Here is a 57,671-nt window from a genome sequence, read left to right on the forward strand (position 1 = left end):
GCCCGGACCCAGCGTGGAGAACGGCCAGCTGCAGATCGGTACGGGTGCGTTGTACAACGTCAGCCTGGTGTTCGGCCGCGACGGTCTGCCGCTGGGCCAGCCGCAGCGCCAGCTGTTTCCAAGCTGGTACCAGCGCAGCTACATCCGCTCCGGCAAGGATGCGCCGTTGCTGGTCGTCGACACCCCGGCCGGGCGTCTGGCGACGCTGATCGGCAGCGACAGCTGGTACCCGGACAACTACCGTCGCCTCAACGAAAGCGGTGCCGAACTGATCGCCATCCCGGCTTTCGTCGCCGGCAACGGCAGTTGGGGCCAACCCTGGCGCAGCGACAAGCATCGTGAGCTGGCGGCTCATCTGGACCTCGGCAGCACGCCGCTGACCGAAGGCGAAGCCTGGCACCGACTGACGCTGACCCAGGCCAGCAATGCCAAAGCCGGTATCAGCGTGTTCATGCGCGGGCAGTTCTGGGACCAGGGCAGCGCCGGTCACAGCTTCGCCAGCCGCGACGGGCGCAGCATCGTCGAACAGGCCCTTGCACCAGCGCCCAAAGGCGTGCGCCCGGATCACGGCGCGCGACTGATCAATCTGTGGTTGTGACGCCATGACCACGCCGCGCGTACGCCTCGGTGATCTGTCGGTCGGCTTCGTCGACAACATGGCCGACGCCGTGCGCAGCCTCGGCCACGATCCGCAACCGTTGCTCGATCAATACGGCCTGGATGCCGCGCGCTTGGGCGAAGCCGGCGCACGCCTGTCGATCCCGCGCTACATGCGCCTGGGCCATGCCGCCATTCAGTTGACCGGCGAGCCGGCGCTGGGCCTGCGCATGGGCCAGGTCAGCCGCATGAGCCAGGCCGGCCTGGCCGGTGTCACCGCCGCCCAGGCGCCGACCGTGCGCGAAGCGGCGCGCACGCTGATCCGCTTCGAGGCGCTGTACGGCTCCAACTACCGCGGCCAGTCGAGTTTTCACGAAGACAGCAGCGGCGCGTGGCTGCGTTTCTACTCGATCAGCCCGTACAACGATTACAACTGCTTCGTGGTCGACTCGATTCTCAGCGGCTGGCTGCGGCAGTTCTCCGACTTGTCCGGCAGTGCCGTGCGCGCCGAGCGGGTCGAGATCGAGTTCGCGGCACCGGCCTATGCCGCCGCTTACGCAGGGTTGAGCGAGCACCCGGTGGCCTTCGCCGCCGGGGTCAATCAGTTGCGTCTGAGCCAGCACAGCCTCGGCCTGCGCAATCCCGATCACGTGCCCAGCACCTGGCGGCACCTGTTGCAGCTGTGTGAGCGGGAACTGGAGCAACGCACGCGCACCCGCAGCCTGCGTGAACGGATCACTCAGTTGCTGGGCCCGTTATTGAACGGTGGAAGGGAACCGGATCTGGAGGAAGTGGCCGCACGGCTGAAGCTGCCGACCTGGACCTTGCGCCGCAAGCTTGCGGAGGAAGGCACGCGCTTTCGCGCGATTCTCAATGACACTCGTCGGGATCTGGCGATGACCTATATCCGCGACACTGAACTGGCATTCGGCGAAATCGCCTACCTGCTGGGTTTTGCGTCGGCCGAAGCCTTTCAACGCGCCTTCAAACGCTGGAACGGTCAGACTCCCGGGGAGTTCCGCCGCAGCCAACGTCATTCGGCCTGACGCACCTTACAACTCGGTGGCGTCGTCTGCCGGCTCCGGCGTGTCGAGTTCGTACGCCTGATATTCCAGCAACTCTTCCTGATAATCGTCCATCTCTCGTGCCCTCGTGGCGGTTCTTTGCGTTTTGGTAGTCGACTGGACTGACCACGGCTTTCACCCTAAAGCGCCCTCATGACACAAACATGAAGACTTGTTGAACAGTAGACGAGGTGAATTCGGAAAATTTACCGACGCGTCCTTGTCAGGGCTCTGGGGCGAGGTCCATGGCCAGAAGACTGAATATTTAGCTCAGTGGGAAAAATCGTGCAAGTGGTCAGGAATTTCCCGACCCGATTGGCTCGCTACTCGGTCGGACACACATCCCATAGGCCCTGTTTCACCACCGATCCATTGTGGGAGCGAATTCATTCGCGAAGGGCCAGTCCAGTCGACAGAAATTTTCCGCCCTCAATACCGTATCGCGAATGAATTCGCTCCCACAGTTTTCACCACCATAAATCAGCCCTCCAGCCAGGTTCTGCACCGCGGCACCCTTGACGGCCATATCCCGTTCGAAATAGTCTTCAGGCCATGAACGTAACCAAGCATTACACCGGCCAACGAATTATTACCGCCATTCCAGTCATGGCGGGCTAGCCGACGTATGCACCTAACCCGCCCTTGGAGGCGGGTTTTTTCTCTCTGTCTCCCCGGGCGCCGATCTCAAGCAATCAGCCTCGAACCAGGAGTCAGACATGCGCATCATCCGCCCTTCCCTCGCCGCCCTGTCGCCACTGTCCATCGTCACCTGCCAGACGGGGACGACGCGATGAACCAGCTGACCGCCCTCGCCCAGCCCGACAGCCCGTTGCTGCAGTCCTACGCCAAAAAGATCCTCACTTCCCGCGTCTACGACGTCGCCGTGGAAACCCCGCTGCAAGGCGCCCGTCAGCTGTCCGAGCGCCTCGGCAACCAGGTGCTGCTCAAACGCGAAGACCTGCAGCCGGTGTTTTCCTTCAAGATCCGTGGCGCCTACAACAAGCTGGCGCAGTTGAGCGCGGAAGAACTGGCCCGTGGTGTGGTCACGGCCTCGGCCGGCAACCATGCCCAAGGCCTGGCGCTGGCGGCGAAGAAGCTGGGGATCAAGGCGACTATCGTCATGCCCAAGACCACCCCGGAGATCAAGGTCGAAGGCGTGCGTTCGCGCGGCGGCAAGGTGGTGCTGCACGGCGACTCTTTCCCCGAGGCGCTGGCGCATTCGCTGAAGCTGGTCGAGGAAAAGGGCTACGTCTACATCCATCCCTATGACGACCCGGACACCATCGCCGGTCAGGGCACGGTGGCGATGGAAATCCTCCGTCAGCACCCGGGGCGTCTGGATGCGATCTTTGTGCCGGTCGGCGGCGGCGGGTTGATTGCCGGCATCGCCGCGTACGTCAAATACCTGCGCCCGGAGATCAAGGTGATCGGCGTCGAGCCGGACGACTCCAACTGCCTGCAACAGGCCATGGCCTACGGCGAGCGCGTGGTGCTGCAACAGGTCGGGCTGTTTGCCGATGGCGTGGCGGTGGCGCAGATCGGTCAGCACACCTTCGACATCTGCAAGGACTACGTCGACGAAGTACTGACCGTCAGCACCGATGAAATCTGTGCGGCGATCAAGGACATCTACGACGACACCCGTTCGATCACCGAGCCGGCTGGCGCGCTGGGCGCGGCGGGGATCAAGAAATACGTCGAGCAGTACGGCGTCAGCGGGCAAACGCTGGTGGCCATCGAATCCGGCGCCAACGTCAACTTCGACCGCCTGCGCCACGTCGCCGAACGCGCCGAGCTGGGCGAAGGCCGCGAAGCGATCATTGCCGTGACCATCCCCGAGCAGCCAGGCAGCTTCAAGGCCTTCTGCGAAGCGGTGGGCAAGCGCCAGATCACCGAATTCAACTACCGCTACCACACCGACCGCGAGGCGCACATATTCGTCGGCGTGCAGACCCATCCGGAAAACGACCCGCGCAAGGCGCTGATCGCCAGCCTCACCGAACAGGGTTTCCCGGTGCTGGACCTGACCGACAACGAACTGGCCAAACTGCACCTGCGGCACATGGTCGGCGGACATTCCGAGCGGGTGAATGATGAAGTGGTGTTCCGCTTCGAATTCCCCGAGCGGCCGGGTGCGCTGTTCAACTTCCTCAACAAACTGGGCGGCAAGTGGAATATCTCGATGTTCCACTACCGCAACCACGGCGCCGCCGACGGCCGCGTGGTCGCCGGGCTGGTGGTGCCAGAGGAAGAACGGCATCTGGTGCCGCAGGCGCTGGCCGAGATCGGTTACCCGTATTGGGATGAAACCCACAACCCGGCGTACAAGTTGTTTCTTGGCTGATGCCGCTCTGGGGGGGTAACGCCCCCCTTGTAGGAGCGTGGCTTGTCCCGCGACCGGCGGGGAACCCGTCGTAAAACCTGAAAATGCGGTCTGCCTGTCACACCGCGTCTGGTGAATTTACGACTGCTGCGCAGCCGGTCGCAGGGCAAGCCAGCTCCTACAGGGGATCGCGGTGAGTCGTTGTGGTGAGGCTTGCCGGCGGTGACGTTCGCAAGATCGCTACCGCCGGCAAGCCGGACGGCTACGGGCCGTGTTGCAGATTACTGCGCGGGAGTCGGCTCGGTGGTGGTCACCGGGGTCGCTTCGCTGGCGGGCTCGGCGGCAGCAGGCGCCGGGGCGGCTTCAGGTGTTGCGTTTTCGACCTTCAGCGGCTCGGCTTCGGCCGGGGCTGGCATCGGTTCGCTGGTCTGGGCACTGGTCGCTGCGGCCGGCTGGGTTTCCGGAGTGGCGAGTGCCGCCGGTGCAGGCGCAGGTGCCGGTGTTTCGGCAGGTTTCTGCTCGACCGGCGCCGCCGGTTTGGCAGCTGCGGCAGCCGGCGCCGGGGTCGGCTCAGGCACGCCCAGATCGGTCTTGGGTTTTTCTTCGATGTGCGCGGCTTTCTTCACATCCGCCGGCAGGAAGTTTTCCACCAGGGCAAAGAAGCGGTCGTAGAACTTCGACGACGCCACCGTCTCGCTGGCGACCTTGACCATCGAGTCGTCGGTGGAACCGATCGGCATCGACACCGAACCCAGCACACCGACACCCAGACTGGCCGAGTTGTTGACCTTCTTCAGCGCATAGCGATCCTGCAGGGCGTTGGCGAACATGGTCGCTCCCGCCGCATTGCCATCGGCGGCGCAGACCACGTTGAAGCTGATCTCCATGTGAGTCTCACCGGTCTGCTGGAAGCTCTTGTGACCGCTGATCATTTTCGGATCGCTGCTGGTGATGATGTAGCCCTGGCTCAGCAGCGCACGCCGTCCGGCCTCGCAGGTGGCGGCGTCGGAGACGGGATAGTTGCGTGAGAACGTTCCGGCATCGTCGAAGTTTTCATGCTCATAAATCGCCTGCTTCTTTGACGAGCAGCCTGCGGCGGCCAGCAGGGCGAGCGCCCAGCATGCGGTACGAAAGCTCAGTAATCTAGACATCAAACATCCTGGGGGAAAAGGTCGACAGAACAGTGGACCGGCAAAATCGCCGACAAGTCTGCAACAAGCCTCGCGCAGGATCAACGCACAGTTTGCAATGATGTCGATACATTCCAGGTTCGTTCAGCCAGGTTCAGCCCCGGGAAGGCACTGCACAGCGGCGCCAAGGCAACCGCCGTGCAGTCCTCGCAGCGTCCATGAAAATCGCCGGACGGTGCCGCCAATCGACTGGCGGTCGGCTGTCAGGCCTCGACCAGCGGCGATTCGACGCGGTTGCTCTGCTCCTTGCGCCGCTGATGGACAAAGCACATGGCTATCGCGGCGACAGCACCAGGGAGGGCGAAAGCCATGAAATTCAGGTGCAGGGGCAATTCAATGCCCACCAGCGCGCCGCCCAGCACCGGGCCGACAATCGCGCCGCTGCGGCCTACCCCTGACGCCCAACCCAGCCCCGTGGAGCGGATCGCCATCGGGTAGAACTGCGCGACGCAGGCATAGGCCAGGATCTGCGTGCCAATGGTAGTGGCACCGGCCACGGCGATCAGCCCGTAGATCACCAGCAGCGGGCTGTTGAAGCCCAGCAGGCTGATGGACAGCGCCGCCAGCAGGAAAAAGGCCACCAGCACGTGCTGCAGCTTGAAGCGATCGCCGATCCAGCCGCCACCGATGGCGCCGAAGATCGCGCCGAAGATCGCGCCGACGTTGAGCACCAGCAAAAACATCAGGCTAGAACTCAGGCCATAACCGGCACTGTTCATCAGTTTCGGCAACCACGAGTTGAGTGCGTAAACCATCAACAGGCAGCAGAAGAACGCCAGCCACAGCATCAGCGTGCTCAGCGCCCGGCCCTCGCGGAACAGTTGCAACACCGGTGCGCCGGCCGCCTTGAGCGGGCCCATGTGCAGTTCGTCATCGCTGTGCAGTTCAAGGCCTGGCTCGATGCGTTGCAACACCTCACGCGCCTGTGCCTCACGCCCCTGACGCAGCATGAAACCCACTGATTCCGGCAGGAAACGCAGGATCAGCGGCAACAACAGCAACGGTACACAGGCCACGTAAAACACCGACTGCCAGCCGAACGCCGGCAGCAGCACGATGCCCAGCCCGGCGGAAAACATGCCGCCCACCGCATAGCCGCTGAACATGATCGCCACCAGGGTGCTGCGGATTTTCTTCGGCGCGTATTCGCTCATCAGCGCGACCACATTGGGCATCACCCCGCCGATGCCGAGCCCGGCCATGAAGCGGCACAAACCGAATTCAGTCGGGTTGCGGGCAAAACCGTTGAGCACGGTGAAGCCGCTGAACAGCACCACACACAGGGCAATCACCCATTTGCGGCCGATACGGTCGGACAGTGAACCGAACAGCAGCGCACCGAACATCATGCCGAACAGCGCGTAACTGCCCAGTGCCCCGGCCTGCAACGGGGTCAGCGCCCACTCGCGCATGAGCACCGGCAACACCACGCCGTAGATCACCAGGTCGTAGCCGTCGAAGATGATGATCAGCGCGCACCAGAACAGCACCCGCCAGTGAAAGGAGTTGAAACGCGCCTGATCTATCAGGGCGTTGATATCGATTTTGCGCATGGCATCCGACTCTTGTGCTTGTTATGGGAATCCAGGCGAACCTGGGCATGGCAGCCAGAGCGATGCTAGTGAGGTGGGCCGGGCGGCAATATCCGCGCAGTGCAGACCTTTATCCGTTTTCTGGCACTCAGGCGCAGGAACGGCGTTTCAGGGTGTCGGACGGCAATTCGCCGAACTGTTTGCGGTAGCTTTCGGAGAACCGCCCCAGGTGCAGAAAGCCGTAATCCATCGCCAGTTCGGTGACGTTACGTACATGGCTGCGCGGGTCGGCCAGGCAGGCGTGGATGCGTTCGAGTTTCTTCTGACGGATGTAGCTCTTTGGCGTGGTCCGCACATGCCGGGCAAACAGCGCGTACAGCGAGCGCACGCTGATCTGCGCCTGGCGCGCCAGCACTTCGCTGTCCAGTTCCAGTTTCAGATGCTGGTCGATGTACTCGGCGATCCGCTCGAACGACGCGGCATGGGCATCCAGGCTGGGCGGACACAGGTTGGTGCCGAGCAGGCTGAGCATCTTGCTCGCCACAATCTGCGCGTAATGCTCCTGAATCCGCGGCATGCGCTCGATGGCCTCGGCCTCCTCGCAGACCATACCCAGTAGGTTCATGAAGCCGCCCAGTTCGTCCTGTCGGTAACGTTGCCGGACGAAGCGAATGCCCGGCTCCGGGAGGTTCAGCCGCTGCGCCTCGCAGGCCGACTCCAGCAGGCGCACCGGCAGCTTGAGGATGAATTTCTCGCAGTCGTCGGAGTAGGTCAGGTCCACCGGGTCATCGGGATTGATCAGCAGCAGCTCACCGGGCTGCAGGTAATGCTCCTGTCGGTGCGCGCGCCACAGGCAATGGCCGCGCAGCAGCACTTGCAGGTGATAGATGTTTTCCAGCGCCGGCGACGTGACCCGCACGCTGCCGCCGTAACTGATGCGGCACAGGTCGAGGCTGGCAAACTGCCGGTGATTGAGGCACGCCTGCGGATTGCCGGACCTCGGCAGACGGATGTCATGCACACCAACGTGCTGATTGACGTAGCCGGACACCGCGTAGGGGTCGGCCCGCTCGAACACGTTGCTGCGCTCGCTCAGCAGGTAGGACATATCGGGTCACTCTTGTTTTTATTATGCGGTCGCCGGAAGGCGACTCAAGGCTGCACGGCCAGCACCACCTGGAAAGGTATGGCGGTAGCCGGATTCTTGACCGCGCGGGCGCAAGACGCCAATACGGAATGGGTCTTGCGCCATACCTGTCGGGTATCGCCGGCAATCGGCCACCCTGCACAAACGGGATAAAGGTCTGCGCAAACTGGATATTGCCGCGCCCTGCCCCACCCGCACCCTTGTCATCGCTGCCACCCAATAAAAACAAGAGCAACGCGATGAGCCCACTACACCCACTGCACCCTGCAACCACCCTGCTGTCCTGCGCGGTCTGCCTGAGCTTCAGCCCGCTGCTGCTGGCCGACGACAATCCCTTCGTCAAGGACGCCAGCGCCACCCTGACCGCGCGCAACTACTACTTCAGCCGCGACTACTCGGACATTCGCGGCAGCGAGCAGTCCCGCGCCCAGGAATGGGCCCAGGGCTTCATTCTCAACGTCAAGTCGGGTTACACGCCGGGCCTGATCGGCGTCGGCGTGGATGCCATCGGCACCCTCGGGCTCAAGCTCGACAGCGGCAAGGGCCGGGTCAACACTGGCTTGCTGCCGGTCAAGGACAACGGTGAAGCCGCCGACGAATACAGCCGTCTGGGCGCGACCCTCAAGCTGAAAATGTCGAAGACCGAGCTGCGCATCGGCGAGTTGCAGCCGAACCTGCCGGTGCTGGCCTTCAGCGACATTCGCCTGTTGCCGCCGTCCTATCAGGGCACCAGCATCACCTCCAGCGAAATCGAGGGCCTGACGCTGCAGGCCGGACATCTGCGCACCACCAGCCTGCGCAACGAAGCCGGCGACGAAAAGATGATCGCCATGCTCGGGCACGTGCCACAGCGCAAGGCCAACAGTGACGGCTTCAATTTTGCCGGCGGCGATTACACCTTCAATGGCAAGCGCACTAGCGTCAGCCTCTGGTACGGGCAACTGGAAGACATCTACCACCAGAGTTTCATCGGCCTCAAACACAGCCAGCCGGTGGGCGACTGGGTGCTGGGCGCCAACCTCGGTTACTACGACGCCAGCGAGGACGGTCAGCAGTTGCTGGGCAAGATCGACAACCAGGCGTTCTTTTCGCTGCTGTCGGCCAAGCGCGGCGGCCACACCTTTTACGTCGGCTATCAGGGCATGTACGGCAGCAGCCCGTTTCCTCGAGTGTTCGCCAACATCACCCCGCTGGGCAACGAAGTGCCGACCTACGAGTTCGCCTACACTGACGAGCGCTCCTGGCAACTGCGTTACGACTACGATTTCGCGGCGATGGGCATTCCCGGGCTGACCGCCACCGTGCGCTACATCAGCGGCGACAACGTCGATACCGGCAAGGGTTATGAAGGCAAGGATACCGAGCGCGACCTGGACGTCGGTTATGTAGTCCAGTCAGGGATGCTCAGCGGCTTGGGGATCAAGGTGCGCAACGTGGCGGCGCGCTCGAATTACCGCACCGATATCGATGAAAACCGGCTGTTGCTCAGTTACACGTGGAAGTTGTTCTAACGCGTGATTGTCATTGCAAACGTACGTCGCTGGGACACGATGTACGCCGCAGACATTGTAGGAGCTGGCTTGCCCTGCGAGCGGCTGCGAAGCAGTCGTAAAATCTGACGATCAGGTATTCCTGACACACCGCGTGCACAGGTTTTACGACAGGTTCCCCGCCGCTCGCGGGACAAGCCACGCTCCTGCAAAAGGAACGTGGCGTCAGCTCACACTCAAACCTCGCCATGCTCCAGACGCACGCCGAGGAACTCCAGCGCACGCCAGTAGCCCGGGTAGGTCTTGCCGACGCAGTCCGGGTCCTGGATGCGTACACCGGCCACTTTCAGCCCGGCCAGGGCAAAGCACATGGCAATGCGGTGGTCGGAGTGGGTGTCGATCAGCGCCTGACTGGTGGTGCCTGCCAGAGCCGGATCGGCGGCGACCAGCAGGTCATCGCCTTCCACCGTCGCCAGCCCCGGACGCACCTGATTCAGGCCGTCGTGCAGCGCCTGCACGCGGTCGCATTCCTTGACCCGCAGGTTGGCCAGATCGACAAAACGCACCGGCGTTTCGTTGAACGCCGCCAGCACTGCCAACGTCGGAATCGCGTCCTGCATCTGCGAGCCATTGATCACCGCCGGCATGCGCGGGAACTTGGCAATCACGTCCATGGCCTTGGCATCCGGCTGGGTGAAAGCTTCGGCAGCCACGCCCAGATCGATCTTGCCACCGCTCAGGGCTTCAGCCGCCCACAGGTAAGTGGCGGCAGAGGCGTCCGGTTCGATCTGGTAATCGCAGGCGGTATAGCCGGTCGGCAGCACTCGCCACAGGGCTTCGTCGACCACGTCGACCTCGGCACCGAAAGCGCGCATGCAGGCGATGGTCAGGTCGATGTAGCCACGGGCGCCGATTTCCTTGCCGGTCAGCGCCACTTCAATCGGCGCATCGCCGCAGGCCGCGACCATCAGCAACGCCGAAACGTACTGGCTGGACAGACCGCCGTCGATCTCGAAACGCGTAGCCTTGACCGAGCCGCTGCCGTGGATGATCACTGGCGGACAGCCGGTGGCGCTCTCGGCCTGCACGCCGCCCTTGCGCAGGGACTCCAGCAGCGGGCCGATCGGACGCTTCTGCATGTAATGGTCGCCGTCGAGGGTGACGCTGCCATCGACCGTGCACACCGCCGCAGTCAGAAAACGCACCGCCGTGCCCGCGTTGCCGAGGAACAACGGGCCTTCCGGCACCTGCAGACGGCCACTGCTGGTGACCACGAAGCTGGTGTCGTCCGGCTCATCAATGGTCACGCCCATCTGCCGCAAGGCGTTGGACATGTGCCGGGTGTCGTCGCTCTTCAGCGCGCCACGCAGGTGGCTGGTGCCTTTGGCCAGAGCGGCCAGCAGCAAGGCGCGGTTGGTAATGGACTTCGAGCCAGGCGGCGAGACATGCCCCGTCAACGGTACACCCGGCGGGATCACAGTGATGGTTTGGTTCATGCCCATGGTCCAGCTCTCCAAATTCGAAATCAGGCAGCGTCCGGCGCCGCTTTAACGAGCCGGCAATCATGTCATTTATCGCGACGCCGTGCAGCACTGCATTGCCATTTGTCCGGCGGCTATACCGGCTATTGTCGGCTCAGGCGGTATTGCCGGCCCACTTCGGTCAGCGAGCGCAGCGTATCAGTGTCGGGTCGATAGCCCAGCAGGCGCATCGCTTTCGAACCGTCCACCGTCAGCGAACCGCACAACTGCGTGCACAGATCGCCTTTGCCCGCAGCCTTGAGCAGCCATGCCAGCAGCGCTTTCGGCAACGGAATCGACAACGCCCGGCGCTGCATGCCCAGCGCCAGCGCAGTGAGAATCTGCTGCGTGGACACTTCGCTGCCCTCGCTGGCGAGAAACACCTGCCCGGCCGCATCCGGGTGGCTGGCGGCCAGCGCAAGCAACATGGCCAGGTTATCCACCGAAATCAGGCTGCGGCCATTGCACACCGCCGCAAAGGGGCTGGGAATGCCCTTGTCGACCACCTTCAGCAAAGTCCTGAAATTGCCCGGCGCATCGGCACCGTAAACCAGCGGCGGGCGCACGATCACCCATTGCAGGGTGCTGCCGTCGAGCAGCGCACGCAGGCTGTGCTCGGCGGCGAGTTTGGAACGGGCGTAATCGGCATGGGGCGCGGGCGTCGAGTCTTCGCTGAAGCGTCCCTCGTTGCCGTTGACGCCGATGGAGCTGACAAAGACAAAACGTTTGACCCCGGCCTCCATGGCCTGCCGCGCCAGGCTCAGAGTGGCATCGTGGTTGATCGCCTGATACAGCGCAGCCGCGTCATCCTGCTTGTTCAGCACATGGGCGCGGCCTGCCAGATGCACGACGCAATCGATGGCGTCGAGGCTGTCCTTGATTGACAGCGGGTCGGTGAAGTCGGCTACCTGATAATCCACCCCTTCCACCGCACCGACGCCGCTTCTGGAGGCGCCTCGCACCGCATGGCCCTGATCGACCAGCAACCGGCAGAGTCGACGACCAATGAAGCCATTGGCGCCGGTAACAAGAATGCGCATGGGTTGAGACTCGCTGTCCATAAAGGTCCGCATGATAAACGATGCCGGGTGGTAGAGAGGTCTTTGAGCTTGCGCGGCTTCTGGCCGAAGGGCTCCCTCCCACTTGAATCTTCTGTCCACCTTGCCAACAGCGTCGCCCGCGCGGCACTGACAGTAAGAGCGACCTGACTCAAATCGCAGGCACAAAAAAAGCGACCCTAAGGTCGCTTTCTTTGTCGTTCCAAGGAGTTCAAGGGCCTTGGAACTGTGTATGGCGCAGCGGACGGGACTCGAACCCGCGACCCCCGGCGTGACAGGCCGGTATTCTAACCGACTGAACTACCGCTGCGTGTCGCACAGACTTTCGTCTGTTTAACTCTGTTGAAACCGGCTTCGAGTGCCTGTTTCCTTTAAAGCGCTGATTGAAGTTTTCACTTCAATCTCGAACCGGAAAAACCGATTCGGAAAATATGGCGCAGCGGACGGGACTCGAACCCGCGACCCCCGGCGTGACAGGCCGGTATTCTAACCGACTGAACTACCGCTGCGCAGTGGTGGACTATTTGTCCTGCTGAATCTCAGTAACCTTCAGCACTTTGAAACTCTCAACGATGGTGGGTGATGACGGGATCGAACCGCCGACCCTCTGCTTGTAAGGCAGATGCTCTCCCGGCTGAGCTAATCACCCTTTGCTTCGCTGAGGCCGCGAAATTTACGCAGGTACCGAACCTAAGTCAATACCCTGCTTGAAGTTTTTTTAAAAAAAGCGATTTTCAGCTTCAAGCCCCAAGTGGCGAGCCGGACAGCTACGGATCGCAGAATGCCATCTGCTTTTGCTTCTGGCCAAAGGCCGTGGGAGGGAGCTCTGCTCGCGAAAGCGTCAGTCCAGGCAATGCAGGGTCGTCTGCCCCACCATCATCGCGAGCAAGCGCGCTCCTATAGACCGGTGAATGCCATCTGCCTTTGCTTCTGGCCGAAGGCCGTGGGAGGGAGCCCTGCTCGCGAAAGCGTCAGCCCAGGCAATGCAGGGTCGTCTGCCCCACCGCTATCGCGGGCAAGCGCGCTCCTACAGACCGGTGAATGCCATCTGCCTTTGTTTCTGGCCGAAGGCCGTGGGAGGGAGCTCTGCTCGCGAAAGCGTCAGTCCAGACGATACTGCAGCGCCTGACCCACCGCTATCGCGAGCAGAGCTCCCTCCCACAATGAGCTGTAGCGACCTCAACCTTGTTTGGCACCCATACATCCGTAGCAGTCCGGCTTGCCGGCGGTGGCGATCTTGAGGACTCCTTCGCGGGCAAGCCCGCTCCCGCAAGGAGTGTGTGTCGCCGGCTTTTGATCTTGGGGCCCCGTCCCAAAAGGCCGAACGCAGGCGATGTGTAGTGGCGCCGAGCGGCATGGATGCCGCGAGAGCCGTGTGGGCCATGGATGGCCCTTTCGCGGCGGGCCCACGGAGCGTCGTCGGAGTGAGGGAACACCGAGCATTAGCGAGGTGCCGTATGGCGGGGTATGGAGCCCTTGGTTACTTGGGGCTTTTCCAAGTAACTCGCCGCCAGGCGAAACAAGGCTGCGTTAGCAGACTCAGCGGAGAGTCAGACAAGCCAAGGACACAGGAATTACGACGACTTCGTCGCCGCTCGCAGGGCAAGCCAGCTCCTACAAGGGTCCTCGTAAGGCTGCGTTAGCAGCCAATGCAATCAGTTCACTCCACGTAAATCATCTTGCGCGTCATGCCGCCGTCGATCACGAACTCCTGCCCGGTCACGAACCCGGCATTCTTCGACAACAGCCACGCCACGGTCGCCGCAACGTCCTCCACCGTCCCTACCCTGCCCGCCGGATGCTGCGCATGATCGGCATCGGACAACGGCTCGGCACGGCGCACCGAAGGATCACGGGCATCGATCCAGCCAGGGCTCACTGCATTGACCCGCACCTGCGGGCCAAGGCTGATCGCCAGCGCATGGGTCAACGCCAGCAGACCGCCTTTGCTGGCGGCATAGGCTTCGGTGTCCGGTTCCGACTGACGGGCCCGGGTCGAACTCAGGTTGACGATGCTGCCACCATGGGCACGCAGATACGGCGCGCAGTGCTTGGCCAACAGCATCGGACCGCTGAGATTGACCGCCAGCACACGGTTCCAGTGCGCCAGATCGAGGCTTTCCAGAACCGTATTGTGCGGATCGGCCACCGCCGCGTTGCACACCAGCGCATCCAGACGGCCGAACTGCCCCAAGACCTCGGCAACACCACTGGCCACCTGTTCTTCGCTGGACACGTCCATGGCAATAAACGAAGCGTTCTCGCCCAGCACATCGGCTACCCGGGCACCACGGCGACGGTCGACATCAGTCAACACCACCTGCCAGCCCTCGGTGATCAGCCAGGCAGCGATGCCCAGACCGATCCCCCGCGCCGCGCCGGTGACCAGCGCAACGCGACCGTTGTGCACCCCGGAGGCTGCCATCACGAACTCACTCACGAACGGTACTCACAACGCAGCCAGGCCACGCGCCAGATCAGCCTTGAGGTCGGCAACGTCTTCCAGGCCCACGGCAATCCGGATCAGACTGTCGCGAATGCCCGCGGCTTCACGTTCCTGCGGCGACAGACGGCCGTGAGACGTGGTGCCCGGATGGGTGATGGTGGTCTTGGTGTCGCCCAGGTTGGCGGTGATCGAGATCAGGCGAGTGGCATCGATGAAGCGCCATGCGCCCTCTTTGCCGCCCTTGACCTCAAAGCTCACGACCGCACCGAAGGCCTTCTGCTGACGCTTGGCCAGCTCATGCTGCGGATGGCTTTGCAGACCGGCGTAATGCACCTTCTCGATGCCATCCTGCTGCTCCAGCCACTGCGCCAGTTCAAGAGCGTTTTCGCAGTGGGCGCGCATGCGGATGTTCAGGGTTTCCAGGCCTTTGAGGAACAGCCAGGCGTTGAACGGACTCAGGCTCGGACCCGCCGTGCGCAGGAAGCCGACGACTTCCTTCATCTGCTCGCTGCGACCGACGACGACACCACCCATGGCACGGCCCTGGCCGTCGATGAACTTGGTCGCCGAATGCACGACCACGTCTGCGCCCATGCGCAACGGCTGTTGCAGCGCGGGAGTGCAGAAGCAGTTGTCGACCACCAGCATCGCGCCCTTGGCGTGGGCAATTTCCGCCAGTGCGGCGATATCGACCAGTTCGGCCAGCGGGTTGGACGGCGACTCGACGAACAGCAATTTGGTGTTCGGCTTGATTGCAGCGTCCCAGCCAGACAGCTCGGCCAGCGCCACGTAGTCGACCTGCACGCCAAAACGCTTGAAGTACTTCTCGAACAGGCTGATGGTCGAACCGAACACGCTCTTGGACACCAGCACGTGGTCGCCGGCACTGCACAGGCTCATCACAGTGGCGAGAATCGCCGACATGCCGGTGGACGTTGCCACCGCCTGCTCACCACCTTCCAGCGCCGCGATACGCTCTTCGAACGAATGCACGGTCGGGTTGGTGTAACGCGAATAGACGTTACCCGGCTGCTCACCGGCAAACGTCGCAGCGGCATCGGCAGCCGTGCGGAACACATAGCTGGAGGTGAAAAACAGTGGATCGCTGTGCTCGCTCTCCGGCGTGCGGTGCTGACCGGCGCGCACGGCGAGGGTGTCGAAACCCACGCCGTCGAGATCGCTGTCCAGTCGACCGGCATCCCATTGCTGAGTCATGCCGCCTACTCCTTGTCTGAATTAGTTGTTGTACAGATCGATGATCGCGCTGACCGCCTGATTCTTGACCTTGGAGGCGTCGTTGCGCGCCTGCTCGATCTTGTTCAGGTAATGCTCGTCGATGTCACCGGTCACATACTTGCCGTCGAAGACCGAGCAATCGAAGCTGTCGATCTTGATCTTTTTGCTGCCACTCACCGCCTCGATCAGGTCGTTCAGATCCTGATAGACCAGCCAGTCGGCACCGATGAGGTCGGCCACGTCCTGGGTGGAACGGTTGTGAGCGATCAGCTCGTGGGCACTCGGCATGTCGATGCCGTAGACGTTGGGGAAGCGTACAGCCGGGGCTGCGGAGCAGAAATACACGTTCTTGGCGCCGGCTTCGCGGGCCATCTGGATGATCTGCTTGCAGGTGGTACCGCGGACGATGGAGTCGTCCACCAGCATCACGTTCTTGCCGCGGAATTCCAGCTCGATGGCGTTGAGCTTCTGGCGTACGGATTTTTTCCGTGCAGCCTGGCCCGGCATGATGAAGGTGCGGCCGATGTAACGGTTCTTGACGAAGCCTTCGCGGAACTTGACGCCCAGGTGGTTCGCCAGTTCCAGCGCGGCAGTGCGGCTGGTGTCGGGAATCGGGATGACCACGTCGATGTCGTGTTCCGGACGTTCGCGCAGGATCTTGTCGGCCAGCTTCTCGCCCATGCGCAGACGCGCCTTGTAGACCGAGATGCCGTCGATGATCGAGTCAGGACGTGCCAGATAGACGTGTTCGAAGATGCACGGTGAGTATTTCGGGTTGGTCGCGCACTGACGGGTGTGCAGCTTGCCGTCTTCGGTGATGTACACCGCTTCGCCCGGCGCCAGGTCGCGGATCAGGGTGAAACCGAGCACGTCCAGCGACACGCTTTCCGAAGCGATCATGTACTCGACGCCTTCGTCGGTATGACGCTGGCCGAAAACGATCGGACGGATGGCATCCGGGTCACGGAAACCGACGATGCCGTAGCCAGTGATCATCGCCACCACCGCATAGCCACCACGGCAGCGGTTATGCACGTCGGTCACGGCCGCGAAGATGTCTTCTTCGGTCGGCTGCAGCTTGCCGCGCACGGCCAGCTCGTGGGCGAACACGTTGAGCAGCACTTCCGAGTCGGAGCTGGTGTTGACGTGGCGCAGGTCGGATTCGTAAATCTCCTTGGCCAGTTGCTCGACGTTGGTCAGGTTGCCGTTGTGCGCCAAAGTGATGCCGTACGGCGAGTTGACGTAGAACGGCTGGGCTTCGGCCGAAGTCGAGCTGCCCGCTGTTGGATAACGTACGTGACCGATGCCCATGTGACCGACCAGGCGCTGCATATGGCGCTGCTGGAAGACGTCACGGACCAGACCGTTGTCCTTGCGCAGGAACAACCGGCCATCATGGCTGGTCACGATACCGGCAGCGTCCTGGCCGCGGTGCTGGAGGACGGTGAGCGCGTCATACAGCGCCTGATTGACGTTCGACTTGCCGACGATACCGACGATGCCACACATGCGACACAACCCCTACTTAGTGGAACTGGATTTACCGAGCACATCCTGCGGCGTTACCGACGGCAGGAGATGATCCTTGAACGGAATGTCAACCGGTGCGGTGACTCCGCTGGCTAGCCACTTGCTGGACGTCCCGAGAATCAGGTTTTTCGACCAGTCAGCGACCATGACAAATTGTGGCAGGAGTCTGGACTGCTGCCACCATTGATCCTGTTGTACCGGGCCCAGGCTCAGCAGCCCGGCCGCGACGACCACCAGCAGGCCACCACGCGCTGCGCCGAAGACCATGCCCAGAAAACGATCGGTCCCGGAAAGGCCGGTGACGCGAATCAGTTCTCCGATCAGAAAGTTGACCATGGCGCCGACCAGCAGCGTGGCGACGAAAAGAATGCTGCAGCCCGCAATGACTCGCGCCGACGGTGTTTCGATGTAATTGACCAGATACTGCGAAAGCGAACCGCCAAACATCCAGGCAACCGCACCTGCGATGATCCAGGTCAGCAAGGACAGCGCTTCCTTGACGAAGCCGCGCTTGAGACTGATCAAAGCGGAGATGGCGACAATCGCGATGATTGCCCAGTCAACCGGAGTAAATGCCACGTTGAAGCCTGCAGACGGATAAGGCGGCGCATTTTAGCAGAGCGCTCGCCCGGCGGTAAGCGGCGATTGAGGGTGGTCACCGATAAAGGCGAACTATTGGACTTTGCCAGGGCCGGGCACTGTGAGAATCTGTTTCTGGCTGAAGGCCGTGGGAGCCGGCTTGCTGGCGAATGCATCGTGTCAGGCAAAGGGATGTACCTGACGTGACGCATTCGCCAGCAAGCCGGCTCCCACAGGATGAGGGTCGCTCGACCTACTTACGCTCCGGCTGGAAACGCACGACGATACCCTTGAGCTTCTGCTGCTTGTCCAGCTGATCGCGCAGGCGGTCGGCCTCGGCGCGCTCGATGACCGGACCGACGAACACCCGGTTGACGCCGTCCGACGTACGGATATAGGCGTTGTAGCCCTGGGTGCGCAGGGTTTTCTGCAGGTTGTCGGCGTTGGCCCGGTTGGACAGGCTGGCCAGTTGCACCGCCCAGGTCACCGAAAGCCCGTTGGCATCGACCCGACCTGGCTCGGCTGCCGGCGCGGCCGGTGCCGGGACTGGCGCAGTGGCAGGCGCTGGCTTGGCCGGAACAGGCACTGGGGTGGTTTTCGCCACAGGCGCAGCGGGTGCCGGCTTGGACGGCGCTGGAGCAATCGGCATGGCCGGCGGCTGGCTCGCAGCAGGGCGGGCGTTTTGCGCCAGATCCTGGTCGCTCGGCACCGGCTCCTGCGGCAGCGCTTGCTGCTCGGGCACCGCGACCGGCTCGACCTTCACCGGTTGCACCGCCGGCGCCTGCGGGGCGACAGGCGCTTCGACCTGCACATGGCGCACTTCATCCTGCCGGGTGAACAGCATCGGCAGGAAAATCACCGCGATGGCAACCAGCACCAGAGCGCCGACCATGCGTTGTTTGTACGCCTTATCCAGCAAAGCCATGTGTCACTTCCTCCGTGACGCGTCCGCAAGCCAATCCAGGGCCTCGGCAACGCAATAAAAAGAGCCGAACAGCACAATTTCGTCGTCCGCTGTCGCAACTTCGCACTGCGCCTCAAGGGCCCGTGCAACGCTGGAATACGACGCCACAGTTGCACCAAGGTTCTGCAGCGCCTCGGCAATTTCCTCGGCGGAGCGACTGCGCGGCGTCGGCAATGGCGCCACCGCCCAGGCGGAGAAGCAACCGTTCAACTCGCCCAACACACCCGGCAGGTCCTTGTCATTGAGCAGACCGAACACCGCCAGACGCTTGCCGGCCACCGGGCGCTGATTCAGGCGCTGAGCCAGGAACGTCGCAGCATGAGGGTTGTGCCCCACATCCAGCAGTATATGCAGCGGCTTGCCCTGCCACTCGAACGTACGCCGGTCGAGACGACCGGTGACCCGGGTCGCCAGCAGCGCCGAACGAATCGATGCGTCCTGCCACGGCAAACCCAGCAACAGATAGGCCTGCAGAGCCAGCGCAGCGTTCTGCATGGGCAGATCGAGCAACGGCAAGCCGTTCAGCTCGACGCGTCGCCCCTGGCTGTCCGTACCGAACCAGTTCCAGCCATCGCCAGCGATGGCCAGATCGAAATCAGCACCGCGCAACGACAGCGGACAATTCAACGCCTGCGCCCGCTCCAGCAATGGCTGCGGCGGATCGATATCACCACACAGTGCCGGACGGCCCTCACGGAAGATACCGGCCTTCTCGAACGCCACCGACTCGCGGGTATTGCCCAGCCATTCGGCGTGGTCGACGCCGATGCTGGTGACCAGCGCCATATCGGCATCGATCAGGTTCACCGCGTCCAGACGTCCGCCCAGGCCGACTTCCAGCACCACGGCGTCCAGCGCCGCCTGCTCGAACAGCCAGAATGCCGCCAGCGTGCCCATCTCGAAATAGGTCAGGGAAATGTCGCCACGCGCCTTCTCGACCGCTTCAAAGGCTTCGCACAACTGCGCATCGGTGGCCTCGACGCCCTGCAACTGGACGCGCTCGTTGTAACGCACCAGGTGCGGCGAACTGTAGACACCAACCTTGAGCCCCTGCGCCTGCAGCAGCGATGCCACGAAAGCACAGGTGGAACCCTTGCCGTTGGTGCCGGTGACCGTGATCACGCGCGGCGCAGGCCGGCTCAGGCCGAGCTGCTGCGCGACCTGGCGGGAACGGTCCAGACCCATATCGATGGCGGACGGGTGCAACTGCTCCAGATAGCCGAGCCACTCGGCCAGCGAGCGTGTGGTCATACGTTGGCCGGAGCCGGTGGAACGACGATAGGCTCAAGCTTCGGCGCGACGAACTTCGGTGTCGGCAGGCCCATCATTTGCGCAAGCAGATTGCCCAGACGCTGACGCAGCTCACCGCGAGGAATGATCATGTCGATGGCGCCGTGCTCCAGCAGGAACTCGCTGCGCTGGAAGCCTTCCGGCAGCTTTTCCCGCACGGTCTGTTCGATCACGCGCGGACCGGCGAAGCCGATCAGGGCTTTCGGCTCACCGACGATGACGTCGCCAAGCATCGCCAGACTCGCGGAAACACCGCCGTAGACCGGGTCGGTCAGCACGGAGATGAACGGCAGGCCTTCTTCACGCAGACGCGCCAGCACCGCCGAGGTCTTGGCCATTTGCATCAGCGAGATCAGCGCTTCCTGCATGCGCGCACCGCCGGAAGCCGAGAAGCAGATCATCGGGCAACGCTTTTCCAGCGCGTAGTTGGCAGCCTGGACGAAACGCTCGCCGACGATGGCACCCATCGAACCGCCCATGAACGAAAATTCAAAGGCACTGCATACCACCGGCATGCCCAACAGGGTGCCACTCATGGATACCAGTGCGTCTTTCTCGCCGGTCTGCTTCTGCGCAGCGGTCAGGCGATCCTTGTACTTCTTGCCGTCGCGGAATTTCAGACGGTCGACCGGCTCCAGATCGGCACCGATCTCCTGACGGCCTTCGGCGTCGAGGAAGATGTTCAGGCGCGCACGGGCGCCGATACGCATGTGGTGATTGCACTTTGGACAGACATCAAGGGTCTTTTCCAGCTCAGGACGGTAAAGCACCGCCTCGCAAGACGGACACTTGTGCCAGAGGCCCTCAGGTACCGAGCTTTTCTTGACCTCGGAACGCATGATCGAAGGGATCAGTTTGTCTACCAACCAGTTGCTCATGCTTTCTTTCTCCAGTACCGGTGGCTCGAACGCGATGGCGGTTTATGCCACGCGCAGCCCTTTTAACTAAATTCAGGTGCAGTATTGCGAACTGTCCTGCAACGATCGGCACTTGGCCTGACCTGCTGAATCGACAGATCGTCAATCACTACGCTCAACTTCTGATGGCGAGACGTACATGTGTCTTCGCCCATTCAATCTGGTTTGCCCGCAAACTGCGGCAACAGGCTAGTGGACGGCGACCGCCCGTCTGTCGTCACATCGACTGACCAAGCCTGCGGAAAAATCCGTCATACGCCGTGTACGGCACTCATGAACGCGCGAATCTTGTCGTGATCCTTGATGCCCTTGGCCTTCTCTACCCCACCACTGACGTCGACAGCATAGGGACGCACCTGAGCGATGGCCTGGGACACGTTAGCCGAGGTCAGGCCACCTGCCAGCACGATCGGCTTGTTCAGGTGTTTTGGAATCAGCGCCCAGTCGAAAGTTTCACCGGTACCACCCGGCACTCCGGCGACATAGGCATCCAGCAAAATGCCACTGGCTTTTTCGTAGAGCGCGCACGCAGCGGCGATATCGTCACCGGCCTGTACGCGCAGCGCCTTGATATACGGACGGTGATAGCCCTCGCACTGCTCCGGAGTTTCGTCACCATGGAACTGGATGAGATCCAGCGGCACGACGTCGAGCAGCGCCTTGAGCTCTTCACGCTCGGCATTGACGAACAGGCCGACCGTGGTGATGAACGGCGGCAACGCGGCAATGATGGCCTGGGCCTGCTCGATGGTCACGGCCCGCGGACTCTTGGGGTAAAACACGAAGCCGATGGCGTCGGCTCCCGCATCGACGGCGGCCAACGCATCTTCTATGCGGGTAATCCCGCAGATCTTGCTGCGAACGGCTGACATGTAGGGAAAACCTCAAGAGCGACGAAAGTCCCGGATGGTAGCAAATGGTTTTGCAGGCGTCAGCCGTCGAGATCCGCGAAACCTGTCAGAAAATGCGGCCCGATATAGCGCTCCGGCAACGGGAACTCGTCACGGTATTCCACCTGCACCAGATACAGACCGAACGGGTGCGCGGTGACTCCGCCCGTACGCCGCACCCGGCTTTCCAGTACTTCGCTGGCCCATTCGATGGGGCGCTCGCCGGCACCGATGGTCATCAGCACCCCGGCGATGTTACGCACCATATGGTGAAGGAAGGCGTTGGCGCGGATGTCGATGACGATCATCTTCCCGTGCCGGGTGACCCGCAGGTGATGGATCTGCTTGATCGGCGACTTGGCCTGGCACTGCCCGGCGCGGAAGGCGCTGAAATCGTGGGTACCGACCAGATACTCCGCTGCCAGCGCCATACGCTCGACGTCCAGCGGGCGATGGTTCCAGGTGATTTCCTGCCCCAGATGCGCGGGACGGATCTGATCGTTGTAGATCACATAGCGGTAGCGACGGGCGATGGCCTTGAAGCGTGCGTGAAAATGCGCCGGCATCACTTGCGCCCAGGTGACGCTGACGTCATGGGGCAGGTTGATATTGGCGCCCATGGTCCACGCTTTCATGCTGCGCTCGGCCTGAGTGTCGAAATGCACCACCTGACCGCAGGCATGCACACCGGCATCGGTACGACCGGCGCACATCAGCGAAACCGGCGAATCGGCCACTTTCGACAAGGCGTTTTCCAGGGTTTCCTGAACCGTCAGCACCCCGGTGGATTGCCGCTGCCAGCCGCTGTAGCGCGAGCCTTTGTATTCCACGCCAAGAGCGATCCGGGAAAAACCTTCGGCGGCCATTTCGGCGAGTGCCGTTTCGGCCTGGGTATCTATCGTTGCCAAGAGCTGAAAGCCTGTCGATGTTGCGCAAGGGCGGCCATTATACGGATGGCGGGGAAAGACGCCATTGGCAGTATTCGGCGCCCCTTCTTTCCTCAAGGATCATCTTTTGCTGTCAGATGTGCGTAACCCGCAAGAATGCATTCGCGACCGTCGTAACCTCCGATCCCTCCCACAGTTGACCGAGGTTCACTCAGACCTGTGAACAACACTTGCCCCGCAGGAGCCGGCTTGCTGGCGAAAGCATTGGGCCAGACACATTTTTGGTGACCGTCCCAACGCCATCGCGAGCAGAGCTCCCTCCCACAGAAAACCGGGGCTCACTCAGACTTGTGGGCAACACTTGCCCCGTAGGAGCCGGCTTGCTGGCGAAGGCATTGGGCCAGACACATTTTTGGTGACCGGCTCAACGCCATCGCGAGCAGAGCTCCCTCCCACAGAAAACCGAGGCTCACTCAGACTTGTGGGCAACACTTGACCTGTAGGAGCCGGCTTGCTGGCGATGGCGTTGGGTCAGACACATTTATGGTGACCGGCTCAACGCCATCGCGAGCAGAGCTCCTCCCACAGAAAACCGGGGCTCACTCAGACTTGTGGGCAACACTTGACCTGTAGGAGCCGGCTTGCTGGCGAAAGCATTGGGCCAGACACATTTTTGGTGACCGCCCCAACGCTATCGCGAGCAGAGCTCCCTCCCACAGAAAACCGGGGCTCACTCAGACTTGTGGGCAACACTTGACCTGTAGGAGCCGGCTTGCTGGCGAAGGCATTGGGCCAGACACATTTTTGGTGACCGTCCCAACGCCATCGCGAGCAGAGCTCCCTCCCACAGAAAACCGGGGCTCACTCAGACTTGGGGGCAACATTTGCCCCACAGGAGCCGGCTTGCTGGCGAAGGCGTTGGGTCAGACACATTTTGACTGACCGGCTCGACGCTATCGAAAGCAGAGCTCCCTCCCACAGAAAACCGGGGCTCACCCAGACTTTTGGGCAACACTTGACCTGTAGGAGCCGGCTTGCTGGCGAAGGCGCTGGGTCAGACACATTTTGACTGACCCAACGCTATCGAAAGCAGAGCTTCCTCCCACGGGATTGTGGTGTTTGCGGGATCTCTGTATGGCAGCACAATCCACGGAGCCAGCACGGCCCCTTGTGGGAGGGATCCGAGGTTACGAGGGTCGCGAAAACGGTTTGTCTGACCCACCACCATCGCGGGTAAGCGCGCTCCTGTAGATGTTGGAGCCACAAAAACAAAAACGACCGCCGAAGCGGTCGTTTTCTATACAGCAACTGACTCAGGCCAGACGCGAGAGCATTTCGCGGGCTTCGGTCTTCTGCCCGTCGTCACCTTCGTTCACCACCTCATCCAGAATGTCGCGAGCGCCATCGGCGTCGCCCATTTCGATGTAGGCGCGGGCCAGATCCAACTTGGTCGCGGCTTCGTCGGTACCCGACAGGAAGTCGAACTCCGGCTCATCAGCAGACGCCGTCAGCGCGTCATCCTCACCAAACGCCGCCGCGTCTTTCTCGAACGGCTTGGCCATCGGTGGCTGTTCCAGGCTCTGAGACAAACGCTCAAGCTCGGCGTTGACGTCTTCGATTTCCGAGGCGAATGCCTGAGACGCCTGCTCGGTTTCGATTTCATCGGCCAGCGACAGGTCGAAGTCGGCAGGCAGCTCCAGATCGTCTCCAGCAGCAAGCGGCGCAGCGCCAAGATCGGCAGCATCATCGAACGGCGGCAGGTCGCGCAGCTCGTCGGCCATGCCCAGCAGTTGATCATCTTCAGCCTTCAGCGCCGCAGGCTCTTCGGACAGGTCCAGATCAAAGTCGGCCAGATCGTCCGATGCCGTGACCGGCGCATCGGTCTGCTCGCGCAGGATAGCGTCAAAGTCCAGATCATCCGGGGTCGAACCACCGAACGGCGCGTCCAGATCCAGGTCATCGAAATCGGCAGCGGCCAGCGGTTCGCTCTGCTGCTCTTTCACCTCAGCAGCTGCCGGTGCAGGCTCTTCGAGGTCGTCCAGGCTCAGGTCGAAGGCACTGTCGAAATCATCCGGAACAGGCGCCTCGGCCACCGGCTCGGTCACCACCGGTGGCTCGACCACAGGTGCAGGCTCAGCCGGCGTCTTGTCGCTGAGCAGCTCCTCGACGTATTTCGCGTCCATCTCCGCTGCCAGCGCAGCGGCTGTCGCCACACCCGCCGCCGCAGCCACGGCAGCAGCCATGGCCGGATAACGGGTTTTCAGCTGTTCGACTTCCGCATGGTTCTTGCCTGTGGCAATCAGTTGCCGCTCCTGAGCAACAAAACCTGCCTTGTTGTCCTGCTGAGCATAGATCTCCATCAGCTTGAGGCGCAGATCACTGCGTTGCGGCTCTTCCTTGATGGCTTCTTCCAGCAGCGCGGCAGCCTGATTGCTGCGGCCGTAGGCGATATGGATCTCGGCCTGCACCAGCACGTCGGCCGGACGCTCCTGCACCGGCTCAATGGCGGCGGCCGGTGCCGGTGTCATCTTTACCGCAGGCGGAGGTACCTCCAGACCCTCGAAACTGGTTTCGGGCATGTCCATGTCGGCGGCGAAATCGGACTCTTCCGACAGCGCGCGAGCCATTTCCCGATGCCGTTCAGCTTCCAGCATGGCGTTGCGACGGCGCGCCAGCAGCAACAGAAGCAGCAGCAACACCAGCAAGGCACCACCACCGATCAACCCCAACAACACAGGGCTGGCCAGAATCTTGTCCAGCGCGCTCTGATTGTCCGGATTGGCGGCGGCGTCCGGCGGTGTTGCCACCGGCGGCTGATCAGGCGTGGCGCTGGTGACTTTGGCGCCCTCGACCGGCAGGGCATCTTCCGGCGCGATTTCGTTAGGCGGCTTGCCGGCCGAATCCGGCGCAGCCGGCGGCGGCACGATCGCGGCAGGCATGGATGGGTTCGCAGCGCTGTTCGGGCTGACCGTACCGTTGGCATCGCCCACTGGCGGCACAGCGGCGCCGGCGGCCTGCATTTTCGCCAGTTGATCATTCTTCAACTGAATCAGGCGCTGCAGCTTGTCGACCTGGCTTTGCAGGTCGGTCATGCGGCTCTTCAGTTCTTCGTTGTCACGACGAGTGCTGTCGAGGTTTTCCTGAGTCACGGCGAGCTTGTTGGCGAGATCGGCACTGTCGCCTGCCGCGCCCTTGCCGTTGGCTTGCTTGCTGCCGGACACCAGGCTGAGGTTGTCCTTGGCATCAATCTGCGCCGGCGCAGCACCTGCGCGCTCGCGACGGGTGGCGTCGATCTGGCGCGAACCGGTCGGCAAGCGACGGCCTTCACGCCAGGCGCGATTCTGCTCGGCGACCTGAGCAACCGCTTGCGGCTGTGGCGTCGCCGACACTTCCTGTGCCGACGGCAGACGCAGCACCTGGCCTTTCTTCAGACGGTTGATGTTGCCGGCAATGAAGGCATCCGGGTTGAGTGCCTGAATCGCCAGCATGGTCTGCTGAACGGTGCCGCCGTTGCGCACGCGCTCAGCGATTTCCCACAACGTGTCATTGTTGGCCGTGGTGTATTCGGTGTACTTCGGCTGACTGGCCGGCGCTGGAGCCGGAGCAGGTGCCGGGGTCGGTGCAGGCGTCTGGGCTTGAGGCGCCTGAGCCGGCGCGGTGGCCGGTGCCGTGGACGGCAATTGCGCAGCAGCGGCAGCCGCCGCCTGAGGCGAGAACTTCGGCGGATCGAGCAGCAGGCTGTATTCGCGCAGGACGCGGCCGTTGGGCCACAGCACCTGGACGAGGAATTTCACGTAGGGATCGCGAATCGGCTTGGTCGACGTGATGCGCAGCACACTCTTGCCGCCGGGGTTGACCACCGGGGTGAACGTCAGGTCGTCGAGAATGGCCATGCGGCCAACACCGGCCTGGGCGAACTCGGCAGACGTCGCCAGGCTCGGCACCACTTGCGCGGCACTGAGATCCTGCACTTGCGTCAGTTCGATTTCAGCCAGCAGCGGTTGATTCAGGGTCGACTTGACGGTCAGACCACCGAGGCCGAGCGCCTGGGCCATTCCGGATGACAGCGCCGAAGCCGCAGCGATTGCTAACACCAGTTTACGAACCTGAACCATAGCCCATCCCTTGTTTAAAATTTCCCCGGCGACCGAGAATATTGAGCCTGCTAGGGCGTAGGGCGTTTCGACACGCCGCAGCTAGAATGATTCTTTGAATTGTTGGCAAGTATCTTTTACGCAACATGTTTTATCAACAACTCGGCGACCTGCACAGCGTTCAACGCCGCGCCTTTGCGCACGTTATCGGACGTCAGCCAGAAATTCAGTTCACAGGCGTCGTCTATCCCCTGACGCAAACGTCCTACGTAGACAACGTCCTGTCCTACAGCGTCACCGACCGGTGTCGGATAATCCCCGGCCTCGACCACTTCGATACCGTCAGCGGATTCCAGCGCGGCATTGACCGCAGCCAGATCCACTCCCCCGGCGGCCTGCACCGACACCGTCAGGCTGTCGCCAAAAAATACCGGCACCTGGATGCAGCTCACGCCGACCTTGATTAAAGGCAGCGACAGCAACTCGCGCAACTCGGCGGACAAACGTTTTTCCAGCGGCACGTGGCCGTCGGCATCCGGCGTGCCCACCTGAGCGAGCAGATTGAACGCCATCTGCCGGTCGAAGACCCGTGGTTCCAGCGGGCGAACATTGAGCAATTCCGCCGTCTGCCGTGCCAGCTCGTTGACCCCTTCACGACCCTGACTGGACACCGCCATGCACGCCGTGACGGTGATCCGCTGCATGTCCAGCAGCCCGCGCAGCGGCGCCAGCACCAACGCCAGCGCAATCGCGTTCGGGCTCGGGCAAGCCACCTGATACGGCCAGGACTGGCGGCCCAGCACATCGGCATTGACCTCGGGCACCAGATTCGGCACCTGCTCCACCGGCAGCCCGCCGGACAGATCGATGACCGCACAGCCCGCTGCCGTCGCCCGCGCGACAAAGCTGCGGCTCACGGCAGGACCCGCGGCAAAAAATGCCATCTTCACTTTGCTGAAGTCGAAAGCGTCGACCTCACGCACACGCACGTTCTTGCCACGATAAGGCAGCGAACTGCCAGCGGATTCCACGCTGGCCAGCAGGTGCAGTTCGCCGATCGGGAAGTCGCGCTCTTCAAGGATCTGGACGAGGGTTTCGCCGACAGTACCGGTGGCGCCGATCACGGCGATATCAAAGGACTGGCTCATGGAAAAAACCTCAGAAAAATCGGGGGGCGGCACTTTAACCGCGAGGCCGGGCTCAAGCAATCAAAGCCAGGCAATCAAGCCCAAGCGGGCAAAAACGGCCAAACAATCGAATCAGGGCTCAAGACCGATGGGGAAAAACTCACCATCGCTCCAGACACCCAGCCAGCGTTGCCCGTCGAGTTCGCGGACCACGGCCAGTTCGACCAGTTGATAGAAGACGTTGCGGTGCACCAGCGCCTCCAGATTGCTGCGCACATGCAGATAAGGCGCAGGCTCCTGAGTCTGCGGATCGATGGACACGCGCAGGGCATGCTCCGCTCCCGCTGTCACCACATCGTCGACATTGGTGGTGAAACGCAGCACCTGCGCCTCACCCTCGCCTTCGACCTCCAGCAACACCGCCACGAATGGCGCATCGTCGACAGTGATTCCCACTTTCTCGACCGGTGTGATCAGGAAATAGTCATCGCCATCGCGACGAATGATGGTGGAAAACAGTCGAACCATGGGTTTGCGCCCGATGGGGGTACCCAGATAGAACCAGGTGCCATCGCGGGCGATACGCATGTCGATATCACCGCAGAAATCCGGATTCCACAGGTGCACAGGCGGCAAACCCTTGCCGCTTTTGGGAAGTTGCGCCAACAGATCGCTGGCTTTGCCCGGGCCACTCATACGCCACTCCTCAGCGGGCATCAAAGCCCAACAGACTGCGAGCGTAATCCTCCATTGGCGGGCCGAGCAAATCCTCGGGCTTGTTGTCGTGCAGAGTCAGCAAGCCGCCACGGCTGCGAATGCGCGCCGTATCGATGAGATAGCGGGTATTGGTTTCGATCAGCATCATCTGAATCACGCCGCTGTCGATGCCCAGGCGGTCGACGGCTTCCTGATCGGACCATTCGTCGAAGTTGCCGATACGGTCGTCGGCCTTGGCGAAGCGGGTGTACAGCAGGTAATGCGCGCCGGCGGCACGGGCCTCGGTCATCGCTTCGTCCAAGCCTTCAGGGGCGCGGGCGCGACGGACCATCGGGAAGTATTCGACGAAGCCGTTGAACGCCTCTTCAGCCACGACGTTGGGACGCGGATAAGCACCACCGGGCGGTGCGAAGGCGCCCTGCGCGATATAGATGAAGGAGTCAGGCTGCAGGCGGAAGTTGTTGATGCGATGGGTCGTGCTGTGATCCAGCAGACCGGCATCGCTGAGCTCGTCGTGAGCCCCCTGCGCCAGTTCGCTGACGTGCATGCAGCCACTCAGCGCCATGAACGCCAGCAGTAAAACCAGGCTACGCATTATTTCCTCCAAAATCCGGCGACGGAAAACCGGCGAATGGCCGGGTAATGCAGCTTTTGCGCCACATCGCAGGATAGGGGAGAAAGTCGTGACAGGCCGCCCCGCCACAGGGCGGCCGCATGATCAGGTTCCGGAGATTTCCGGCTTGAGATCGTGGCCCGGCTCGGCATCGCGCTTGCGCTTGTTGCCCATACGCACGCCGATGTCCATCAGGAACTGGAAGAAGCCTTCCTGGTCTTCCAGCACGTTGCTCCAGAACGGCGAGTGGTATAGCGCCACCGCGCCATGCACCAACGCCCAGGCGGCGCAGTAGTGGAAATACGGCGGCACGTCTTCGAGCTTGCCTTCGGTGATACGGCCCTTGATCAGCAAGGTCAGGTGTTCGAAGTTCGAGGCGCGGATCTTGTGCAGTTGCTCGACCATCTCCGGCACTTGATTGCCCTTGACCACTTTCTCTTCCAGGCGGTCGAACAGGCGATAGCGCTGCGGATCGCGCATGCGGAATTCGAAGTAGGCGCGCGACAACGCTTCCTTGTCCTTGTCGACATCGGCAGAGTGCAGCAGCTCGTTCAAATCGCGCTCATAGTCGAGCATCAGGCGCAGGTAGATCTCGGCCTTGGATTTGAAGTGCTTGTAGATCGTGCCTTTGCCAATACCCACGGCATCAGCAATCATCTCGACGGTGACACTGTCTTCACCCTGTTCGAGAAACAGCTTTAACGCGGTATCGAGAATTTCTTGCTCACGGCGCCGAAACTCACGGACCTTACGAGGTTCTTTCTGCATAGGAAGAGGCTGTGGGTTCAAAATTGAAGCGGCACATTATGCCTAACTTGCTACAAAATGCACGGATCATCCGACCATGTCGACGTTTCAAGACGAGTTTGCCCAAGCACCGGACCTGCGCTATCTGAACCACGCAGCCGTCGGCCCATGGCCGCAACGCACGGCGGCGGCAGTGCGCCGCTTCGCTGAAGAGAACGTACTACGCGGTGCGCGGGACTATCCGGACTGGATGCGGACCGAGCAGCGCCTTCGTGAACGCCTGGCGCAATTGCTGAACGCGCCGTCGACAGATGACATTGCGCTGGTCAAAAACACCTCGGAAGCCCTGTCATTTGTCGCTTTTGGCCTCGACTGGCGCGAGGGCGACGAAATCGTCATCAGCGATGAAGAATTCCCCTCCAACCGGGTGGTCTGGCAAGCGCTGGCGCCGCTGGGAGTACAGGTGGTTCAGGTCAATCTCAAGGGCAGCGACCCCGAGGGCGCCCTGCTCGCCGCCTGCGGTCCGCGCACGCGACTGCTGTCGATCAGTTCAGTGCAGTTTTCCACCGGCCTGCGCCTGGATATTCAGCGTCTCGGCCAAGGCTGCAAGCAACGTAACGTGCTGTTCTGTATCGATGCCATCCAGCACATCGGCGCCCTGCCCTTCGATGTCCAGGCCAGCCAGTGCGATTTCGCCATGGCCGACGGTCACAAATGGATGTGCAGCCCGGAAGGCCTTGGCGTGTTCTATTGCCGCGCCGAACTGCGCCCGCAACTGAAACTGCACGAATACGGCTGGCACATGCTCGAACACGCTGGCGATTACGGCCGTGATCACTGGCAACCGGCCGCCAGCGCCCTGCGCTTCGAATGCGGCAGCCCGAATACGCTGGGCGCGATGGCGCTGGATGCCAGCCTGTCACTGCTGCAGGAAGTCGGCATGGACAACGTGGGAAATGCCGTCATCGAACGGGTGGGCTGGCTGGAAGACGGCTTGAGCGCGATCAAGGGCGTCCAACTGCATTCATCGCGGGACACTGCGCGACGCTCGGGCATTCTGACCTTCAGCCTTGATGGTCGGGACAATCATGAGGTCTGGCAGCAACTGATGCATCACCAGGTGGTGTGCCTGCCAAGGGGCCCAGGTATCCGCTTTTCGCCGCATTTCTATACAGAATCACGGGTGATCGAGGAGACGCTGGCCATTGTGCATCGGATCGCCACTCATTGAGGTATCAACAGCAGACTGGGTATTCCAAAACTGTTTAAAAAACGTACAGCCGTGCGCTGGACGCCCGCCGATTCTGACCAATACTTATATTCGTCGACGCGGCATCTCCCCCAAGTGCCGGCGTCGGTAAAGGCACCAACGGATAGCGTGTCTTTGTTTTACTCCTAATGGTCTTAACCCGGATTCACCCCCCAGAACCCGGGTTTTTTTTGCCTGCGATTCAGCGTTTCACGCCGCCTTGACCCGAGCCAGCGGGAACAGGCGCTTGAAGTTTTCGCTGGTCAGCTCGGCAAAGCGCTCGTAGCTCTCGCCACGCAGCATCGCCAGAAACTCCGCCACTTCACGCACGTACTGCGGCAGATTCGGCTTGCCCCGGTACGGGATCGGCGCCAGATACGGTGAATCGGTCTCGACCAGCAGGCGGTCGGCCGGCACTTTGCTCGCCACATCACGCAGGGCATCGGCATTGCGGAAGGTCACGATGCCCGACAGGGAAATATAGAAGCCCAGGTCCAGCGCCGCCTTGGCCATGTCCCAGTCTTCGGTGAAGCAATGCAGCACGCCGCCTTGTGGCAACGCCGCTTCACGCAGCAACTGCAGGGTGTCGGCGCGGGCACCACGGGTATGAACAATGACCGGCTTGCCGGTGACGCTGGCTGCTTGCAAGTGCAGACGGAACGAAGCCTGCTGCAACTCGGCCGCTTCCGGCTCGTAGTGGTAGTCCAGACCGGTTTCGCCGATGGCCACCACACGCGGGTGGTTCAGTTCGTCGAGCAGCCACTGCAAGGCTGGCTCTTCGCCAGGCTTGAGGTCCAGCGGATGGATGCCCACCGAACAGTCGACGTCGTCGTAGCGCTCGGCCAGCGCCTTGACCGCCCCGGCGTTGTCGGCGCTGACACCGATACACAGGAAATGGCCGACACCGCGTGCGCGGGCGGCGTCGAGGGCAGCATCAAGGGAGCCGTCATGAGCGGCAAGATCGAGTCTATCGAGGTGGCAATGTGAATCTACAAGCATGGCGACGGCAGCAACTCAACTTACATCGTGTGGGTCGGACGGTCGGACTTCAGGGCTCCGGCCAGATAATTCTCAATCATGTTGCGCGCGGTGTTGTCACCGTCGTTGAACTGCACGCCCACGCCGGCGGCTCGGTTACCCTGCGCGCCTTTGGGAGTGATCCAGGTGACTTTGCCGGCGACCGGGATCTTTTCCGGTTCGTCCATCAGGTTCAACAGCATGAACACCTCGTCACCCAGCTTGTAGCTCTTGCTGGTGGGGATGAACAGGCCGCCGTTCTTGATGAAGGGCATGTAGGCCGCGTACAGGACAGACTTGTCCTTGATGGTCAGAGACAGAATGCCGTTACGCGGACCCGGGCCTAGTGGCACGCTCATGTCAACTTCCTCGGAGTGTACTGATGTCATGCAGATGGCCAGTCTAACCCTGTCCGGTCAGCGCTGCCCACTGCACCAACAAGGCTTCGAGCAATAAAACCCGGTTGAGGTTCGCTTTCGACAGCACTTTCTGTCGCTGCAGCAGCACCCAGTCCTGCATCGCCAGCACCTTGTCCTGACCGGATTTCTGCGCCAGGTACTGCACGACCTTGCGCATGTCGGCCAGCCCGAGGCCGTTTTCATCCCCGGTCAATTGATAGCGCAGGATCAGGTTCGACCAGTCGCAGAACCAGTCGAACAGCAACAACAGTGGAATGTCCTTCCAGCCCTCGGCCAGTTGCGTCGGCGACTGCTGGCCCTTGAGCAGCTTTTTCACGCCGTCGACCACCAGCGCGCGCTGTTCGCGCACGCCTTGCGCCTGAAGGCTGACGGCGGCCAGCGGCGAACCGGCGGCCAGGGTCAGCAGCTCAAGGCGCTCTTCTTCGCTGCACTCGGGCAAGGCACCGGCCAGCCAGGCAATACTCATCGCTTCGCCGGGCAGCGGGCAGGCCTGCTGCACGCAGCGGCTCTTGATGGTCGGCAACAAGCGGCTCGGCTGATGGCTGACCAGCAGCAGAACGGTATCGCCGGAGGGCTCTTCCAGGCTCTTGAGCAAGGCGTTGGCAGCGTTGATGTTCATCGACTCGACCGGCTCGATCAGCACCACTTTGCGCCCGCCCATCTGCGCGGTCTGCACCACGAAGCTGACCAGATCACGCACCTGATCGACCTTGATTGCCTTGTCCGCCTCTTCCGGCTCCAGCACATAGTTGTCCGGGTGACTGCCGGCGGCGAGCAGCGAACAGGATTTGCACTGGCCGCACGCCTGCAAGCCCTGAGGCTGCTGACACAGCAGCAACGCCATCAGCCGCTCAGCCAGCGCACGCTTGCCGATGCCGGCCGGACCGTGGAGCAAATAGGCGTGGGCGTGATGGCTGCGACCGGCCAGTTGCTGCCAGAGGGCGTCCTGCCACGGGTAGGCTTCAGCCATGTTGCGGTGCCAGTCGTTTCAGCAGATCAGGCAGCAGCGCATCCAGCGATGCCTGCACGTCAGCCAGCGGCAACGCTGCATCAACCAGCCGGTAACGCTCTGGCGCAGCGGCAGCGCGATTCAGATAAGTGCTGCGCACGGCGTCGAAGAATGCGCGCCCTTCCTGCTCGAAACGATCCAGCCGGCCACGGGCACTGGCGCGGGCCAGACCGACTTCCACTGGCAGGTCGAACACCAGGGTCAGATCGGGGCGCAAGTCGCCCTGGACGAAATGTTCGAGTGCCGCGATACGCTCCACCGACAGGCCGCGCCCCCCGCCCTGGTAGGCGTAGGTGGCATCGGTAAAACGATCGCACAGCACCACGGCGCCACGGGCCAGCGCCGGACGAATCACGCCGGCCAGATGCTGGGCACGGGCGGCGAACACCAACAGCAATTCGGTATCGGCATCCATGGATTCGTCACTGGGCGCCAGCAGCAATTCACGAATGCGCTCGGCCAGCGGCGTACCGCCGGGCTCGCGGGTCAGCACCACGTCGATACCCTGCTCGCGCAGACGCTCGGCCAGGTATTCGCGATTGGTGCTCTTGCCCGCACCTTCCGGACCTTCCAGGGTGATAAACAAACCAGTCACAGGCTGTCCTTTTTCAGATTCATTGCGGGCGCGGTTCGCCCTTTTCGGCCTTGCCAGTCTCACCGTTCGCTTCGGTCGGTGGCGCTGGCTGCTCGATGATCGAGGGCTCGGGCTGCTTTTGCTCGGGCGCCGGTTGTTCGGGTGTTTCCGCTGCCGGAGCCGCATCGGTGGCCGGTTTTTCGGCGGTCGGCACAGGGTCGACACCCGGCGTCGGCAGCACGGTGGGCGCCGGACTCGAACGATAGTCGGCACGGCGCTTGAGCTGGAATTCCTTCACCGCGGCATTGTGCGCGTCCAGATCGTCGGAAAACACATGACTGCCGTCACCCCGCGCGACGAAATACAGGCTGCTGCCCGACACCGGGTTCATCGCCGCGCGAATCGCCTCGCGGCCGACCATGGCAATCGGCGTCGGTGGCAGACCGGAGATGACGTAGGTGTTGTACGGCGTGGGCTCCTTGAGGAACGCCCGGGTGATCTTGCCGTTATAGCGCTCGCCGAGGCCATAGATCACCGTCGGGTCGGTCTGCAGCAACATGCCCTGTTGCAGGCGCCGCACGAACACACCGGCAATCTGTCCGCGCTCCTGCGGCACGCCGGTTTCCTTCTCCACCAGCGACGCCATGATCAGCGCCTGATAGGGATCGACGTAAGGTACATCGGCAGCGCGCTTGTCCCACTCTTCACGCAGCACTTCGTCGAGGCGGTTGTAGGCCTGCTTGAGCAGTTCCGCATCGGTCATGCCGCGCACATAACGATAGGTGTCGGGGAAAAAACGCCCTTCCGGGAACACATTGGGATGGCCGATGCGCGCCATCAGGTCGGCATCGCTGAGGTTACCCAGCGTCTGCTCAAGCTTGGCCTGTTTCGCCAGCGCGGCGCGAACCTGGCGAAAGTTCCAGCCCTCGACCAGCGTCAGGCTGTACTGCACCACTTCGCCTTTCTGCCACAGGGCCAGCAGCGACTTGGCATCCATCCCCGGGGTCATGCGGTATTCACCGCTGTGCAACGACTGTCCGGCCAGATTGAAGCGCCAGTACAGGCGCAGCCAGAACGCATCCTTGATCACCCCATCGGCCTGCAGACGATTGAGCACACCGGTCGGCGAGGAGCCGGACGGCACATCGAGCAGTTGTTCCTGAGTGAGGTTCAACGGTTGTTGCAGCGCCGAGGTCTGTTGCCACCAGGCCAGACCCAGCAAGAGCCCGGCCAGAACCACGGCGGTTTCCAGCAGGACAAACAATTTTCGGATCACGAATCAGATATCCAGAAGCCCGCGTACAAGGTGTTGCAGTGTACGGGTGAGTGGCCCGACCGGCCAGTTGCTTTGCTCGAATGCGCGCACCGGCCAGATGCCATATACGCTGTTGCAGACGAACACTTCATCGGCCTTGCGCAAGTCTGACATCTGCAGATCCAGCGCCCGTGCCGGGATGTTGTTCTGCTCGGCAAGGGCGAGCAATTCGGCACGCATGACACCCGCAACACCGCAACGGGTCAGGTCGGGGGTCAGCAGCACGCCACCCTTGATCAGAAACAGATTGCTGAAAACACCCTCGACCAGACGACCGGAGGTGTCGCGCATCAGCCCTTCTGCGTGTTCGACGTCCTGCCACTCGCCACGGGCCAGCACCTGTTCCAGGCGGTTCAGGTGCTTGAGACCGGCCAGCAGCGGTTGCTCGGCCAGACGGGTCTTGCAGGCGAACAGACGAATGCCCTGCTCGGCGTTTTCCTGCGGATAGCCCGGCAGCGGGCTGCCCTGCAGAATCCGCCGTGGCCGCGAATCCACTGCTGGCGCATAGCCGCGCAGGCCATCGCCACGGGTGACGATCAGTTTCATCACCCCTTGACCCAGCTGCTCGGCAAATGCGCGCATTTCAGCTTCGATCAAGGGCAGATCCAACGCCAGTGTCAGGCGCTGAGCACCTGACTCCAGACGTTGCAGATGGCGCTGGAACAGCAACGGCTGCCCGGACTTGACCAGAATGGTCTCGAACAGGCCGTCGCCATAGGCCAGCCCCCTGTCCTTGACAGACAGGGTGTCGGCCGCAATGCCATCGATCCAGCAGGGTGTCATTCGCCGTACCGACGGAACACCAGCGAGCCGTTGGTGCCGCCAAAACCGAAGGAGTTGGACACCACCACGTCGATCGGCATTCTGCGCGCTTCGTGAGGCACGAAGTCCAGATCGCAGCCTTCGCCCGGCTCATCGAGGTTGATGGTCGGCGGCGCGATCTGATCCTTGATCGCCAGCACGCTGAAGATCGCCTCGATGGCACCGGCAGCACCGAGCAGGTGACCAGTCATGGACTTGGTCGAACTGACCGCCAGCTTGTAGGCATGCTCGCCGAACACCGATTTGATCGCGTTCACTTCGGCCAGATCGCCAGCCGGTGTCGACGTACCGTGGGCGTTGATGTACTGCACCTGGTCCGGATCGACCTTCGCGTCACGCAGGGCATTGGCGATGCAGCGTGCAGCGCCGGCACCGTCTTCCGGTGGCGAAGTCATGTGGAATGCATCGCCGCTCATGCCGAAACCGATCAGCTCGGCATAGATGGTAGCGCCACGGGCGCGGGCGTGCTCCAGCTCTTCGAGGACCAGTGCACCGGCACCGTTGGACAGCACAAAGCCGTCACGGCCCTTGTCCCACGGACGGCTGGCGCGGGCCGGCTCGTCATTGCGGGTCGACAGCGCGCGGGAGGCGCCAAAGCCCCCCATGCCCAGACCACAGGCAGCCATTTCGGCGCCGCCGGCGATCATCACGTCGGCTTCGTCATAGGCAATGTTGCGTGCCGCCATGCCGATGCAGTGCGTACTGGTGGTACAGGCGGTGGCGATGGCGTAGTTGGGTCCCTGTGCGCCCAGATGGATCGACAGGAAGCCGGAAATCATGTTGATGATCGAACCGGGCACGAAGAACGGGGAAATCTTGCCCGGCCCTTGTTCGTGCAGCATACGGCTGGTGTTCTCGATGTTGGTCAGACCACCGATACCCGAGCCCATGGCGACACCGATACGCTCGCGGTTGGCGTCGGTGATTTCGATACCGGCGTTGCGTACCGCCTGAAAGCTGGCAGCCAGGCCGTACTGGATGAACAGGTCGAGACGGCGCGCCTCTTTGGGCGACAGGTAGTCTTCGACGTTGAAATCCTTGACCGAACCGCCGAAGCGGGTGGTGTAAGCCGAAAGGTCCGTGTGTTCGATGGGGCCAATGCCACTCTGGCCAGCCAGAATGCCTTGCCAAGTGCTGGGCACATCGCTACCCAGTGGCGTCAGCATACCCATACCGGTGACCACGACGCGTCTACGCGACACAGGACTCTCCTTTTTTCTATTGACGAAACGCTGCCCAGTTAAAGAAAAAACCGCACGCCGGGGGCAGTGCGGTTTTTCCATGACAGCAAACAGCGACTACAAAGTCTTAAGCCTGGTGGCCTTTGACGTAATCGATAGCAGCCTGAACAGTAGTGATCTTCTCGGCTTCCTCGTCAGGGATTTCGGTCTCGAATTCCTCTTCCAGAGCCATGACCAGCTCAACGGTGTCAAGGGAGTCAGCGCCCAGATCTTCAACGAAAGAAGACTCGGCCTTCACTTCTTCTTCTTTGACGCCAAGTTGCTCGGCAACGATTTTCTTGACGCGCTCTTCGATGGTGCTCATACCGTGTTTTAACTCCTAGTGGACAAATTCGGGCAGCTGGCCGACGGGCAAGTGTATAGAAGAGGTTTTGCGCTTTTCAAGCTTAACGCAATCCCTCGAGAGCCCGTCGCCTTTCTACCCATCAATAAGTTGCAGCTTTATAACGGATTTTAGACAGCCCGTATGACATTTTTTCGATACGGACAGTCACATGTACATGCCGCCGTTCACGGGGATTGTAGCCCCGGTCACGTAGCCTGCACCTTCCGAGGCAAGAAAAGCGACCGCATGCGCGATTTCTTCCGCCTGCCCCAGTCGACCCAGCGGAATCTGGGTCGTCAGGGATTCACGTTGCGCTTCCGGCAGCTCACGGGTCATATCGGTGTCGATAAAGCCCGGAGTCACCGAGTTCACGGTGATTGCACGGGAGCCGACTTCACGCGCCAGCGCACGGCTGAAACCTTCCAGACCCGCTTTCGCGGCGGCATAGTTTACTTGACCGGCGTTGCCCATGGCACCCACCACCGAGCCGATGCTGATGATCCGACCCCAACGAGCCTTGGTCATGCCACGCAGAACACCCTTGGTCAGGCGATACAGGCTGCTCAGGTTGGTGTTGATGACGTCATGCCACTCTTCGTCTTTCATGCGCATCATCAGGTTGTCACGGGTGATGCCGGCGTTGTTGACCAGAATCAACGGCGCACCGACACGCTCCTGGATCTGCGCCAGAACGGCCGTCACGGACTCGTCGCTGCCGACATCCAGCGCCAGGCCGAAGCCCTCGACGCCGTTTTCCTTGAAGTAGGCGGTGATTTTCTCGGCGCCGGACTCAGAGGTCGCGGTTCCGACCACGGTAGCGCCGTTACGGCCCAGTTCCAGGGCGATTGCCCGGCCAATGCCACGGCTCGCGCCGGTGACCAGTGCAACTTTACCTTGCAGACTCATGCAAGCGTCTCCTTATCAGGCCAGTGCCGCGCGGGCGGCAGCGAAGGCATCCGGGGTATTGAGGTTGGAAGTGTTGACGCCGTCGGCGCAACGCTTGTTCAGACCGGCCAGCACCTTGCCCGGGCCGCATTCGACCAGTTGCAGGGCGCCATTGGCAGCCAGGGTCTGGATCGACTCGACCCAGCGCACAGGCTTGTACAGTTGTTGCAGCAGATCGGTCTTCAGGGTTTCCAGATCGGTCACGACGCTGGCGCTGACGTTCTGCACCAGCGGAATCTGCGGCGCCTGCCAGTCGATGGCGGCGACGGATTCGGCGAAACGCTCGGCGGCCGGACGCATCAGCTCACAGTGAGACGGAACGCTGACCGGCAGCGGCATGGCGCGCTTGGCACCCTTGGCCTTGCACAGCTCGATGGCGCGCTCGACAGCCGCCTTGGCACCGGCGATCACCACCTGGCCCGGCGAGTTGAAGTTGACCGCGCTGACCACTTCGCCCTGAGCCGCTTCGGCGCAGGCGGCGATGACATCGGCATCGTCCAGACCCAGGATGGCGGCCATGCCGCCCTGCCCGGCCGGTACGGCTTCCTGCATCAGTTGGCCACGGCGCTCGACCAGCTTGACCGCATCGGCCAGCGACAGACTGCCCGCGGCAACCAGCGCGCTGTATTCACCCAGGCTGTGGCCGGCGACAAATGCCGGGCGCACACCGCCTTCTGCCAGCCACAGACGCCACAGGGCGATGGAAGCGGTCAGAATGGCCGGCTGGGTCTTGTCGGTCTGATTGAGGTTTTCTTCCGGCCCTTGCTGGGTCAGCGCCCAGAGGTCATAGCCCAGAGCGTCGGAAGCTTCTTTGAACGTTTCCAGCACCAGCGGGTACTGCGCGCCCAGCTCGGCCAGCATGCCGAGGGACTGCGAGCCCTGGCCCGGAAAGACGAATGCGACGGAAGCAGACATTGAACAGGCCCCTGATTATTGTCGTCAAAAAGAACGTCCGGCAGTGCCGAACGCAAGATAATTCAAAGTGTTACGCATGGCCAGTTGGATGACCGGCCAGTCACCGGGGTCACATTCTAGCGCATCCCGAGCGGCGCGCCGCTAGAGCAACTCCTCCAGGCGACCGTGCAGACGCTCGGGCAGATTCTCTCGAATCTCGATCAGCGCGCGCTGAATCGCGCTCTGAAACCCCTGCACACCGGCAGAACCATGGCTCTTCACCACAATGCCCTGCAGGCCGAGAAAACTCGCACCGTTGTGCCGCGCGGGAGCCAGATCCGCCTTCAGACGCTTGAGCAGCGGCAATGCCAGCGCACCGACGGCCTTGGACAGCACGTTCTGGCGAAACAGGATCTCGATCCGCTCGCTGATCATGGTAGCCAGCCCCTCGCTGGACTTGAGCAGGATATTGCCGACGAAACCGTCACACACCACGACATCCGCCTCGCCACGGTACAGACCATCGCCCTCGACGAAGCCGACATAATTCAGGCCCGGCGCCGCCTGCAGCAAGCTGGCAGCCAGTTTGACCTGCTGATTGCCCTTGATGTCCTCGGTGCCGACATTGAGCAGTGCGACTTTTGGTCGCTCCACACCCAGCGCCTCGGCAGCCACCGCCCCCATCACCGCGAACTGATAGAGGTTTTCCGCGCTGCAATCGACGTTCGCCCCCAGATCCAGCAACTGACAGTAGCCACGCCGGGTCGGAATCGCCGCCACCATCGCCGGACGGTCGATGCCTGGCAGGGTTTTCAGCACGAACCGCGACAACGCCATCAGGGCGCCAGTATTGCCAGCGCTGACACACGCCTGCGCCTGCCCGTCCGCCAGCAGACGCAACGCTACGCGCATCGACGAATCGGGCTTGCCACGCAAGGCAAGCGATGGCCGATCATCCATAGTGATGACTTCACTGGCGTGAACGACGAACAGGCGTGATCGATCGACCGCCGGATGGCGAGCAATGAGTTCTTCAAGAAGGGAGGCGTGACCGACAAGGATCAGGTGGAGCGAGGGTGTAGCAAGCAGACAGGCGATACTGGCCTGAACAATGTTGCGGGGACCGAAGTCCCCGCCCATTGCGTCGATCGCGATGACCGGAGCGGACAAGAAATTACTCGTCAGCGCCCTTGTCGATCACTTTACGGCCACGGTATACGCCTTCTGGCGATACGTGGTGACGCAGGTGAACTTCACCGGTGGTTTTTTCTACAGACAGGGTGCTAGCCTCGAGAGCGTCGTGCGAACGGCGCATGTCACGGGCAGAGCGGGATTTTTTGTTCTGCTGAACAGCCATAATTAACTCCTAAACGTTTGGGTCACGCTTTAACTGCGCCAATACACTGAACGGGTTGGACCGCGGTACCTCGTCCACGCTCGGCTCGGGCTCATCGGCGCCTGCCGGCTGCTGGCATTCTTTCGGATCATGAACAGGGACAATCGGCAGGGCAAGCAGAAGCTCGTCCTCGATAACCGCCCGCAGATCTACATCCAATTGATCTTCGCCGAGTTCCAGTACGTCATAGCCTTTCGGCAACGACTGGGTATTTGCACCCTCTTTCACCACGGCATAAGTGCATTCGCTGTGGATCGGCAGAGTGACCAGCTCAAGACAACGCTGGCAAACCATTTTGACTTCGACGTCCAGTTCGCTGTGGAAAACCACGGCGCGCTGTTCATCTCGCTCAAAAACGAATTTCGCCTGCACTGTACCAAGATTGTCAGCAAGCGGGTCGCAGAGTCTCTCCAAATCAGCCAGCGGCACACTTCCTTCGACAGAAGTGCCACGATCGGCTAATTTGCGCGGGTCAACGTGAGGTGGAATCGGGTCATTCAACATAGGCGCAGCATTCTAGGGACGAGACCCTTGCCTGTCAAAGGAATTTCCGGCCTGTTCGCCAGCAAGCCTGCTGATTACACTCGACTTTCACGTTTCGGAGAACCCCATGCTGCCATTGCTCCTCGCCTCCAGCTCACCTTATCGCCGGGAATTGCTCGAACGACTGCGCCTGCCGTTCGTCTGCGCATCCCCGGATATCGATGAAAGTCGCCTCCCCAACGAGTCTGCCAGCGATCTGGTCAAACGCCTGGCCCGAGAGAAAGCCATGGCACTGGCAGAGCGCTATCCTGATCACCTGATCATCGGCTCGGACCAGGTCGCCGTGCTCGGCGAGCAGATCCTCGGCAAGCCGCACACGTTCGAGCGCGCCCTGGAGCAGTTGAGCGCCAGCAGCGGCAAAAGCGTGAGCTTTCTCACCGGGCTCGCGCTGTACAACAGCCAGAGCGGCGAATGCCAGGTCGATTGCGTGCCCTTCACCGTACACATGCGCGACCTCGATCAGACGCGCATCAGCCGCTACCTGCACGCCGAACAGCCCTACGACTGCGCCGGCAGCTTCAAGGCCGAGGGGCTGGGCGTGAGCCTGTTCCGCGCCACCGAAGGCGCAGATGCCACCAGCCTGATCGGCCTTCCTTTAATAAGGCTGGTGGATATGCTGGACGCAGAAGGCGTCGAGATCCCGTAACGCACCCACAAAAAACCCGACCAATGGCCGGGTTTTTCGTTATCAACTGCCGCTATCAGCGCAGCGAAGGCCCATGAAAGCCGGCCCACATGGCGATCTGCTCAGCCACACTGGCGCCCAGCTTCTTGGAGAAGCGATCGAACGGTGATTCCTGCACGGTGTAATCCACCAGCTCTTTCTCGCCGATGACCTCGCGGGCGACGTAACTGGCGCTACCCAGACCATCCACCAGACCCAGCGCCACCGCCTGCTCACCAGTCCAGACCAGGCCGGAGAACAGCTCCGGATGATCCTTGTCTTTCAAACGATCTCCACGCCCCGCCTTGACGCTGGCAATGAACTGTTTGTGCGTGGTATCGAGCACGCCCTGCCAGAAGGCGGTTTCATCCGGCTTCTGCGGCTGGAACGGATCGAGGAACGCCTTGTGCTCGCCGGAGGTATAGGTCCGACGATCCACACCCAGCTTTTCCATGGTGCCGACAAAGCCGAAACCGGCTGCCGTCACACCGATGGAGCCGACCAGACTGGCCTTGTCCGCATAGATCTCGTCGGCGGCACTGGCGATGTAATAGGCGCCGGAGGCACCCAGATCGGTAATGACCGCATAAACCTTGATATTCGGCTTCTGCGCGCGCAGACGGCGGATTTCGTCATAGATGTAGCCCGACTGCACCGGACTGCCGCCAGGACTGTTGATGCGCAGGATCACACCCTTGGTCTTTTCGTCCTCGAACGCCGCACGCAGACTGCCGACGATGTTGTCGGCGCTGGCAGGTTCGGTGTCGGCGATCATGCCTTTGACTTCGATCAGCGCCGTATGACTGGCCTTGCGCGACGCACCCTTCTCGAAATCCATCAGCGGCGAAAACATCACCAGCGCCACGAACAGATAGATGAACGTCAGCGACTTGAAGAAAATCCCCCAGCGCCGGGTGCGACGATGCTCCTGGACGTTGGCCAGCAGCGTCTTTTCCAGCAGTTTCCAGCTTTTTGCGTCAGCCCCACCCTCGCCGCCTTCGTTCTTTTCTGGCGTAGACGGTGCTTTCCATTCATCCGACATGAGTCAGTTACCCCAACAACGAAGATTCAGCGGTACGCGCACCCAGCCAGGTGCGCAATTCGGAAAAGTGCCCGATAGCCAGGCGCGGCTCATATTGCAGCAGCGAGTCCAGCGCCTGCGCGCCATAGCCAACGGCTACCGAGTCCATGCCGGCATTGCGCGCCATGAGCAGATCGAACGACGCATCGCCAACCATCAGCGCCTTTTCCGGGCGCACGCCGCAATGCTGAAGAATCTCGTTGAGCATCAGCGGATCCGGCTTGCTGGCCGTCTCGTCCGCTGCGCGGGTGGCATCGAAGTAATCCAGCCAGCCATGGGCCCTTAGAACCCGGTCCAGACCACGTCGCGCCTTGCCGGTCGCTACCGCCAGGCGATAGCCCTCGGCGCGGAACGCTTCCAGGGATTCATGCACACCCTCGAACAGCTGCGACGGCTCCACATCCATCGCCATGTAGCTGTCGGCGTAGCGCTGACGGAAATCGATCAGGTCGTTGGCGCTGATATCCGGATACAGGGTACGGATGGCCTCCGGAAGACCCAGACCGATGATGCCCTTGATCGCCAGATCGTCGCGCACCGGCCGGCCGGACAGTTGCGCCGCCGTGCGCATGGCTTCGACGATGCGCCCGATGGAGTCGGACAGCGTGCCGTCCCAGTCGAAAATCAGCAGCTCGTAATCAGGGCGCACTCAATCGCTCCACGGTTTGGGCCCACATCTCGTCGACAGGCGCCTCCAGCTTCAGCTCGCCGCCATCCGGCAGCGGCACGGTCAGAGCGTAAGCATGCAGAAAAAGACGCTTGCCGCCCAGTTCTCGAATCTCGCGGGTGAAATCTTCGTCGCCGTATTTGCTGTCGCCGGCAATGCTGTGCCCGGCGTGCAGCGCATGCACACGAATCTGGTGGGTACGCCCGGTGATCGGCCGCGCCTCGACCATGGTGGCGAAGTCGCCGAAACGGCGCAGGACCTTGAACAGGGTCAACGCCTCCTTGCCCTCGTCATTGACCTCGACCATGCGCTCGCCCGAGCGCAGGTTGCTCTTGAGCAGCGGCGCGCGCACCTGCTTCTGGCTGGTCGCCCAGTGCCCGCGCACCAGCGCCATGTAGCGCTTGTCCACGCCATCGCCGCGCAATTGCTCGTGCAGGTGGCGCAACATGCTGCGCTTCTTGGCGATCATCAGCAGGCCGGAGGTGTCACGGTCCAGACGATGGACCAGCTCCAGCTCCTTGGCATCAGGGCGCAACTGACGAAAGGCTTCGATCACGCCAAAACTCAACCCGCTGCCACCATGAACGGCGATGCCGGCAGGCTTGTTGAGCACGATCAGGCCCTTGTCCTCGTAGACGATGGCCGCCTCAAGGCGCTGCAACAGCCCCTGAGCCACCGGCACAGGCTCGTCGCGCTCAGGCACCCGAACGGGTGGAACGCGCACGATGTCGCCCGCCTGAAGCTTGTACTCCGGCTTGATCCGGCCCTTGTTCACCCGCACTTCGCCTTTGCGCAATATGCGGTAAATCAAGGTCTTGGGAACGCCCTTGAGGTACGTGATCAGAAAATTATCGATGCGTTGACCGGCAAGTTCCGGCGCAACCTCTACCAGCTGAACGCCGGGGGTTGGGGGGGTGATATTCGTCATGGCGCAAATCATAACAATTTTTTATGGATTTGAAGCACTTAATGATTGCTGCTATAGTCGCGAACGCCGCCAAAAGCGGCCTGGACAGCGGACAAACGGTATGACAGCCGGCCCTGACCAACGCAATTCACGAGGGCGCGAGGCCGTCCTACGGGGCTTTCGGTGACAACGGAAGATCAACCGGTGTAACGAGCGCAGGTGACATGAGGCCTGAAACAAGCCCGACCGCAGAGTGACACACTCGCCGTCGAGGCCCACGTTCACGGACAGTTCACAAGGTGCAGTCGCTGGCAATCGCTCCGGGCGAATGCTTCGGAAACCATGCCTTAATTGAGCCATGACGCGCGAACTTCCCATCGAAGATCGCGGTAAATGCAACCCGCTGCGGATTCAGCGCGCGGCAGCACCCGAATTATCAGGGATACGTGTGGGGTGGAGACGCACAACCGTCGGACTGTGTAGCAGAAGGCTTTAAAAGACGCTTCATATCGTCCGCTACCGATGGTTGATTCCTCCTCCTGACAAAGCTTTTGCTGACAGGGTGTCATTTGTCACCACAGCAAGCAGGAAACGTCGTCGCGATTACGGCCCCCCTGGCCGATGCTCGTTAGACACTGGAGTGTCCAAGCACTCCTGACGTGCCCTGACACCGACCGTGAGAAGTCGTGTGTGCCGAACGCCGTTTCCGGCAGCCCGGAAACCGACGGTACTACATGAAAAGAATGCTGATTAACGCAACTCAACCCGAAGAGTTGCGTGTTGCGCTGGTAGACGGCCAGCGCCTATACGACCTGGATATCGAATCCGGGGCCCGCGAACAGAAGAAGGCCAACATCTACAAGGGCCGGATCACGCGCATCGAACCCAGCCTGGAAGCGGCTTTCGTCGACTTCGGCTCCGAGCGTCACGGCTTCCTGCCGCTGAAGGAAATCTCCCGCGAATACTTCAAGAAGTCCCCTGAAGGCCGGGTCAACATCAAGGAAGTCCTGAGCGAAGGCCAGGAAGTCATCGTTCAGGTCGAGAAAGAAGAGCGTGGCAACAAGGGCGCAGCCCTGACCACCTTCATCAGCCTGGCCGGTCGTTACCTGGTGCTGATGCCGAACAACCCGCGTGCCGGCGGCATCTCCCGTCGCATCGAAGGCGAAGAGCGCAACGAACTGCGTGAAGCGCTGAACGGCCTGGTTGCACCGGCCGACATGGGTCTGATCGTGCGCACTGCCGGCCTTGGCCGCAGCAGCGAAGAAATGCAGTGGGACCTCGACTACCTGCTGCAACTGTGGACCGCCATCAAGGAAGCGTCCCAGGACCGTTCCGCGCCGTTCCTGATCTATCAGGAAAGCAACGTCATCATCCGCGCCATCCGCGACTATCTGCGCCAGGACATCGGCGAAGTGCTGATCGATAGCGTCGAAGCCCAGGAAGAAGCCCTGACCTTCATCCGTCAGGTGATGCCGCAGTACGCCAGCAAGATCAAGCTGTACGAAGACAGCGTGCCGCTGTTCAACCGCTTCCAGATCGAAAGCCAGATCGAAACCGCCTTCCAGCGCGTGGTCGAACTGCCTTCCGGCGGCTCCATCGTCATCGACCCGACCGAAGCCCTGGTGTCCATCGACATCAACTCGGCGCGCGCCACCAAAGGCAGCGACATCGAAGAAACCGCCCTGCAGACCAACCTGGAAGCGGCCGAGGAAATCGCCCGTCAACTGCGTCTGCGTGACATCGGCGGCCTGATCGTCATCGACTTCATCGACATGACCCCGGCCAAGAACCAGCGCGCCGTGGAAGAAAAAGTCCGCGAATGCCTGGAAGCCGACCGCGCCCGCGTTCAAGTGGGTCGCATCTCGCGTTTCGGCCTGCTGGAAATGTCCCGTCAGCGCCTGCGTCCGTCGCTGGGCGAAAGCAGCGGCATCGTCTGCCCGCGCTGCAACGGCACCGGCATCATCCGTGACGTCGAATCGCTGTCGCTGGCGATCCTGCGCCTGATCGAAGAAGAAGCCCTGAAGGACCGCACCGCCGAAGTCCGCGCCCAGGTGCCAATCCCGGTCGCAGCGTTCCTGCTCAACGAGAAGCGCAACTCGATCACCAAGATCGAACTGCGTACCCGCGCGCGCATCGTCATCCTGCCGAACGATCATCTCGAAACGCCGCACTTCGAAGTGCAGCGTCTGCGTGATGACAGCCCTGAAGCCCACAGCCTGCAGTCCAGCTACGAAATCGCTGCTGCCGCCGCCGAAGCCGAAGAAGTCCAGCCGACTGCCGCCACCCGCACCCTGGTTCGCCAGGAAGCGGCGGTCAAGACCGCACCGGCCCGCGCCAATGCTCCGGTTCCGACCGAAGTCGCCGCACCGGTTGCAGCGCCTGCCCCTGTCGCCCACGAACCAAGCCTGTTCAAAGGCCTGGTGAAGTCGCTGGTCAGCCTGTTCGCCGGCAAGGAAGAGCCTGCCGCACCGGCCGTCGTCGTGGAAAAACCGGCTGCCGAGCGTCCTGCGCGCAACGAAGAGCGCCGCAACGGTCGTCAGCAGAGCCGCAGCCGTAACAACGGCCGCCGCGACGAAGACCGCAAGCCGCGCGAAGAGCGCGCGCCACGTGCCGAGCGCGAAGAACGCGCCCCACGGGAAGAGCGTGCTCCGCGCGAGGAACGTGCACCACGCGAAGAACGTGCTCCACGCGAGCCGCGTGAAGTTCGCGAAGACAGCGCTCCTCGTGAAGAACGTGCGCCACGTGCTCCGCGTGAAGAGCGCCAGCCTCGTGCCCCGCGTGAAGACCGCAAGCCTCGCGAAGAGCGCGTGCGTGAACTGCGCGAGCCGCTGGATGCCGCTCCGGCAGTCAACCTGCCGCGCGAAGAGCGTCCTGAGCGCGCACCGCGTGAAGAGCGTCCGCCACGTCCGCCACGCGAGGAGCGTCAACCACGCGCCGAGCAGGCCGCTGCACCGGCTGCCGAAGAAGAAGTGCTGCTGAACAACGAAGAGCAACTGGATGACGGTCAGGAACACGCTGAAGGCGATCGTCCTCGTCGTCGCTCCCGTGGCCAGCGTCGTCGCAGCAACCGTCGTGAGCGTCAACGTGACGCCAACGGTGACGTGATCGAAGGCGCAGAAGGTAGCGAAGCCGGTCAGGAAGCCGTGGCTGAAGACGTGCGCAAGGAAGGCAACAGCGCCGAAATCGCTGCCGGTCTGGCCGTAACCGCCGCCGTAGCCGAAAGCACCGTCAGCGCCGCTGCCGAAGCCGACGCCCAGCGTCAGGCCGAACGCGCCAGTGCTCCTGTCGAAGCGCCAGCGGCTGAGTCCGTACCGGTCCAGGCCGAACTGCCAGCCATCGAGGCCCCGATCGCCGCAACGCCGCGCTCGGTCATGCCGGAAGTTGAAGTGGCCCAGTTCGACGCCAGCCTCAGCCCGTTCGAGCGTCAGGTCAAAGCCGCCGCCCAGGCCGAGCTGTTCGACACCCCGGCAGAAGTTGAAGCACCTGTCGTGGCCGAAGAAGCCGCGCCGACTCCGGTCGTCGAAGCACCAGTAGAAGCGCCGAAAGCCGCTGAACCTGTTGTAGAAGCGCCAGTTGCCGCGCCAGTGGTTGAAGCCGTCGCCGAACCGGTTGTTGCGCCAGTCGCCGCACCGGCCCCGGTTGTCGCTGAACCAGCGCCTGCTCTGGCTCCGGCACCTGCTGCTGAAAAGCCAGCGCTGCCGATGGCCAGCAGCGGCCGTGCACCAAACGATCCTCGTGAAGTGCGTCGTCGTCGCCTGGAAGCAGAACGCCTGCAGAAGGAAGCTGAAGCCGCCGCTGCCGCCGCTCCTGCAGTAGAAGCCGTGGCTGAGCCAGCCCCGGTTGTCGAAGCAGTCAGCACACCAGCGCCGGTCGTTGAAGAAAACGCCAAGCCGGTCCGCGAAGTCGTGACCGAGCACGGTGAAGAAGTGGAAGAAAGCAAAGAGCCTAAACCGCTCGTGTAATCTTCGCTGAATGAAAAAGCCCCGCCTGTGCAGACAGGCGGGGCTTTTTTATGCCCTGAACGTGCGGGAATAACCATTGCAGGAGCGCGCCTGCCCCTGTGGCCGACTTGCTGGCGAACGCGTCAGTTCAGGCACATTGATGTCGGCTGATCCACCGCTTTCGCGAGCAGAGCTCCCTCCCACGGACTCCGGCACTTACACCACCTGCGGCTGACAATGATCCTGTGGGAGCCGGCTTGCTGGCGAACGCGTCAGTTCAGGCACGTTGATGTCGGCTGATCCACCGCTTTCGCGAGCAGAGCTCCCTCCCACGGACTCCGGCACTTACACCACCTGCGGCTGGCAATAATTCTGTGGGAGCCGGCTTGCTGGCGAACGCGTCAGTTCAGGCACATTGATGTCGGCTGATCCACCGCTTTCGCGAGCAGAACTCCCTCCCACGGACTCCGGCACTTACACCACCTGCGGCTGGCAATGATTCTGTGGGAGCCCGCTTGCTGGCGAACGCGTCAGTTCAGGCACATTGATGTCAGCTGATCCACCGCTTTCGCGAGCAGAGCTCCCTCCCACGGACTCCGGCACTCACACCACCTGCGGCTGACAATGATCCTGTGGGAGCCGGCTTGCTGGCGAACGCGTCAGTTCAGGCACATTGATGTCGGCTGATCCACCGCTTTCGCGAGCAGAGCTCCCTCCCACGGACTCCGGTACTTACACCACCTGCGGCTGGCAATAATTCTGTGGGAGCCGGCTTGCTGGCGAACGCGGTTTGTCATTCAACGCTGTGGTGTCTGACCTGAAGCATTCGCCAGCAAGCCGGCTCCCACGGCCTTCGGCCAGAAGCGGAGACGCTCACGCCATCACGGCTTGAAAACCAACGCCGCTGGCACGTCCACATCCCACAGCACGCCGGGATCATCGACGCCGATTTCCTGCACGTCAGCCCCCTGAAACAGCCGCCGGGCGCCCTTCTCCCCCGCCAACGTGGTCAACGCCGGACCGAACTGCCGACCGAACGCCACCGGGTGGCCGTACTGACCGCCATGCACCGGCACGCTGATACCGTCGTCACGCAACGAATCAGCCACACGTTTGAGGGTATCCGGATGAATGAATGGCATGTCGCCGAGCACGATCAGCCAGCCGCGATGATCGGGCTGTGCCGCCACTGCGGCGGCAATGCTGTCGCCCATGCCCGATGAATCGAGCACGACGATCTCGCAGCCATGGCGCAGGCCAAGCTCGACGACGCTGGAATAATGGGGGCGGGTCAACAGCACGATTTTGTCGGCCACCGCGCCGACATTGACCAACACGTGTTCAAGCACGCAGCGTTCGACACCGTCGCGGCCCGTGCACTGGGCCAGCAACTTGTTGCGGTGGGCACCGGCCATCTGTCGATAGCGGCTGCCGAGGCCGGCAGCCAGAACGATCGCGCACAGGGTTTCACGCATGCTCAGCCTCTGATCCAGGATGTCTGCCATCGAAAATGCAAAGGCCAAGCCAGAAAACAGCGCCCAACCTCAGTACAGGTTAGGCTCCATTTCCAGGGTGACACCAAAACGCTGAAGAATATCGGACTGGATCCGCTGCGCCAGATTGAGCAGGTCATGGCCCGACGCCGCGCCATAATTGACCAATACCAGCGACTGCAAGGCATGCACGCCGGCATCGCCGTCACGGAAACCTTTCCAGCCCGCCTGTTCGATCAGCCAGCCGGCAGCGAGCTTCATCTGCCCGTCAGCCTGTGGATAAGCCACCAGCCCCGGATGCGTTTCACGAATACGCTCGGCCAACTCGCCCGGTACCACCGGGTTCTTGAAGAAACTGCCGGCATTGCCCAGCACCGCAGGGTCCGGCAGCTTTTCACTGCGGATGGCACATATCGCCCGACTGACGTGCAACGGCGTCGGCTCCTTGATGCCCTGCTCTTCCAGACGCTGGCGCACCGGGCCGTAATCCAGATGCAGACGGGCGCTGAAGCTCAGCTTGAAGCGCACCCGCAGGATCAGCCAGCGACCGGTCTGGTGCTTGAACACGCTGTCGCGATAACCGAAGGCGCAGTCTTCCAGGGAAAACTCGCGCAACTCGCCGCTTTGCCGATCCAGCGCTACCAGACTGTGGAAAACATCCTTGAGCTCGACGCCGTAGGCACCGATGTTCTGCATGGGCGCCGCGCCAACGGTGCCGGGAATCAGGCTGAGATTTTCCAGCCCGGCCAGGCCGCGCGCGAGCATTTCCAGCACGAACGGGTGCCAGGGCTCGCCAGCCTCGGCTTCGACCACCGCGCCGCCGCAATCCTCATGGATGATACGGATGCCGCGACTGGCCATGCGCAGCACCACTGCATCGATGTCAGCGGTCAGCAGCAGGTTGCTGCCACCACCGACCACCAGCACTTCGACGCCGCGCTCGGCCGCCCAGGCCAGCGCCTCGCGCACATCGCTGTCGCTGTGCGCCTCGCAATAGAAACGCGCGCGCACATCGACACCAAAGGTGTTGAACGGCTTGAGGGACACATCCGTTTGCACGTGCAGCATCAAGCCTCCAGCAAGCGCCGCACGCGCTCCAGGTCTTCAGCGGTGTCGACACCGGCCGGCGGCGCTTCGACAGCATCAGCGACGTGAATCCGTACGCCGTGCCACAGGGCACGCAACTGTTCGAGGTTTTCGGTGTTTTCCAGCCAGCACGGGCCCCAGCTGACGAAGTCATGGAGGAAACCGGCGCGATAGGCATAGATGCCGATATGGCGACGATACGGCACGCCCTCGGGCAAGGTGTCACGGCTCTTTGCCAGCGCATCCCGTGCCCACGGCAGCGGCGCGCGGCTGAAGGTCAGGGCCAGGCCGTTGACGTCGACGCTGACCTTGACCACGTTGGGGTTGAACAGCGCGGCCACGTCATCGATGGGTTCGGCCAGGGTCGAAATGCCGGCCTCTGGATGGGCAGCCAGGTTGGCGGCGACCTGATCGATCACCACCGGTGGAATCATTGGTTCGTCGCCCTGAACGTTGACCACGATGGCGTCGGCGGCCAGGCCCAGTTGCGTGGCCACCTCGGCCAAGCGGTCGGTACCGGAGTTGTGGTCGTCGCGGGTCATCAACACTTCGGCACCGAAGGCCTGACAGGCTTCGACGATGCGTGCGTCATCGGTGGCCACGACCACGCGCTGAGCACTGCTTTTGCGCGCCTGTTCCCAGACGTGCTGGATCATCGGCTTGCCGGCGATGGTTTTCAGAGGCTTGCCGGGAAAGCGGCTGGAGCCGAAACGCGCAGGGATGACGACAGTGAAGGCTGCAGTCATTTTTCCAGGCGCTCGTCGTCGGTCAGGGTGCGGGCTTCGTTTTCCAGCATCACCGGGATGCCGTCACGAATCGGGAACGCGAGACCGGCGCCCTTGCTGATCAGCTCGGTTTTGTCGGCGCTGAGCTTGAGCGGGCCTTTGCAGACCGGGCAAGCGAGGATGTCGAGCAATTTGGTGTCCATAAGAGATCCTGAACGAGTCATGGCAAAAGACGGGTTAACTGCGAATCGAACCAACCGACGAAGGCCGCTGATGGCACGGCCTCCACGGCCAGATACCACCAGTCGGGAGCGGCGAAGGCAACACACTTCACCGCGTCCTTTTCGGTCATGACCAGGGGCAGCGCCGGGGTAAAGGAAAGCGCCTCTGCGCTGAACACGGCATGGTCGGCGAACGCATGGGGCACAGGCCGCCAGTGTAGTCCTTCGAGGGTGTTGAAGAAACGTTGCGGGTTACCGATACCGGCCACGGCGTGCAGCGCCTGACCGGGCGGAAAGTGATCGACCGGCAAGCGTTCGCCGCTGCGCAGGTTGACCAGCGCCGACGGCTGCAAGTGAAAGGCGTAACCGTCTTCACGATCCGCCGTGGCGCCGTTGTACAGCAGCGCATCGACGCTTTTCAGGCGCTCCACCGGCTCACGCAAGGGGCCTGCCGGCAGGCAGCGGCGGTTGCCGAGGCCACGGGCAGCATCGATCAGCACCAGCTCAAGGTCGCGGGCCAGACGGTAATGCTGCAGGCCGTCGTCGGAGAGAATCAGGTCCAGCGGTTCGGCGGCGAGCAAGGCGCGCACGGCGCTGGAGCGGTCCGGGTCGATCATCAGCGGCACGCCGGTGCGCTTGACGATCAGCAGAGGCTCGTCACCGGCCTGGTCGGCGCTGTGATCGGCCATGACCCGCCACGGCAGGCTCGGCGGCTTTGCTCCGTAGCCACGGCTGACCACGCCGACCCGCAGGCCGCGCTGGCGGCAATGCTCGATCATCCACAGGATCAGCGGCGTCTTGCCAGTACCACCGACGGTGATGTTGCCGACCACGATGACCGGCACCGGCGCCTTGTAGATGTCGCCCTGCCCGGCCACGAAGCGTGCGCGCTTGCCGTTGACCACGCGGCGATACAGCGCCTCCAGCGGACGCAACAGCGCCAGCGCCGGATGGCCGTTGTACCACGCATCAAGCAAACGGTCGGTCAGTGCCATCAGTTAGCCGGTGCGGCCTCGACGGTGGTCATGCGCAGGTGCGCGAAACCCAGCTTGCCGGCGGCATCCATGGCCGTGATCACCGCCTGATGCGGCGTCTTGCCGTCGGCGCTGATCGACAGTGGCAGGCTGGTATCGCCGCCCGACTCCTTCTGCAGGGCGTCGATCAGGGTGTCCAGCTTGCTGTCGGCCAGCAGGGTGTTGTTCACCGAATAGACGCCATCGGCATTGATGGTGATATCAACGTGCTTCTTGTCGACATCATCGGCCGAAGCGCCGGTGACCGCCTGTGGCAGGTCGACACGCAACTGGGTCTCGCGGGTGAACGTCGTGGTCACCACGAAGAACAGCAACAGAATGAACACCACGTCGATCAGCGACACCAGGTTGATGTCGATGGTCTCGCGGGCCTTGCGACGGCGGAATTTCACTTTCTGCGGCCCTCGCCCCGCGCTGCGGCCTTGAGGTCCGGCTGGGCGTCGGTCAGGTCGACGTCACGGTCGCCCTGCACCACTTCCACCAGTTTGATGGCTTCCTGCTCCATGCCGACCACCAGCTCGTCGACGCGGTTCTGCAGATAACGATGAAAGAAGATCGTCGGGATCGCCACGGTCAGACCCGAAGCGGTACAGATCAGCGCCTTGGAAATACCGCTGGCGAGCATGCCGGCATTACCGGTCATGCCGGTGGCGGTGAACGAGCCGAAGATGTCGATCATGCCCAGCACCGTACCCAGCAGACCGAGCAGCGGCGCCATGGCGGCGATGGTGCCGAGGGTTGCCAGATAGCGTTCCAGGTCGTGGATGACCCGGGCGGCGGCTTCTTCGATGCACTCCTTCATGATCTCGCGACCATGGCGGGAGTTGGCCAGACCGGCCGCGAGGATTTCCCCCAGTGGCGAATCGGCACGCAGCTCCTTGAGCTTTTCACCGCTCAGTTGCTTGTCCTGAATCCAGCGCCACACCTGACCGAGCAGGTGCGGAGGCGTGATGCGGCTGGCACGCAAGGTCCACAACCGCTCAATGATGATCCCGACGGCGGCGATGGAACTCAAAATGATCGGCAGCATCATCCAGCCACCCGATTTGACCAGCTCCCACACAGCGACCACCCCCTGAAAAAAAGTGGCGCCACTCTAACATAGGGTCGCCGCCTCGCCGAACCCGGCGATGAATAACCGGCCAATTCAGTCGCGCCAGAAGCGCCTTCTGCTTCGTTCGCCGTGGGGCTCCTGCCGCGCCCCCAGTTGCAAAGTGATGGCACCGAGCTCGGCACTGTCGTAGCTTTTCATGCCCATCCAGCGATAGCGCGACATCACCAGCGGGTGCGGATGGCCGAAAGCATTGTTGCGACCGCGGGAAATCAACACGCCCTTCGGATTGACTGCCTTGAGCAACGCCCGTGACGACGAACTGCGGCTGCCGTGGTGCGGCGCCTGCAACCAGTCAGCGCGGACATCGAAACCGTCCTCCAGCATGGCCCGCTCGGCTTCGGTGTCGATATCGCCGGCCAGCAGCAGACGCTCGCCCCCGGCATCGACCATCAGCACGCAGGATTGTGGATTACCGGCAGCGCCCTGTTCCCAGACCCAAGTGGAAAAAACCACGCCATCCCAGGTCCAGCTGTCGCCATTGCGGCACGCTTGCACCGGCAGCGACGCCGGCATGCGCGCGACATCCCCTGCCAATACCCGCCCCACCGGCATCGCCTGATACACCGCCGGCGCGCCGCCGACATGATCGGCATCGGCGTGGCTGATCAGCATCGTGTCCAGCCGCGCCAGCCCGGCACGCCGGATAGCCGGCAACACCACCCGCTCGCCGATGTCGAACTCGCCGAATCGCGGCCCGGCGTCATACAGCAGGCTGTGTTCGCGTGTACGCAACAGAATGGCCAGCCCCTGACCGACATCCAGTTGCAGGACTTCGACCTGCCCCGGCGGGACGCTTTTCATCGGCGGGAAAATACACAGCAGCAACAGCGGCCAGCCCAGCGGACGCAGCGGCAGGCCTGCTGGCAACAGCAGCAGGATCGCGCCCGTCAGACTCAACGGCCACACCCACCATGGCACCTGCGGGCCGGTCCAGGCCGGCAACACCTCCGCCGCCAACGCCAGCACATGAAACAGAACCTCCATCGCCCCACCCGCGAGCCAGAGCAAGCTCTCGCCAATGGGCGCAATCACCAGAAAAACCGTGCCCGACAGCGCCAATGGCAGGACGAAAATGCTGATCCACGGCACCGCGAGCAGATTGACCGCCGGCCCGCTCACGCTGACCGGCAGACTCAGCGCCAGCAGCACAGGCAGCAACCCCACGGCGATCAGCCACTGCGCACGGGTCCAACTGTGCAGCCAGTGCCAGGCCCCCAAACGCCCGCCGAAGATCAGCAGCAGAATCGCCACGGCGACAAACGACAACCAGAAGCCGGGGCGCAGACTGACCAGCGGCTCGAACAGCAAGACCGCATTCAGGGCCAGCAACAGCGGCCAGAGCATGCCCAGATGGCGGAACCGCAGGCGCCAGAGCAACACCAGCCCCAACATCAGACAGGCGCGCTGCACCGGCACCTCGAACCCGGCCAGCAAGCCATAACCCAGTGCCCCGCTGAACGACAGCAGACAAGCCGACGGCAGCCACGGCAAAAACGCCGGCCACAGCCCCCAGCGCGCCAGCCCGGCGATCAGCCCATATAAAAGGCCGGCGAGCAGACCAATGTGGGTACCGGAAATGACCAGCAGGTGAATGGTCCCGGTGTCTTGAAGAACCTGCCAGTCGGCACGGCTCAGCCCCGAGTCGTCGCCCAGCACCAGCGCTGCCAGCGCACCTTGCCGTCCCTGAGCATCGACGGCCAGCAGGCGCTGACGAATGCTTTCGCGCCAGCCGGCCCTTGGCGCATCAAGCAGTTGCCCATCGACCACGGTGCCGGTCGCCCCTATACGTTGGGCCAGCAGCCAGGCCTGGTAATCGAACGCGCCCGGATTGACCAGACCGCCGGGACGCTTGAGATTCACCGCCAGCCGCCAGCGTTCACCACTGCGCACGGTCGGCCCGCCGTACCAGCCGACACGAATCCGTTGTGGCAGGCGGCTACGACGCGATTCGGGATTTTCCACTTCAAAACGCACCGCGCCGTCCGTGTCGTGCGGCAAACCGACGACCCTGCCCTCCAGCCACAGCGTCTGCCCGTCGAGACGTGGCGACAGACGGTCGTCCAGCGCGGACTGAGCCGAGACACAAGCCCAGGTCAGTCCGAACAGAAACAACGCCAATGGATAAGTACGAAACGGCAGCAACATCAGCCCGACCACCGGCATCAACAGCAGCCACCAGACCGGCGGCAACACTGGCAAAAACCGCAGGGTCAACAACCCCAACGCAAGCGCCATCATCCCTGTGCGCATAAGGCCTTTCTCCGCAGACAGTCGAAATTCACCTTCCTGACTTAGCCCACCGGACGGCGCCTGCATTTATTAATTGTCACAATGTCTGAATTTTCGTTTGTCACTATCCGTGCATACTTGCCCGACTTTTCCGTTCAAACCGCCGGATTTCCGTATGCCACGCCACCTGATCAAGCGATACATGCCCGATCCGAACAGCATCCGGGAACACAAATCCTTACGCTTTCTTGGCACCTTCCTCCACGACCCGAACCTCTGGCACCTGAACCGCCACTCGGTGGCACGGGCCATGGGCATCGGCCTGTTCGCCGCATTGATGCCGATGCCGCTGCAGATGCTGCTGGCTGCAGTGCTGGCCGTGTGGGTACGAGCCAACATGCCGATTGCCGTGAGCCTGTGCTGGCTCACCAACCCGCTGACCATGCCGCCGGTGTTCTACTGCACCTACAAGATCGGCGCCCTGCTGATGGGCCTGCCACCGCGCAACTTCCCCGACGAGATGAGCTGGGAATGGATCAGCGGCCAACTGTCGACACTGTGGCAACCCTTCCTGCTGGGATCAGTGGTGGCAGGTGTGGTACTGGGCATCGCCGGATACTTCCTGACCATGGGCTACTGGCGCTGGTGGGTGGGGCGGCAATGGAAAAACCGCATGCAGAGACGCAGGGATTTGTAAGCGTCGAGCGGACTCGCGGCGTGTCAGGTTCATATCGGGTGATTGACGAATCGTATTCGCCAGCAAGCTGGCTTCCGCGGCCTTCGGCCAGAATCAAAACAGACG

Annotated in this window: 50 protein-coding genes, 3 tRNA genes and 1 pseudogene (1 of these 54 only partly in view); 8 read left to right on the forward strand and 46 right to left on the reverse strand. The window is 62.2% G+C overall.

Going from position 1 to position 57,671, the window contains the following annotated elements; genetic code table 11:
- From ACIPL0_RS13910 to ilvA, 3 genes are all read left to right on the forward strand, one after another.
- A protein-coding gene (locus tag ACIPL0_RS13910; RefSeq protein ID WP_400597309.1) for a carbon-nitrogen hydrolase family protein crosses the window boundary here: on the forward strand, positions 1 to 598 show its 3' portion. The gene continues 554 nt to the left of window position 1, outside the view; 598 of the gene's 1,152 nt are visible here — the last part of the coding sequence; its start codon lies off the left edge, out of view; the stop codon is at positions 596 to 598.
- Positions 599 to 602: 4 nt separating this feature from the next.
- Entirely contained in the window at positions 603 to 1,643 is a 1,041-nt protein-coding gene (locus ACIPL0_RS13915; protein WP_400597308.1) for an AraC family transcriptional regulator, read from the forward strand.
- A gap of 808 nt (positions 1,644 to 2,451) precedes the next feature.
- Complete coding sequence (gene ilvA, locus ACIPL0_RS13920; RefSeq protein WP_400597307.1) at positions 2,452 to 4,005, forward strand: threonine ammonia-lyase, biosynthetic; 1,554 nt, start codon at positions 2,452 to 2,454, stop codon at positions 4,003 to 4,005.
- Positions 4,006 to 4,265: 260 nt separating this feature from the next.
- Here the strand turns inward: ilvA and ACIPL0_RS13925 are convergent, their stop codons facing one another.
- From ACIPL0_RS13925 to ACIPL0_RS13935, 3 genes are all read right to left on the reverse strand, one after another.
- Positions 4,266 to 5,135: a DUF2242 domain-containing protein gene (locus ACIPL0_RS13925; RefSeq protein ID WP_400597306.1), complete on the reverse strand. Its 870-nt coding sequence runs from the start codon at positions 5,133 to 5,135 to the stop codon at positions 4,266 to 4,268.
- 242 nt (positions 5,136 to 5,377) lie between these two features.
- Positions 5,378 to 6,727, reverse strand: coding sequence for an MFS transporter (locus ACIPL0_RS13930; RefSeq protein ID WP_400597305.1), 1,350 nt, complete (start codon positions 6,725 to 6,727; stop codon positions 5,378 to 5,380).
- Positions 6,728 to 6,854: 127 nt separating this feature from the next.
- A complete protein-coding gene (locus tag ACIPL0_RS13935) occupies positions 6,855 to 7,814 on the reverse strand; it encodes an AraC family transcriptional regulator (protein WP_400597304.1) in 960 nt (319 codons plus the stop codon).
- Between the two features lie 278 nt (positions 7,815 to 8,092).
- Here ACIPL0_RS13935 and ACIPL0_RS13940 point away from each other — a divergent pair, with 278 nt between their 5' ends.
- Positions 8,093 to 9,364 carry an OprD family porin gene (locus tag ACIPL0_RS13940; protein WP_400597303.1) on the forward strand — a complete coding sequence of 424 codons (1,272 nt, stop codon included), beginning with the start codon at positions 8,093 to 8,095 and terminating at the stop codon, positions 9,362 to 9,364.
- Positions 9,365 to 9,579: 215 nt separating this feature from the next.
- Here ACIPL0_RS13940 and aroA read toward each other — a convergent pair whose 3' ends face one another.
- The 19 genes and pseudogenes from aroA to ACIPL0_RS14035 form a co-directional block, all read right to left on the reverse strand.
- A complete protein-coding gene (gene aroA / locus ACIPL0_RS13945; protein ID WP_400597302.1) occupies positions 9,580 to 10,845 on the reverse strand; it encodes a 3-phosphoshikimate 1-carboxyvinyltransferase in 1,266 nt (421 codons plus the stop codon).
- A gap of 122 nt (positions 10,846 to 10,967) precedes the next feature.
- Entirely contained in the window at positions 10,968 to 11,903 is a 936-nt protein-coding gene (locus tag ACIPL0_RS13950) for an NAD-dependent epimerase/dehydratase family protein (protein WP_400597301.1), read from the reverse strand.
- A 251-nt stretch (positions 11,904 to 12,154) separates the two neighbouring features.
- Positions 12,155 to 12,231: transfer RNA gene (locus tag ACIPL0_RS13955), tRNA-Asp, on the reverse strand.
- Between the two features lie 122 nt (positions 12,232 to 12,353).
- Positions 12,354 to 12,430: transfer RNA gene (locus ACIPL0_RS13960), tRNA-Asp, on the reverse strand.
- A gap of 64 nt (positions 12,431 to 12,494) precedes the next feature.
- Positions 12,495 to 12,570: transfer RNA gene (locus tag ACIPL0_RS13965), tRNA-Val, on the reverse strand.
- Positions 12,571 to 13,581: 1,011 nt separating this feature from the next.
- Positions 13,582 to 14,346 carry an SDR family oxidoreductase gene (locus ACIPL0_RS13970; RefSeq protein ID WP_400597417.1) on the reverse strand — a complete coding sequence of 255 codons (765 nt, stop codon included), beginning with the start codon at positions 14,344 to 14,346 and terminating at the stop codon, positions 13,582 to 13,584.
- Positions 14,347 to 14,370: 24 nt separating this feature from the next.
- On the reverse strand, positions 14,371 to 15,582 hold the full coding sequence (locus ACIPL0_RS13975; RefSeq protein ID WP_400597299.1) for an O-succinylhomoserine sulfhydrylase: 1,212 nt from the start codon (positions 15,580 to 15,582) through the stop codon (positions 14,371 to 14,373).
- Positions 15,583 to 15,603: 21 nt separating this feature from the next.
- Positions 15,604 to 17,112, reverse strand: a complete 1,509-nt coding sequence (gene purF / locus ACIPL0_RS13980; protein ID WP_400597297.1) for an amidophosphoribosyltransferase — start codon at positions 17,110 to 17,112, stop codon at positions 15,604 to 15,606.
- Between the two features lie 12 nt (positions 17,113 to 17,124).
- Positions 17,125 to 17,712, reverse strand: a complete 588-nt coding sequence (locus ACIPL0_RS13985) for a CvpA family protein (protein ID WP_400597295.1) — start codon at positions 17,710 to 17,712, stop codon at positions 17,125 to 17,127.
- Positions 17,713 to 17,965: 253 nt separating this feature from the next.
- Complete coding sequence (locus ACIPL0_RS13990) at positions 17,966 to 18,637, reverse strand: SPOR domain-containing protein (protein WP_400597294.1); 672 nt, start codon at positions 18,635 to 18,637, stop codon at positions 17,966 to 17,968.
- A pseudogene (gene folC, locus ACIPL0_RS13995) lies at positions 18,621 to 19,927 on the reverse strand (bifunctional tetrahydrofolate synthase/dihydrofolate synthase). The gene ACIPL0_RS13990 and the pseudogene folC overlap by 17 nt, the downstream one beginning before the upstream one ends.
- A complete protein-coding gene (accD, locus tag ACIPL0_RS14000; protein ID WP_400597293.1) occupies positions 19,924 to 20,844 on the reverse strand; it encodes an acetyl-CoA carboxylase, carboxyltransferase subunit beta in 921 nt (306 codons plus the stop codon). Before accD ends, folC begins: the two are co-directional and overlap by 4 nt.
- A 290-nt stretch (positions 20,845 to 21,134) precedes the next feature.
- Entirely contained in the window at positions 21,135 to 21,755 is a 621-nt protein-coding gene (locus ACIPL0_RS14005; RefSeq protein ID WP_400597292.1) for a phosphoribosylanthranilate isomerase, read from the reverse strand.
- Positions 21,756 to 21,814: 59 nt separating this feature from the next.
- Positions 21,815 to 22,639 (reverse strand): tRNA pseudouridine(38-40) synthase TruA, encoded by an 825-nt coding sequence (gene truA / locus ACIPL0_RS14010; RefSeq protein ID WP_400597416.1) that lies wholly within the window; start codon positions 22,637 to 22,639, stop codon positions 21,815 to 21,817.
- A 1,334-nt stretch (positions 22,640 to 23,973) separates the two neighbouring features.
- Positions 23,974 to 26,775, reverse strand: a complete 2,802-nt coding sequence (locus ACIPL0_RS14015; protein ID WP_400597291.1) for a FimV/HubP family polar landmark protein — start codon at positions 26,773 to 26,775, stop codon at positions 23,974 to 23,976.
- A gap of 116 nt (positions 26,776 to 26,891) precedes the next feature.
- Positions 26,892 to 27,902 carry an aspartate-semialdehyde dehydrogenase gene (locus ACIPL0_RS14020; protein WP_400597290.1) on the reverse strand — a complete coding sequence of 337 codons (1,011 nt, stop codon included), beginning with the start codon at positions 27,900 to 27,902 and terminating at the stop codon, positions 26,892 to 26,894.
- Positions 27,903 to 28,013: 111 nt separating this feature from the next.
- Positions 28,014 to 28,577 carry a DUF1285 domain-containing protein gene (locus ACIPL0_RS14025; protein WP_400597289.1) on the reverse strand — a complete coding sequence of 188 codons (564 nt, stop codon included), beginning with the start codon at positions 28,575 to 28,577 and terminating at the stop codon, positions 28,014 to 28,016.
- Between the two features lie 10 nt (positions 28,578 to 28,587).
- Entirely contained in the window at positions 28,588 to 29,193 is a 606-nt protein-coding gene (locus tag ACIPL0_RS14030) for a DUF4823 domain-containing protein (protein WP_400597287.1), read from the reverse strand.
- A 123-nt stretch (positions 29,194 to 29,316) separates the two neighbouring features.
- Positions 29,317 to 29,979 (reverse strand): TetR/AcrR family transcriptional regulator, encoded by a 663-nt coding sequence (locus tag ACIPL0_RS14035; protein WP_400597286.1) that lies wholly within the window; start codon positions 29,977 to 29,979, stop codon positions 29,317 to 29,319.
- 76 nt (positions 29,980 to 30,055) lie between these two features.
- On the opposite strand from ACIPL0_RS14035, the gene ACIPL0_RS14040 reads away from it, so the two are divergent.
- Positions 30,056 to 31,189 carry an aminotransferase class V-fold PLP-dependent enzyme gene (locus ACIPL0_RS14040; RefSeq protein WP_400597285.1) on the forward strand — a complete coding sequence of 378 codons (1,134 nt, stop codon included), beginning with the start codon at positions 30,056 to 30,058 and terminating at the stop codon, positions 31,187 to 31,189.
- Between the two features lie 228 nt (positions 31,190 to 31,417).
- On the opposite strand, the gene ACIPL0_RS14045 is transcribed toward ACIPL0_RS14040, so the two are convergent.
- The 13 genes from ACIPL0_RS14045 to ACIPL0_RS14105 all read right to left on the reverse strand — a co-directional run bounded on the left by ACIPL0_RS14045 (position 31,418) and on the right by ACIPL0_RS14105 (position 41,668).
- Positions 31,418 to 32,206: a TatD family hydrolase gene (locus ACIPL0_RS14045; RefSeq protein WP_400597284.1), complete on the reverse strand. Its 789-nt coding sequence runs from the start codon at positions 32,204 to 32,206 to the stop codon at positions 31,418 to 31,420.
- A 20-nt stretch (positions 32,207 to 32,226) separates the two neighbouring features.
- The gene (locus tag ACIPL0_RS14050; protein WP_108237127.1) at positions 32,227 to 32,583 is read right to left on the reverse strand and encodes a PilZ domain-containing protein; all 357 of its coding nucleotides are present in this window, start codon (positions 32,581 to 32,583) and stop codon (positions 32,227 to 32,229) included.
- A gap of 43 nt (positions 32,584 to 32,626) precedes the next feature.
- Positions 32,627 to 33,613, reverse strand: a complete 987-nt coding sequence (locus tag ACIPL0_RS14055; RefSeq protein WP_400597283.1) for a DNA polymerase III subunit delta' — start codon at positions 33,611 to 33,613, stop codon at positions 32,627 to 32,629.
- Positions 33,606 to 34,247 (reverse strand): dTMP kinase, encoded by a 642-nt coding sequence (gene tmk / locus ACIPL0_RS14060; RefSeq protein ID WP_400597282.1) that lies wholly within the window; start codon positions 34,245 to 34,247, stop codon positions 33,606 to 33,608. The genes ACIPL0_RS14055 and tmk overlap by 8 nt, the downstream gene beginning before the upstream one ends.
- A 19-nt stretch (positions 34,248 to 34,266) precedes the next feature.
- Positions 34,267 to 35,502 (reverse strand): endolytic transglycosylase MltG, encoded by a 1,236-nt coding sequence (mltG, locus tag ACIPL0_RS14065; RefSeq protein ID WP_400597281.1) that lies wholly within the window; start codon positions 35,500 to 35,502, stop codon positions 34,267 to 34,269.
- A gap of 3 nt (positions 35,503 to 35,505) precedes the next feature.
- Complete coding sequence (gene pabC / locus ACIPL0_RS14070; RefSeq protein ID WP_400597280.1) at positions 35,506 to 36,324, reverse strand: aminodeoxychorismate lyase; 819 nt, start codon at positions 36,322 to 36,324, stop codon at positions 35,506 to 35,508.
- Entirely contained in the window at positions 36,321 to 37,565 is a 1,245-nt protein-coding gene (fabF, locus tag ACIPL0_RS14075; RefSeq protein WP_400597279.1) for a beta-ketoacyl-ACP synthase II, read from the reverse strand. The genes pabC and fabF overlap by 4 nt, the downstream gene beginning before the upstream one ends.
- 106 nt (positions 37,566 to 37,671) lie before the next feature.
- Positions 37,672 to 37,908, reverse strand: coding sequence for an acyl carrier protein (acpP, locus tag ACIPL0_RS14080; protein WP_400597277.1), 237 nt, complete (start codon positions 37,906 to 37,908; stop codon positions 37,672 to 37,674).
- 186 nt (positions 37,909 to 38,094) lie between these two features.
- Entirely contained in the window at positions 38,095 to 38,835 is a 741-nt protein-coding gene (fabG, locus tag ACIPL0_RS14085; RefSeq protein ID WP_400597276.1) for a 3-oxoacyl-ACP reductase FabG, read from the reverse strand.
- A 15-nt stretch (positions 38,836 to 38,850) separates the two neighbouring features.
- Complete coding sequence (fabD, locus tag ACIPL0_RS14090; protein ID WP_400597275.1) at positions 38,851 to 39,789, reverse strand: ACP S-malonyltransferase; 939 nt, start codon at positions 39,787 to 39,789, stop codon at positions 38,851 to 38,853.
- A 141-nt stretch (positions 39,790 to 39,930) separates the two neighbouring features.
- Positions 39,931 to 40,938, reverse strand: a complete 1,008-nt coding sequence (gene plsX, locus ACIPL0_RS14095; protein ID WP_400597274.1) for a phosphate acyltransferase PlsX — start codon at positions 40,936 to 40,938, stop codon at positions 39,931 to 39,933.
- A 4-nt stretch (positions 40,939 to 40,942) separates the two neighbouring features.
- Positions 40,943 to 41,125: a 50S ribosomal protein L32 gene (rpmF, locus tag ACIPL0_RS14100; RefSeq protein WP_003179396.1), complete on the reverse strand. Its 183-nt coding sequence runs from the start codon at positions 41,123 to 41,125 to the stop codon at positions 40,943 to 40,945.
- 9 nt (positions 41,126 to 41,134) lie between these two features.
- Positions 41,135 to 41,668, reverse strand: coding sequence for a YceD family protein (locus tag ACIPL0_RS14105; protein ID WP_400597273.1), 534 nt, complete (start codon positions 41,666 to 41,668; stop codon positions 41,135 to 41,137).
- A 106-nt stretch (positions 41,669 to 41,774) separates the two neighbouring features.
- Between ACIPL0_RS14105 and ACIPL0_RS14110 the strand changes: the two genes are divergently transcribed.
- Positions 41,775 to 42,353 (forward strand): Maf family protein, encoded by a 579-nt coding sequence (locus tag ACIPL0_RS14110; protein WP_400597272.1) that lies wholly within the window; start codon positions 41,775 to 41,777, stop codon positions 42,351 to 42,353.
- A gap of 55 nt (positions 42,354 to 42,408) precedes the next feature.
- Here the strand turns inward: ACIPL0_RS14110 and sppA are convergent, their stop codons facing one another.
- From sppA to rluC, 3 genes are read right to left on the reverse strand one after another with little or no spacing between them, the layout of a single operon-like run.
- On the reverse strand, positions 42,409 to 43,413 hold the full coding sequence (gene sppA, locus ACIPL0_RS14115; protein WP_400597271.1) for a signal peptide peptidase SppA: 1,005 nt from the start codon (positions 43,411 to 43,413) through the stop codon (positions 42,409 to 42,411).
- Positions 43,414 to 43,420: 7 nt separating this feature from the next.
- On the reverse strand, positions 43,421 to 44,101 hold the full coding sequence (locus ACIPL0_RS14120) for an HAD-IA family hydrolase (RefSeq protein WP_400597269.1): 681 nt from the start codon (positions 44,099 to 44,101) through the stop codon (positions 43,421 to 43,423).
- Positions 44,091 to 45,047 (reverse strand): 23S rRNA pseudouridine(955/2504/2580) synthase RluC, encoded by a 957-nt coding sequence (rluC, locus tag ACIPL0_RS14125; protein WP_400597268.1) that lies wholly within the window; start codon positions 45,045 to 45,047, stop codon positions 44,091 to 44,093. The genes ACIPL0_RS14120 and rluC overlap by 11 nt, the downstream gene beginning before the upstream one ends.
- Positions 45,048 to 45,760: 713 nt before the next feature.
- Here rluC and rne point away from each other — a divergent pair.
- On the forward strand, positions 45,761 to 48,988 hold the full coding sequence (gene rne, locus ACIPL0_RS14130; RefSeq protein WP_400597267.1) for a ribonuclease E: 3,228 nt from the start codon (positions 45,761 to 45,763) through the stop codon (positions 48,986 to 48,988).
- Positions 48,989 to 49,848: 860 nt separating this feature from the next.
- Here rne and ACIPL0_RS14135 read toward each other — a convergent pair.
- The 8 genes from ACIPL0_RS14135 to ACIPL0_RS14170 form a co-directional block, all read right to left on the reverse strand.
- On the reverse strand, positions 49,849 to 50,442 hold the full coding sequence (locus ACIPL0_RS14135; protein WP_400597266.1) for an NTP transferase domain-containing protein: 594 nt from the start codon (positions 50,440 to 50,442) through the stop codon (positions 49,849 to 49,851).
- 69 nt (positions 50,443 to 50,511) lie between these two features.
- Complete coding sequence (gene murB, locus ACIPL0_RS14140; RefSeq protein WP_400597265.1) at positions 50,512 to 51,531, reverse strand: UDP-N-acetylmuramate dehydrogenase; 1,020 nt, start codon at positions 51,529 to 51,531, stop codon at positions 50,512 to 50,514.
- Positions 51,528 to 52,292, reverse strand: a complete 765-nt coding sequence (gene kdsB, locus ACIPL0_RS14145; RefSeq protein ID WP_400597264.1) for a 3-deoxy-manno-octulosonate cytidylyltransferase — start codon at positions 52,290 to 52,292, stop codon at positions 51,528 to 51,530. Before kdsB ends, murB begins: the two co-directional genes overlap by 4 nt.
- Entirely contained in the window at positions 52,289 to 52,474 is a 186-nt protein-coding gene (locus ACIPL0_RS14150) for a Trm112 family protein (protein ID WP_400597263.1), read from the reverse strand. Before ACIPL0_RS14150 ends, kdsB begins: the two co-directional genes overlap by 4 nt.
- Before the next feature lie 17 nt (positions 52,475 to 52,491).
- Complete coding sequence (gene lpxK, locus ACIPL0_RS14155; RefSeq protein ID WP_400597262.1) at positions 52,492 to 53,487, reverse strand: tetraacyldisaccharide 4'-kinase; 996 nt, start codon at positions 53,485 to 53,487, stop codon at positions 52,492 to 52,494.
- Positions 53,487 to 53,918, reverse strand: a complete 432-nt coding sequence (locus ACIPL0_RS14160; protein ID WP_400597261.1) for an ExbD/TolR family protein — start codon at positions 53,916 to 53,918, stop codon at positions 53,487 to 53,489. Before ACIPL0_RS14160 ends, lpxK begins: the two co-directional genes overlap by 1 nt.
- The gene (locus ACIPL0_RS14165; RefSeq protein ID WP_400597260.1) at positions 53,915 to 54,589 is read right to left on the reverse strand and encodes a MotA/TolQ/ExbB proton channel family protein; all 675 of its coding nucleotides are present in this window, start codon (positions 54,587 to 54,589) and stop codon (positions 53,915 to 53,917) included. The genes ACIPL0_RS14160 and ACIPL0_RS14165 overlap by 4 nt, the downstream gene beginning before the upstream one ends.
- Before the next feature lie 84 nt (positions 54,590 to 54,673).
- A complete protein-coding gene (locus tag ACIPL0_RS14170) occupies positions 54,674 to 56,890 on the reverse strand; it encodes a DNA internalization-related competence protein ComEC/Rec2 (RefSeq protein WP_400597259.1) in 2,217 nt (738 codons plus the stop codon).
- Between the two features lie 154 nt (positions 56,891 to 57,044).
- On the opposite strand from ACIPL0_RS14170, the gene ACIPL0_RS14175 reads away from it, so the two are divergent.
- Entirely contained in the window at positions 57,045 to 57,566 is a 522-nt protein-coding gene (locus tag ACIPL0_RS14175) for a DUF2062 domain-containing protein (protein WP_400597258.1), read from the forward strand.
- The last annotated feature ends 105 nt before the right edge of the window (positions 57,567 to 57,671 follow it).

The sequence above is a fragment of the Pseudomonas sp. NPDC090208 genome, assembly GCF_044746785.1.
Taxonomy (GTDB): Bacteria; Pseudomonadota; Gammaproteobacteria; order Pseudomonadales; family Pseudomonadaceae; genus Aquipseudomonas.

Bases quoted from the DNA above. Each gene is read 5' to 3' on its own strand.
- ACIPL0_RS14015 (WP_400597291.1), bottom strand. From the start codon at position 26,775: ATGGTTCAGGTTCGTAAACTGGTGTTAGCAATCGCTGCGGCTTCGGCG.
- ACIPL0_RS14135 (WP_400597266.1), bottom strand. From the start codon at position 50,442: ATGCGTGAAACCCTGTGCGCGATCGTTCTGGCTGCCGGCCTCGGCAGC.
- ACIPL0_RS14110 (WP_400597272.1), top strand. From the start codon at position 41,775: ATGCTGCCATTGCTCCTCGCCTCCAGCTCACCTTATCGCCGGGAATTG.
- ACIPL0_RS14025 (WP_400597289.1), bottom strand. From the start codon at position 28,577: ATGAGTGGCCCGGGCAAAGCCAGCGATCTGTTGGCGCAACTTCCCAAA.
- aroA (WP_400597302.1), bottom strand. From the start codon at position 10,845: ATGGGCATGAACCAAACCATCACTGTGATCCCGCCGGGTGTACCGTTG.
- truA (WP_400597416.1), bottom strand. From the start codon at position 22,639: ATGGCCGCCGAAGGTTTTTCCCGGATCGCTCTTGGCGTGGAATACAAA.
- ACIPL0_RS13915 (WP_400597308.1), top strand. From the start codon at position 603: ATGACCACGCCGCGCGTACGCCTCGGTGATCTGTCGGTCGGCTTCGTC.
- ACIPL0_RS14050 (WP_108237127.1), bottom strand. From the start codon at position 32,583: ATGAGCGTGCCACTAGGCCCGGGTCCGCGTAACGGCATTCTGTCTCTG.
- ACIPL0_RS13925 (WP_400597306.1), bottom strand. From the start codon at position 5,135: ATGTCTAGATTACTGAGCTTTCGTACCGCATGCTGGGCGCTCGCCCTG.
- ACIPL0_RS14045 (WP_400597284.1), bottom strand. From the start codon at position 32,206: ATGCTTGTAGATTCACATTGCCACCTCGATAGACTCGATCTTGCCGCT.
- fabG (WP_400597276.1), bottom strand. From the start codon at position 38,835: ATGAGTCTGCAAGGTAAAGTTGCACTGGTCACCGGCGCGAGCCGTGGC.
- pabC (WP_400597280.1), bottom strand. From the start codon at position 36,324: ATGACACCCTGCTGGATCGATGGCATTGCGGCCGACACCCTGTCTGTC.
- ilvA (WP_400597307.1), top strand. From the start codon at position 2,452: ATGAACCAGCTGACCGCCCTCGCCCAGCCCGACAGCCCGTTGCTGCAG.
- ACIPL0_RS14105 (WP_400597273.1), bottom strand. From the start codon at position 41,668: ATGTTGAATGACCCGATTCCACCTCACGTTGACCCGCGCAAATTAGCC.
- accD (WP_400597293.1), bottom strand. From the start codon at position 20,844: ATGAGCAACTGGTTGGTAGACAAACTGATCCCTTCGATCATGCGTTCC.
- rluC (WP_400597268.1), bottom strand. From the start codon at position 45,047: ATGACGAATATCACCCCCCCAACCCCCGGCGTTCAGCTGGTAGAGGTT.
- ACIPL0_RS13950 (WP_400597301.1), bottom strand. From the start codon at position 11,903: ATGCGCATTCTTGTTACCGGCGCCAATGGCTTCATTGGTCGTCGACTC.
- ACIPL0_RS13935 (WP_400597304.1), bottom strand. From the start codon at position 7,814: ATGTCCTACCTGCTGAGCGAGCGCAGCAACGTGTTCGAGCGGGCCGAC.
- ACIPL0_RS14175 (WP_400597258.1), top strand. From the start codon at position 57,045: ATGCCACGCCACCTGATCAAGCGATACATGCCCGATCCGAACAGCATC.
- ACIPL0_RS14055 (WP_400597283.1), bottom strand. From the start codon at position 33,613: ATGGCTGAAGCCTACCCGTGGCAGGACGCCCTCTGGCAGCAACTGGCC.
- kdsB (WP_400597264.1), bottom strand. From the start codon at position 52,292: ATGACTGCAGCCTTCACTGTCGTCATCCCTGCGCGTTTCGGCTCCAGC.
- rne (WP_400597267.1), top strand. From the start codon at position 45,761: ATGAAAAGAATGCTGATTAACGCAACTCAACCCGAAGAGTTGCGTGTT.
- ACIPL0_RS14170 (WP_400597259.1), bottom strand. From the start codon at position 56,890: ATGCGCACAGGGATGATGGCGCTTGCGTTGGGGTTGTTGACCCTGCGG.
- rpmF (WP_003179396.1), bottom strand. From the start codon at position 41,125: ATGGCTGTTCAGCAGAACAAAAAATCCCGCTCTGCCCGTGACATGCGC.
- ACIPL0_RS13940 (WP_400597303.1), top strand. From the start codon at position 8,093: ATGAGCCCACTACACCCACTGCACCCTGCAACCACCCTGCTGTCCTGC.
- ACIPL0_RS14020 (WP_400597290.1), bottom strand. From the start codon at position 27,902: ATGAGCCAGTCCTTTGATATCGCCGTGATCGGCGCCACCGGTACTGTC.
- lpxK (WP_400597262.1), bottom strand. From the start codon at position 53,487: ATGGCACTGACCGACCGTTTGCTTGATGCGTGGTACAACGGCCATCCG.
- ACIPL0_RS13930 (WP_400597305.1), bottom strand. From the start codon at position 6,727: ATGCGCAAAATCGATATCAACGCCCTGATAGATCAGGCGCGTTTCAAC.
- ACIPL0_RS14040 (WP_400597285.1), top strand. From the start codon at position 30,056: ATGTCGACGTTTCAAGACGAGTTTGCCCAAGCACCGGACCTGCGCTAT.
- sppA (WP_400597271.1), bottom strand. From the start codon at position 43,413: ATGTCGGATGAATGGAAAGCACCGTCTACGCCAGAAAAGAACGAAGGC.
- ACIPL0_RS14005 (WP_400597292.1), bottom strand. From the start codon at position 21,755: ATGTCAGCCGTTCGCAGCAAGATCTGCGGGATTACCCGCATAGAAGAT.
- ACIPL0_RS13975 (WP_400597299.1), bottom strand. From the start codon at position 15,582: ATGACTCAGCAATGGGATGCCGGTCGACTGGACAGCGATCTCGACGGC.
- ACIPL0_RS14030 (WP_400597287.1), bottom strand. From the start codon at position 29,193: ATGCGTAGCCTGGTTTTACTGCTGGCGTTCATGGCGCTGAGTGGCTGC.
- fabD (WP_400597275.1), bottom strand. From the start codon at position 39,789: ATGTCTGCTTCCGTCGCATTCGTCTTTCCGGGCCAGGGCTCGCAGTCC.
- purF (WP_400597297.1), bottom strand. From the start codon at position 17,112: ATGTGTGGCATCGTCGGTATCGTCGGCAAGTCGAACGTCAATCAGGCG.
- acpP (WP_400597277.1), bottom strand. From the start codon at position 37,908: ATGAGCACCATCGAAGAGCGCGTCAAGAAAATCGTTGCCGAGCAACTT.
- ACIPL0_RS13970 (WP_400597417.1), bottom strand. From the start codon at position 14,346: ATGGCAGCCTCCGGGGTGCACAACGGTCGCGTTGCGCTGGTCACCGGC.
- ACIPL0_RS14035 (WP_400597286.1), bottom strand. From the start codon at position 29,979: ATGCAGAAAGAACCTCGTAAGGTCCGTGAGTTTCGGCGCCGTGAGCAA.
- ACIPL0_RS14150 (WP_400597263.1), bottom strand. From the start codon at position 52,474: ATGGACACCAAATTGCTCGACATCCTCGCTTGCCCGGTCTGCAAAGGC.
- ACIPL0_RS13990 (WP_400597294.1), bottom strand. From the start codon at position 18,637: ATGGCTTTGCTGGATAAGGCGTACAAACAACGCATGGTCGGCGCTCTG.